This is a genomic window from Bacillus sp. ISL-7, assembly GCF_018613065.1.
In genome coordinates this window covers 56,633-114,303 of record NZ_JAGGQW010000069.1, presented here as the reverse complement: position 1 = coordinate 114,303, position 57,671 = coordinate 56,633, and the positions used below count along the sequence as shown (strand labels likewise).

Annotated in this window: 54 protein-coding genes, 1 tRNA gene and 1 other RNA gene (2 of these 56 running past the window's edge); 53 read left to right on the top strand and 3 right to left on the bottom strand. The window is 41.3% G+C overall.

Annotated features, from left to right (window positions below):
* From J7E66_RS26505 to J7E66_RS26350, 32 genes are all read left to right on the top strand, one after another.
* Positions 1–1,526: the 3' portion of a heavy metal translocating P-type ATPase gene (locus J7E66_RS26505; protein WP_215005623.1), read on the top strand. The gene continues 691 nt to the left of window position 1, outside the view; only the last 1,526 of its 2,217 coding nucleotides appear in the window; its start codon lies off the left edge, out of view; the stop codon is at positions 1,524–1,526.
* A gap of 277 nt (positions 1,527–1,803) precedes the next feature.
* Positions 1,804–2,241, top strand: a complete 438-nt coding sequence (locus tag J7E66_RS26500) for a hypothetical protein (RefSeq protein WP_215005620.1) — start codon at positions 1,804–1,806, stop codon at positions 2,239–2,241.
* Positions 2,228–3,595 carry a 4Fe-4S binding protein gene (locus J7E66_RS26495; protein ID WP_215005616.1) on the top strand — a complete coding sequence of 456 codons (1,368 nt, stop codon included), beginning with the start codon at positions 2,228–2,230 and terminating at the stop codon, positions 3,593–3,595. Before J7E66_RS26500 ends, J7E66_RS26495 begins: the two co-directional genes overlap by 14 nt.
* 170 nt (positions 3,596–3,765) lie before the next feature.
* On the top strand, positions 3,766–4,050 hold the full coding sequence (locus tag J7E66_RS26490) for a YhdT family protein (protein WP_215005613.1): 285 nt from the start codon (positions 3,766–3,768) through the stop codon (positions 4,048–4,050).
* Positions 4,047–5,498, top strand: coding sequence for a sodium/pantothenate symporter (panF, locus tag J7E66_RS26485; RefSeq protein WP_215005610.1), 1,452 nt, complete (start codon positions 4,047–4,049; stop codon positions 5,496–5,498). Before J7E66_RS26490 ends, panF begins: the two co-directional genes overlap by 4 nt.
* Positions 5,499–5,604: 106 nt before the next feature.
* Positions 5,605–5,844: a DUF2198 family protein gene (locus J7E66_RS26480; protein ID WP_251033146.1), complete on the top strand. Its 240-nt coding sequence runs from the start codon at positions 5,605–5,607 to the stop codon at positions 5,842–5,844.
* A 221-nt stretch (positions 5,845–6,065) separates the two neighbouring features.
* Positions 6,066–8,045 (top strand): excinuclease ABC subunit UvrB, encoded by a 1,980-nt coding sequence (gene uvrB / locus J7E66_RS26475; protein WP_215005604.1) that lies wholly within the window; start codon positions 6,066–6,068, stop codon positions 8,043–8,045.
* A gap of 7 nt (positions 8,046–8,052) precedes the next feature.
* Entirely contained in the window at positions 8,053–10,926 is a 2,874-nt protein-coding gene (uvrA, locus tag J7E66_RS26470) for an excinuclease ABC subunit UvrA (RefSeq protein WP_215005601.1), read from the top strand.
* A gap of 317 nt (positions 10,927–11,243) precedes the next feature.
* Positions 11,244–11,558 carry a magnetosome magnetite crystal formation protein family gene (locus J7E66_RS26465; RefSeq protein ID WP_088089577.1) on the top strand — a complete coding sequence of 105 codons (315 nt, stop codon included), beginning with the start codon at positions 11,244–11,246 and terminating at the stop codon, positions 11,556–11,558.
* Positions 11,559–11,598: 40 nt separating this feature from the next.
* Positions 11,599–12,708, top strand: a complete 1,110-nt coding sequence (locus J7E66_RS26460; RefSeq protein ID WP_215005598.1) for a DUF4097 family beta strand repeat-containing protein — start codon at positions 11,599–11,601, stop codon at positions 12,706–12,708.
* Positions 12,709–12,723: 15 nt separating this feature from the next.
* Positions 12,724–13,089 (top strand): phage holin family protein, encoded by a 366-nt coding sequence (locus J7E66_RS26455; protein WP_168245669.1) that lies wholly within the window; start codon positions 12,724–12,726, stop codon positions 13,087–13,089.
* A gap of 376 nt (positions 13,090–13,465) precedes the next feature.
* Complete coding sequence (gene hprK / locus J7E66_RS26450; RefSeq protein WP_215005595.1) at positions 13,466–14,404, top strand: HPr(Ser) kinase/phosphatase; 939 nt, start codon at positions 13,466–13,468, stop codon at positions 14,402–14,404.
* Between the two features lie 21 nt (positions 14,405–14,425).
* Complete coding sequence (lgt, locus tag J7E66_RS26445) at positions 14,426–15,244, top strand: prolipoprotein diacylglyceryl transferase (protein ID WP_215005592.1); 819 nt, start codon at positions 14,426–14,428, stop codon at positions 15,242–15,244.
* A 30-nt stretch (positions 15,245–15,274) separates the two neighbouring features.
* Positions 15,275–16,219, top strand: coding sequence for a nucleoside recognition domain-containing protein (locus J7E66_RS26440; protein ID WP_215005589.1), 945 nt, complete (start codon positions 15,275–15,277; stop codon positions 16,217–16,219).
* Complete coding sequence (gene ppaX / locus J7E66_RS26435) at positions 16,212–16,856, top strand: pyrophosphatase PpaX (RefSeq protein ID WP_215005586.1); 645 nt, start codon at positions 16,212–16,214, stop codon at positions 16,854–16,856. The genes J7E66_RS26440 and ppaX overlap by 8 nt, the downstream gene beginning before the upstream one ends.
* Before the next feature lie 5 nt (positions 16,857–16,861).
* Positions 16,862–17,389, top strand: a complete 528-nt coding sequence (locus J7E66_RS26430; RefSeq protein WP_215005583.1) for an acyltransferase — start codon at positions 16,862–16,864, stop codon at positions 17,387–17,389.
* A gap of 301 nt (positions 17,390–17,690) precedes the next feature.
* Positions 17,691–21,407 carry a bifunctional 2',3'-cyclic-nucleotide 2'-phosphodiesterase/3'-nucleotidase gene (locus tag J7E66_RS26425; protein WP_215005580.1) on the top strand — a complete coding sequence of 1,239 codons (3,717 nt, stop codon included), beginning with the start codon at positions 17,691–17,693 and terminating at the stop codon, positions 21,405–21,407.
* Between the two features lie 564 nt (positions 21,408–21,971).
* A complete protein-coding gene (locus tag J7E66_RS26420) occupies positions 21,972–23,144 on the top strand; it encodes an ATP phosphoribosyltransferase regulatory subunit (protein WP_215005577.1) in 1,173 nt (390 codons plus the stop codon).
* Positions 23,137–23,775, top strand: coding sequence for an ATP phosphoribosyltransferase (hisG, locus tag J7E66_RS26415; protein WP_215005574.1), 639 nt, complete (start codon positions 23,137–23,139; stop codon positions 23,773–23,775). The genes J7E66_RS26420 and hisG overlap by 8 nt, the downstream gene beginning before the upstream one ends.
* Position 23,776: 1 nt before the next feature.
* Entirely contained in the window at positions 23,777–25,057 is a 1,281-nt protein-coding gene (gene hisD, locus J7E66_RS26410) for a histidinol dehydrogenase (protein ID WP_215005571.1), read from the top strand.
* Between the two features lie 27 nt (positions 25,058–25,084).
* Positions 25,085–25,672 (top strand): imidazoleglycerol-phosphate dehydratase HisB, encoded by a 588-nt coding sequence (hisB, locus tag J7E66_RS26405; protein ID WP_168245660.1) that lies wholly within the window; start codon positions 25,085–25,087, stop codon positions 25,670–25,672.
* A 99-nt stretch (positions 25,673–25,771) separates the two neighbouring features.
* Positions 25,772–26,398, top strand: a complete 627-nt coding sequence (gene hisH, locus J7E66_RS26400) for an imidazole glycerol phosphate synthase subunit HisH (RefSeq protein WP_215005568.1) — start codon at positions 25,772–25,774, stop codon at positions 26,396–26,398.
* Positions 26,395–27,117 (top strand): 1-(5-phosphoribosyl)-5-[(5-phosphoribosylamino)methylideneamino]imidazole-4-carboxamide isomerase, encoded by a 723-nt coding sequence (gene hisA / locus J7E66_RS26395; protein ID WP_215005565.1) that lies wholly within the window; start codon positions 26,395–26,397, stop codon positions 27,115–27,117. Before hisH ends, hisA begins: the two co-directional genes overlap by 4 nt.
* A 55-nt stretch (positions 27,118–27,172) precedes the next feature.
* Positions 27,173–27,934: an imidazole glycerol phosphate synthase subunit HisF gene (hisF, locus tag J7E66_RS26390; protein WP_215005562.1), complete on the top strand. Its 762-nt coding sequence runs from the start codon at positions 27,173–27,175 to the stop codon at positions 27,932–27,934.
* A complete protein-coding gene (gene hisIE / locus J7E66_RS26385; protein WP_215005559.1) occupies positions 27,931–28,548 on the top strand; it encodes a bifunctional phosphoribosyl-AMP cyclohydrolase/phosphoribosyl-ATP diphosphatase HisIE in 618 nt (205 codons plus the stop codon). Before hisF ends, hisIE begins: the two co-directional genes overlap by 4 nt.
* 271 nt (positions 28,549–28,819) lie before the next feature.
* The gene (locus tag J7E66_RS26380) at positions 28,820–30,313 is read left to right on the top strand and encodes a tetratricopeptide repeat protein (protein ID WP_215005556.1); all 1,494 of its coding nucleotides are present in this window, start codon (positions 28,820–28,822) and stop codon (positions 30,311–30,313) included.
* Positions 30,314–30,408: 95 nt separating this feature from the next.
* Positions 30,409–31,365: a thioredoxin-disulfide reductase gene (gene trxB / locus J7E66_RS26375; protein WP_215005554.1), complete on the top strand. Its 957-nt coding sequence runs from the start codon at positions 30,409–30,411 to the stop codon at positions 31,363–31,365.
* A 415-nt stretch (positions 31,366–31,780) separates the two neighbouring features.
* Positions 31,781–32,239, top strand: coding sequence for an NUDIX hydrolase (locus J7E66_RS26370; protein ID WP_088089559.1), 459 nt, complete (start codon positions 31,781–31,783; stop codon positions 32,237–32,239).
* A gap of 19 nt (positions 32,240–32,258) precedes the next feature.
* Entirely contained in the window at positions 32,259–33,152 is an 894-nt protein-coding gene (gene rapZ / locus J7E66_RS26365) for an RNase adapter RapZ (protein ID WP_088089558.1), read from the top strand.
* Positions 33,149–34,132 (top strand): gluconeogenesis factor YvcK family protein, encoded by a 984-nt coding sequence (locus tag J7E66_RS26360; protein ID WP_215005551.1) that lies wholly within the window; start codon positions 33,149–33,151, stop codon positions 34,130–34,132. Before rapZ ends, J7E66_RS26360 begins: the two co-directional genes overlap by 4 nt.
* 48 nt (positions 34,133–34,180) lie before the next feature.
* The gene (gene whiA, locus J7E66_RS26355) at positions 34,181–35,131 is read left to right on the top strand and encodes a DNA-binding protein WhiA (RefSeq protein WP_215005548.1); all 951 of its coding nucleotides are present in this window, start codon (positions 34,181–34,183) and stop codon (positions 35,129–35,131) included.
* 144 nt (positions 35,132–35,275) lie between these two features.
* Positions 35,276–35,533 carry an HPr family phosphocarrier protein gene (locus J7E66_RS26350; protein ID WP_066258757.1) on the top strand — a complete coding sequence of 86 codons (258 nt, stop codon included), beginning with the start codon at positions 35,276–35,278 and terminating at the stop codon, positions 35,531–35,533.
* A gap of 91 nt (positions 35,534–35,624) precedes the next feature.
* On the opposite strand, the gene clpP is transcribed toward J7E66_RS26350, so the two are convergent.
* Positions 35,625–36,236 (bottom strand): ATP-dependent Clp endopeptidase proteolytic subunit ClpP, encoded by a 612-nt coding sequence (clpP, locus tag J7E66_RS26345; RefSeq protein WP_088089556.1) that lies wholly within the window; start codon positions 36,234–36,236, stop codon positions 35,625–35,627.
* A gap of 203 nt (positions 36,237–36,439) precedes the next feature.
* On the opposite strand from clpP, the gene J7E66_RS26340 reads away from it, so the two are divergent.
* The 16 genes from J7E66_RS26340 to ssrA all read left to right on the top strand — a co-directional run bounded on the left by J7E66_RS26340 (position 36,440) and on the right by ssrA (position 52,166).
* Positions 36,440–36,511 (top strand) — tRNA-Arg (locus J7E66_RS26340).
* A 317-nt stretch (positions 36,512–36,828) separates the two neighbouring features.
* The gene (locus tag J7E66_RS26335) at positions 36,829–37,836 is read left to right on the top strand and encodes a DUF3231 family protein (RefSeq protein WP_215005546.1); all 1,008 of its coding nucleotides are present in this window, start codon (positions 36,829–36,831) and stop codon (positions 37,834–37,836) included.
* 139 nt (positions 37,837–37,975) lie between these two features.
* Positions 37,976–38,191 (top strand): DUF3231 family protein, encoded by a 216-nt coding sequence (locus J7E66_RS26330; RefSeq protein WP_215005543.1) that lies wholly within the window; start codon positions 37,976–37,978, stop codon positions 38,189–38,191.
* A gap of 239 nt (positions 38,192–38,430) precedes the next feature.
* Positions 38,431–39,753: an RNA polymerase factor sigma-54 gene (gene rpoN / locus J7E66_RS26325; protein ID WP_215005540.1), complete on the top strand. Its 1,323-nt coding sequence runs from the start codon at positions 38,431–38,433 to the stop codon at positions 39,751–39,753.
* Positions 39,750–40,031 (top strand): glutaredoxin family protein, encoded by a 282-nt coding sequence (locus J7E66_RS26320; RefSeq protein ID WP_251033145.1) that lies wholly within the window; start codon positions 39,750–39,752, stop codon positions 40,029–40,031. Before rpoN ends, J7E66_RS26320 begins: the two co-directional genes overlap by 4 nt.
* A gap of 128 nt (positions 40,032–40,159) precedes the next feature.
* Positions 40,160–41,182, top strand: a complete 1,023-nt coding sequence (locus tag J7E66_RS26315) for a sugar-binding transcriptional regulator (protein ID WP_215005537.1) — start codon at positions 40,160–40,162, stop codon at positions 41,180–41,182.
* 52 nt (positions 41,183–41,234) lie between these two features.
* Positions 41,235–42,242: a type I glyceraldehyde-3-phosphate dehydrogenase gene (gap, locus tag J7E66_RS26310; protein WP_088089553.1), complete on the top strand. Its 1,008-nt coding sequence runs from the start codon at positions 41,235–41,237 to the stop codon at positions 42,240–42,242.
* A gap of 152 nt (positions 42,243–42,394) precedes the next feature.
* Entirely contained in the window at positions 42,395–43,579 is a 1,185-nt protein-coding gene (locus J7E66_RS26305) for a phosphoglycerate kinase (RefSeq protein WP_215005534.1), read from the top strand.
* Positions 43,580–43,787: 208 nt separating this feature from the next.
* Positions 43,788–44,549 (top strand): triose-phosphate isomerase, encoded by a 762-nt coding sequence (gene tpiA / locus J7E66_RS26300; RefSeq protein ID WP_215005530.1) that lies wholly within the window; start codon positions 43,788–43,790, stop codon positions 44,547–44,549.
* Positions 44,542–46,074 (top strand): 2,3-bisphosphoglycerate-independent phosphoglycerate mutase, encoded by a 1,533-nt coding sequence (gene gpmI, locus J7E66_RS26295; protein WP_215005527.1) that lies wholly within the window; start codon positions 44,542–44,544, stop codon positions 46,072–46,074. The genes tpiA and gpmI overlap by 8 nt, the downstream gene beginning before the upstream one ends.
* A 37-nt stretch (positions 46,075–46,111) precedes the next feature.
* Positions 46,112–47,410, top strand: a complete 1,299-nt coding sequence (gene eno, locus J7E66_RS26290) for a phosphopyruvate hydratase (RefSeq protein ID WP_088089549.1) — start codon at positions 46,112–46,114, stop codon at positions 47,408–47,410.
* A gap of 145 nt (positions 47,411–47,555) precedes the next feature.
* Positions 47,556–47,789: a preprotein translocase subunit SecG gene (gene secG / locus J7E66_RS26285; RefSeq protein ID WP_088089548.1), complete on the top strand. Its 234-nt coding sequence runs from the start codon at positions 47,556–47,558 to the stop codon at positions 47,787–47,789.
* Between the two features lie 135 nt (positions 47,790–47,924).
* Entirely contained in the window at positions 47,925–48,671 is a 747-nt protein-coding gene (locus J7E66_RS26280) for an alpha/beta hydrolase (RefSeq protein WP_215005524.1), read from the top strand.
* A 26-nt stretch (positions 48,672–48,697) separates the two neighbouring features.
* Complete coding sequence (gene rnr, locus J7E66_RS26275) at positions 48,698–51,064, top strand: ribonuclease R (protein WP_215005521.1); 2,367 nt, start codon at positions 48,698–48,700, stop codon at positions 51,062–51,064.
* A 92-nt stretch (positions 51,065–51,156) separates the two neighbouring features.
* On the top strand, positions 51,157–51,624 hold the full coding sequence (gene smpB / locus J7E66_RS26270) for an SsrA-binding protein SmpB (RefSeq protein ID WP_168245642.1): 468 nt from the start codon (positions 51,157–51,159) through the stop codon (positions 51,622–51,624).
* A gap of 184 nt (positions 51,625–51,808) precedes the next feature.
* Positions 51,809–52,166: a transfer-messenger RNA gene (gene ssrA / locus J7E66_RS26265) on the top strand.
* 119 nt (positions 52,167–52,285) lie between these two features.
* On the opposite strand, the gene J7E66_RS26260 is transcribed toward ssrA, so the two are convergent.
* Positions 52,286–52,975 (bottom strand): spore coat protein, encoded by a 690-nt coding sequence (locus J7E66_RS26260; RefSeq protein WP_215005723.1) that lies wholly within the window; start codon positions 52,973–52,975, stop codon positions 52,286–52,288.
* A 196-nt stretch (positions 52,976–53,171) separates the two neighbouring features.
* Here J7E66_RS26260 and J7E66_RS26255 point away from each other — a divergent pair, with 196 nt between their 5' ends.
* The 3 genes from J7E66_RS26255 (at position 53,172) to J7E66_RS26245 (ending at position 55,202) form a co-directional block, all read left to right on the top strand.
* Positions 53,172–53,744 carry an IMEF encapsulin system ferritin-like cargo protein gene (locus tag J7E66_RS26255; RefSeq protein ID WP_215005517.1) on the top strand — a complete coding sequence of 191 codons (573 nt, stop codon included), beginning with the start codon at positions 53,172–53,174 and terminating at the stop codon, positions 53,742–53,744.
* A 219-nt stretch (positions 53,745–53,963) separates the two neighbouring features.
* Entirely contained in the window at positions 53,964–54,812 is an 849-nt protein-coding gene (locus tag J7E66_RS26250; RefSeq protein WP_215005514.1) for a family 1 encapsulin nanocompartment shell protein, read from the top strand.
* Between the two features lie 3 nt (positions 54,813–54,815).
* Entirely contained in the window at positions 54,816–55,202 is a 387-nt protein-coding gene (locus J7E66_RS26245; protein WP_308162594.1) for a 2Fe-2S iron-sulfur cluster-binding protein, read from the top strand.
* A gap of 41 nt (positions 55,203–55,243) precedes the next feature.
* Here J7E66_RS26245 and J7E66_RS26240 read toward each other — a convergent pair whose 3' ends face one another.
* A complete protein-coding gene (locus J7E66_RS26240) occupies positions 55,244–55,711 on the bottom strand; it encodes a hypothetical protein (protein WP_215005511.1) in 468 nt (155 codons plus the stop codon).
* A gap of 505 nt (positions 55,712–56,216) precedes the next feature.
* Here J7E66_RS26240 and J7E66_RS26235 point away from each other — a divergent pair.
* Positions 56,217–57,236 carry a polysaccharide deacetylase family protein gene (locus tag J7E66_RS26235; protein WP_215005508.1) on the top strand — a complete coding sequence of 340 codons (1,020 nt, stop codon included), beginning with the start codon at positions 56,217–56,219 and terminating at the stop codon, positions 57,234–57,236.
* Positions 57,237–57,332: 96 nt separating this feature from the next.
* Positions 57,333–57,671, top strand: partial view of an AI-2E family transporter gene (locus J7E66_RS26230; protein WP_215005505.1) — the 5' end (the start) only. Its footprint extends 663 nt past the window's final position; the window shows 339 of its 1,002 coding nt (coding positions 1–339); the start codon lies at positions 57,333–57,335; its stop codon lies off the right edge, out of view.

Genomic DNA, 57,671 nt, shown 5'->3' with positions numbered 1-57,671 from the left:
TTCAAGCAAAGACAGCAACCATTGAAAGAGCAGGAGTGGAACAGGAAGTACCAATTGAAGAAGTGATCGTTAGCGACATTCTGCATATCAAGCCTGGCGAGAAAATTCCAGTAGACGGAAAAATTGTTGAGGGTAGCTCAGCTATTGATGAGTCGATGCTGACAGGTGAAAGTGTCCCAGTTGATAAAAAGATAGGTGATGAAGTAATAGGAGCAACGATCAATAAAAATGGATTTTTAAAAGTGGAAGCAACAAAAGTAGGTAGGGATACGGCTTTATCTCAAATTATTAAAGTAGTGGAAGAAGCACAAGGTTCCAAGGCTCCTATTCAACGCCTTGCTGACCAGATTTCTGGAGTGTTTGTCCCTATTGTTGTTGCGCTTGCCCTTTTCGCGTTTATCGTTTGGTATGTATGGGTAACTCCTGGTGATTTTGCGAATGCACTTGAGAAAATGATAGCAGTCCTTGTTATAGCCTGTCCGTGTGCATTGGGATTGGCAACGCCAACTTCCATCATGGCAGGTTCAGGCCGTGCTGCCGAATACGGAATTCTGTTTAAAGGCGGAGAACATTTAGAAATGACGCATAAAATTTCTACTGTTGTTTTAGATAAAACCGGCACAGTTACAAACGGCACTCCAGTATTAACAGATGTTTTCACAGATCAAAATTTAATAGAAGAAGAATTCCTATCACTGGTTGGTTCAGCTGAAAAACAATCAGAGCATCCACTAGCACAAGCAATCGTTCAAGGAATAAAAGAAAAAGGTATATCTTTAAAGGATGTAACGAAATTTGAAGCCATCCCTGGATTTGGTATAAAAGCTAAAGTGGATGGAAAAGAGCTGTTAGTTGGAACAAGGAAGTTAATGAATATGTTTAACGTACCTGTCGAAAACTCCTATGATCAGATGAATGCATTAGAAATGGTTGGGAAAACAGCTATGCTTGCTGCTATAGATGGCCAATTTGCAGGTATGGTTGCTGTGGCAGATACTATTAAAGAGACATCCAAAACTGCTATTAGTCGACTTAAGAGCATGGGAATTGAAGTAATTATGATTACAGGCGATAACCAACAGACTGCAAAAGCCATTGCAGCTCAAGTGGGGATCGACCATGTGATTGCTGAGGTCCTTCCTGAAGGTAAGGCAGAGGAAATAAAGAAATTACAGGTACTGGGAAATAAAGTGGCAATGGTCGGAGATGGAATCAATGACGCACCAGCCCTTGCAGTGGCAGATATTGGAATGGCCATTGGAACCGGAACAGATGTGGCAATGGAAGCGGCTGATATAACTCTTATTCGCGGGGATTTAAATAGTATCGCAGATGCCATTTTCATGAGTAAAAAAACAATCGGTAATATTAAGCAAAACCTTTTTTGGGCTCTTGCTTATAATACACTTGGTATCCCAGTCGCTGCTCTTGGATTCCTTGCGCCATGGCTTGCAGGTGCAGCAATGGCATTCAGTTCAGTATCTGTTGTTCTCAATGCAATACGTTTGCAAAAAGTTAAAATGTAGAGATGAGCATTATGTGAAGGTTACTTTACAATATGTATAATCATAGAAATAAAGAAGAGCCGCATCGGTTCTTCTTTTTTGTTTGGATTAAAGTCAAAGTGTAATTTAATTCTAAATTTAAAAAATAGAGGTCAGATTTTACAATTGTATGAACAAATGAATCGAAAATCTATATGCCATATTATATCCAACAAAAATGCATAGAAACTGCAAATTTCCCCAGTACATTATACATATGAACATTAGATCCATAATTAACTTTTTGGAGGTGGAAAAGTTGAAAAAACTATATTTACTTATTTTTACATTAGTATTTATTTTCTCATTCGATGTAAGGGCTTTAGCAGATAAGGGGCATTCTCATAGCCCAAACATAAAACAAGCCACAGAGAACCTCAAAAATAGTGGTACAAAGAGTCAAGATGCATCCAGTGAGGGGGATGACATGGAAGGAATGGACCATGACAGCGGAACGGACATGGAAGGAATGAATCATGACAGTGGAACGGACATGGAAGGAATGAATCATGACAGTGGAACAGACATGGAAGGTAGCGGTGGTGAAGCTCACGATCATCATGCAGCAGTGGTTGAAGTACCGCCAAATTATAAAGTGTTAGGTACCTTTGGAGCAGTAAATCTATCATTTATCTTAATAGGTGTTTGGAATAAATGGTTTAGAAGAAAGGGGGATTTAAACAATGGCAATGCCTGAGAAAAACTTACCTGAAAAGGAATCTTTTGATCTTCTATCTATACCAGTTGTGAAGAAATTTGTTAAAAGCAAATGGTATCCTGGAATCTTTCAATGGATCGTTATCTTTGTATTTTCCATTATTGTTTATGAATTAGTAATGGGAACTGTTGATCCAAGTAAAAACTTTGGTACCACGATGACATGGGTGTTATGGTGGCCGATTATACCCGTTCTATTTTTAGTAACTGGCCGCTTCTGGTGTGCCATCTGTCCGTTCGGTAAATTAAGTGATATTGTCCGGAAATTTGTTGGCAGCAAGCGACCAATGCCTAAGTTTTTAAAAAAATATGGAATTTGGTTGATTGATTTATTCTTTATAATGATTACTTATAGTGACCATGTGTGGGGAATTGTCGAGTCACCAAGAGGTTCAGGTTACTTATTGCTTTTACTTGTCACAATGGTTGTAGCCACCTCCGTTTTTTATGAAAGAAGAACCTTCTGTAAGACGCTTTGTTTCCTTGGTGGTCTTGCTGGGAATTATTCACGATCTGGAGCTTTAAAAGTTCAGGCAACACCTGATATTTGTAAAACATGTAAAGTGCAATCCTGCTATAAAGGAACTGAAGGTGTGGAAGGATGTCCAATGTTCCAATTCCCTAGAACAATGGAGTCGAGTGCAGAATGTAATATTTGCGGAAACTGTGTGAAAAACTGTCCAAATAATTCCGTCAAAATTACAACCAGAGTTCCGACGAAAGAGTTATGGGGCTTAAAAAATCCAAAGCTTGAGCATGCTTCCCTAGCTGCTGTTATTATGGGCATTGTGTTCGTACAAAATATTACGATGCTTGAACCTTGGCAGGATATCTTAAAGGCAATAGGGTCTGTTACTGGTACTTCAAGCTATGTTGTTAACTTTACGATCGCCTTTATCATTGCTATGGCATTACCAATCCTATTATTGTTAGGCACTGCTAAAATTGCTTCTTTCCTTGGAATGGAAGGCACACTCAAAAAGAACTTTACACGTTTTGGTTATGCGATTATTCCTTTAGACTTAGCAGGACATCTGGCTCATAACCTGTTCCATATCTTCACTGAGGGAAAGGCCGTTTGGTTTAATTCGATCAGATTATTTGGGGTCGATTCCAATCCAGCGAGTTTAAGTCTCGCTTCCACACCAACCGTACAAATGATTCAATATATTGTAATCTTAATTGGATTGGCAGGCAATTGTTATGTTATGTACAGAATGGGAAAAGGCAAAAAGACAGCATTTAAGGACATGCTTCCATACTACGTACTCATGACTGTTCTTGCGATCACTAATATTTATTTATTCTCATTACCTATGATGCATAGGGTTTAATATAGGGTTGAATAATGCTGAATAAAAAATTAACAATCTTAATAAGGGAGATTTGGTGTTGATATTATGAAAAGTTAATGGAAGAAAATAGTTTTAAATTGGATATTTTTTCATTATTGGTTAAAATAACTTGATGATGTTAGAGAGAATTTTCACCCAGGAGGAATCAAATGAAAAAAAGCAGCAATCCACTGGACAAGCGTTTCAAGATCGCTCACAGAGAAGCTATAATTGGAATTATTCTTGTTTTGATTAATTTTATCTGGTGGTACGGTTTTGCTTATGGGCTTGGTTCGGCCAAAGTAGAACAATATTCGTACATATATGGTTTGCCAGCATGGTTTTTTTACAGCTGTATTCTTGGCTTTATTGTTATGGTTATACTCGTTATTTTTGCCGTAAAAGTTTTATTCAAGGATGTTCCCTTTGAAGTGGAAGAGGGGGAAAACAAGTGAACTGGGCCGTCATTACACCATTACTTATTTTCTTATTGATTATCTTCGCTGTTGGGATGTGGTCAAACAAATTTGTTATTAAATCCAATTCTTTCTTGGAGGAGTACTTTTTAGGGGAACGCCAAATGGGCGGATTCATCCTGGCGATGACGATGGTTGCGACGTATGGAAGTGCCAGCAGCTTTATCGGAGGGCCCGGGGTTGCTTATACGCAAGGATTAGGCTGGGTCCTGCTTGCCATGGCCCAATTAGCAACCGGTTATTTTACGTTAATGGTATTGGGGAAGAAATTTGCGATTATATCCCGTCAGTACAAGGCAATCACCTTAATTGACTTTCTAAAAGAGCGCTATAAAAGTAAAGCGGTCGTGTTATTCTCAGCCGCAAGTATTATCATCTTTTTGTTTTCATCGATGACCGCCCAATGGATTGGCGGAGCGCGTTTGGTAGAAAGTTTAACAGGCTTGCCATATACGACTGCTTTATTAATTTTTGCTTTTTCCGTCCTCGTCTTTGTTATTGTCGGCGGCTTTCGTGCGGTTGCGATCACAGACACCATCCAAGGTGTGGTCATGTTTGGGGGAACGTTAATCCTGTTAATCGCTACAATTAAAGCAGGTGGAGGAATCCCGAAGATCATCTCAGATTTAGCAACGGAAAATCCTAATTTAATCAGTCCTTATGGTGCAGAACGTAGTTTAACGCCATCCTTTGTTTCCTCCTTTTGGATTTTAGTAGGGATTGGCGTCGTCGGCTTGCCGCAAATTGCTGTCCGAGCGATGTCTTATAAAAATTCGAAGGCGATGCATAGTGCGATTATTATTGGAACCATTGTCGTCGGTTTTATCATGCTGGGTATGCATCTCATTGGCGTGTTCGCAAGACCTGTTCTACCAGGTGTGAAAATCGGTGATACTGTTATGCCTTTGTTATCAATGAAAGTACTGCCGCCCTATGCTGCGGGTATCGTTCTCGCTGCACCGATGGCAGCCATTATGTCGACGGTGGACGCTCTTTTAATTCTAGTTAGCTCTGCACTAGTAAAAGATGTCTATTTAAATTACATCAAGCCGGATGCAGGGAACGACCTTGTGAAAAAGGTTAGTTTCAGCGTGACGGCGATTATTGGAATTGTGGTCATTCTGTTCTCGTTAAGTCCACCTGATTTAATCGTTTGGCTGAATCTGTTTTCTTTTGGGGGACTCGAGTCGGTCTTTATTTGGCCGGTTATTTTAGGATTATATTGGAGTAAGGGCAATAAATACGGGGCAATTACTTCGATGGTTTTAGGGATGGGTTCTTATATTTTATTAGATCAATTTTATCCAAATGCATTTGGGTTTCATACGGTGGTCCTCCCTATTCTGCTTTCTCTCCTGGGATTCGTGGTAACTAGTTTATTTACACAGCAAAACGAAGGTACGATCAACGTTAGAATGGAAAAATAAGCTAAGGGGCTTCGAAAGGCAGTTCATCTATCATTTTTGTTGCAATTATGTGCAATAATTTCTAGAATGAATTAACAGAAATTAATGTATGAATGAGGTGTACTCATTGGAAACCGTTATTCGATATTTGTCAGCACTTATTCTTCCGGGGCTGCTGGTCTTGCTTTTTACAAGGGTTACTTACAACCGGGTCATCGGGCTAATTTTAACCGTTGCCCTGATTGCTACTTCAGTATATAAAGGGTATACCAACACATTTGTGCTCATCGTAGTGGATGCCTTCTCGTTAACAGCAGGGTTTTGGATGGCAGAAAAAATGATGCAGAGAGCCATTAATAAGAGTTAATACATTCGAAGTTTTAGTGAGTCTGTCAGGAAAATGGCAGGCTTTTTGTGTTGAAATTTAAAAAAACGAATATTCGTTCGCATATTATTGGTTTGTTTTTAGGGGAATGTGGTAAAATGTTAATATGAATTTTAGTGGATACACTTGAAAGCAACCATCCCGGTCCATTAACAAGGTACATATGCTGAAAAGTGATTGATATTTCGGGAGGGGGAATATTTGTGAAGGACCAATTTGAATTAGTTTCAAAGTACTCGCCACAAGGGGATCAGCCAGAGGCAATCAGACAATTAGTCGAGGGGATTCGAAACAATAAACGCCAGCAGACGCTGCTTGGCGCTACAGGTACGGGTAAAACATTTACGATTTCCAACGTGATTAAAGAAGTAAATAAACCTACCCTTGTCATCGCCCACAACAAAACACTAGCTGGACAGCTCTACAGTGAGTTTAAAGAATTTTTCCCAAACAACGCAGTCGAGTATTTTGTCAGCTATTATGATTACTTTCAGCCAGAGGCTTACGTCCCACAGACCGATACCTTCATTGAAAAAGATGCTAGTATCAACGATGAAATTGATAAACTGCGGCACTCAGCGACATCTTCCCTATTCGAACGGAAAGATGTGATTGTGATTGCCTCTGTTTCTTGTATTTATGGATTAGGTTCTCCTGAAGAATATAGTGAAATGGTGTTATCGCTTAGAACGGGAATGGAAGTGGAACGAAATCAACTATTGCGCCGATTAGTCGATATCCAATACGACCGAAACGATATCGATTTCAAGCGCGGAACTTTCCGTGTCCGAGGCGATGTTGTTGAGATTTTCCCTGTTTCTCGTGATGAGCACTGCATGCGTGTCGAGTTTTTTGGTGATGAAATTGATCGGATTCGAGAGGTCGATGCATTAACCGGAGAAATCATTGGGGAACGAGAACATGTAGCGATTTTTCCAGCATCCCACTTCGTTACAAGGGAAGAAAAGCTGAAAATAGCGATTGAAAATATTGAAAAAGAACTGGAAATTCGTCTGGAAGAACTGCGAGATGATAATAAATTACTCGAAGCTCAGCGACTTGAACAGCGGACGCGCTATGACCTGGAAATGATGCGTGAAATGGGTTTTTGCTCAGGGATTGAAAATTACTCGCGCCATTTAACCTTAAGGGATGCGGGTTCGACACCTTATACACTGCTTGATTATTTTCCAAAGGACTTTTTGATGGTGATTGATGAGTCGCATGTTACCTTGCCGCAAGTGAGAGGGATGTTTAATGGGGATAAAGCGCGGAAACAAGTGCTTGTTGATCATGGCTTCCGTCTGCCATCAGCGCTTGATAACCGGCCGTTAATGTTTGATGAGTTCGAAAAGCATATCCAGAATATCATTTTTGTTTCGGCTACACCTGGACCATACGAGCTTGAGCATACGCCGGAAATGGTTTCGCAGATTATCCGCCCGACAGGACTTTTGGATCCAACACTTGAGGTCCGTCCAATTGAGGGGCAAATCGATGACTTGATTGGTGAAATTCACGAACGGGTTAGGAAAAATGAACGTGTTCTGGTTACCACTTTGACGAAAAAAATGTCCGAGGACCTAACCGATTATCTAAAGGAAATCGGTATCAAAGTTCAATATTTGCATTCGGAGGTTAAGACACTCGAACGGATTGAAATTATCCGAGAACTGCGCCTCGGCAAATATGACGTTCTCATCGGAATTAACCTGCTCCGAGAAGGACTGGATATACCAGAAGTTTCGCTCATCGCGATTCTAGATGCCGACAAGGAAGGCTTCCTTCGTTCCGAACGGTCGTTAATCCAAACGATTGGCCGTGCCGCCCGGAATGCCCATGGACATGTCATCATGTATGCAGACAAAATCACGAACTCGATGGAATTAGCGATAAGTGAAACGAAACGCCGTCGTGCCATTCAGGAAGAATATAATCGCAAGCATGGAATCACGCCAATGACGATTCAGAAGGATATTCGCGATGTCATCCGTGCCACCCATGCAGCGGAAGATCAGGAAGATTACAAACCAGCGGCATCGTTCAGTAAGATGTCGAAGAAAGAAAAAGAAAAACTAATTGCCACGATGGAAAAAGAAATGAAAGTCGAAGCAAAGGCGCTTAATTTTGAACGGGCCGCTGAGCTTCGTGATTTAATATTGGAACTTAAGGCGGAAGGATGACGTTACAATGGCAATGGAAAAACTGATTGTGAAAGGCGCCAGAGCCCACAATTTGAAAAATATAGATGTCACCATTCCGAGAGATAAGCTTGTTGTACTGACAGGACTTTCCGGCTCAGGAAAGTCCTCGCTTGCCTTTGATACGATTTATGCAGAAGGGCAGAGGCGCTATGTCGAATCCCTGTCTGCCTATGCGCGGCAATTCCTTGGCCAGTTAGATAAACCGGATGTGGATGCGATTGAGGGTCTCTCCCCGGCCATTTCCATCGATCAAAAAACAACAAGCCGGAACCCTCGTTCAACGGTCGGTACGGTGACAGAAATCTATGATTATTTACGATTATTATTTGCAAGGGTCGGGCACCCAACCTGTCCGATTCATGGAATTGAAATTTCCTCGCAAACGATTGAGCAGATGGTCGACCGAATTTTAGAATACCCGGAACGGACCAAAATGCAAATCCTAGCCCCAGTTATTTCAGGCCGTAAAGGATCACATGTGAAGGTGTTCGAGGATATCAAGAAACAAGGATTTGTCCGTGTCCGTGTGGATGGGGAAATGATTGACCTTGGTGATGACATCGAACTTGAAAAAAACAAAAAGCATTCGATTGAGGTTATTATCGACCGGATCGTTGTCAAGGAAGGGGTGTCGGCAAGGATTGCCGATTCACTCGAGACCGCACTGAAACTGGGTGAAGGTAAGGTTATTGTTGACGTAATCGGACAAGAAGAACTGTTATTTAGTGAAAATCATGCCTGTCCGCACTGTGGTTTTTCAATTGGAGAACTAGAACCGCGGATGTTTTCCTTCAACAGTCCGTTTGGCGCCTGCCCAGAATGTGATGGACTTGGCTCAAAGCTTGAAGTCGATCTCGATCTGGTCATACCTAATCGTGATTTGACACTAAAAGAGCATGCGATTGCCCCGTGGGAGCCATCAAGTTCTCAATATTATCCGCAGTTGCTTGAGGCCGTATGCAATCATTTCGGAGTGGATATGAATACCCCTGTTAAGGAAATCCCTGAACACCTATTGGAAAAAGTCCTCTATGGGGGCGGGCGTGAAAAGATTTATTTCCGCTATGAAAATGATTTTGGCCAGATTCGTGAGGGCAATATAGAATTTGAAGGTGTCATCCGAAATGTTGAGCGCCGGTACAAAGAGACCAGCTCTGATTATATCCGGGAGCAAATGGAAAAATATATGGGCGAACAGGCATGTCCAACCTGTAAAGGCTACCGTTTGAAAAAAGAAACTTTGGCTGTCCTAATTAATGGCCGGCATATTGCCCATGTTACCGACCTTTCGATTGAAGAAGCAAATCAATTTTTTGCAGAATTAGACCTTTCAGAAAAAGAAATGCAAATTGCCAAATTGATTTTCCGTGAAATTAGTGAACGGCTAGGTTTCTTAATTAATGTCGGTCTCGATTATTTAACACTGAGCCGAACAGCTGGTACGCTTTCAGGCGGGGAAGCCCAGCGGATTCGCTTGGCCACACAAATCGGTTCCCGTTTAACGGGTGTCCTATATATCTTGGATGAACCGTCAATCGGACTGCATCAGCGGGATAATGACCGCTTAATCGGGGCATTGCAAAACATGCGCGATATCGGCAACACCTTGATTGTCGTCGAGCATGATGAGGACACCATGCTTGCTGCCGATTATTTGATTGATATCGGCCCAGGTGCCGGGGTGCATGGCGGTGAAATCGTCTCGGCTGGTACACCTGCTGAGGTGATGGCTGACCCGAATTCACTGACAGGTCAATATCTATCAGGGAAGAAGTTTATCCCGCTGCCACTCGAGCGCCGCAAACCGGATGGTCGCTTTATTGAAATCAAAGGAGCTTCCGAAAATAACTTAAAAAATGTCAATGTGAAGCTGCCGCTTGGTATGTTTATTGCAGTAACTGGTGTATCGGGGTCGGGGAAAAGTACCCTTATCAACGAGATCCTCCATAAATCACTTTCACAAAAGCTGCACCGTGCAAAAACAAAACCTGGTGAACATAAAAGCATTAAAGGAATTGAGTATTTAGAAAAAGTCATCGATATTGATCAGTCGCCAATCGGCCGAACACCGCGCTCGAATCCTGCCACCTATACTGGGGTTTTCGATGACGTCCGTGATGTGTTTTCGAACACAAACGAAGCGAAGGTCCGTGGTTATAAAAAAGGCCGCTTCAGCTTTAATGTGAAGGGAGGACGCTGCGAGGCGTGCCGCGGTGATGGGATTATCAAAATTGAAATGCACTTTTTACCCGATGTGTATGTACCTTGCGAAGTCTGCCACGGCAAGCGATATAATCGCGAAACCTTAGAAGTAAAGTACAAAGGAAAAAACATTTCAGATATCCTTGATATGACCGTGGAGACGGGAGTTGAATTTTTTGAAAACATTCCAAAAATCAGCCGCAAGCTGCAAACCATTTATGATGTTGGCCTCGGATACATTAAATTAGGGCAGCCGGCGACAACTTTATCTGGAGGAGAAGCGCAGCGCGTCAAGCTCGCTTCTGAGCTGCACCGTCGCTCGCAAGGGAAATCCTTTTACATTCTAGATGAGCCGACAACAGGTCTTCATGTCGATGACATTTCACGCTTACTCGTTGTGCTGCAGCGCTTGGTTGATAATGGCGATACTGTGTTAGTGATCGAGCATAATCTCGATGTCATTAAGGCAGCCGATTACCTTGTCGATCTTGGACCCGAGGGAGGCGATAAGGGCGGAACGATTGTGGCAACCGGTACACCTGAAAAGATAGCCGAAGTTCCTGAATCATATACGGGCAAGTACTTAAAACCAATTCTTGAACGTGACCGGTTACGAATGAAACAGGAAATTGAAGATAAGAGTACCATAAAAGCATAGATAGTAAAGAAGAGCCGAATTCGGAGGGATGCCTTCTGAATTCGGTTCTTTTTTATGAGCTGAACTCCGGGTAAATATGGGTTTGGCGGAATTACGGCTGGAATCAGCGGAATAAGTATGAGAGTTCGCGGAATAAATAGTGAGTCCGGCGGAATAAATTAAAGTTTGGCGGTATTCCGGGTCAATTCGGCGGAATCTAAACCAAAGAGCTGCCTAGTTCAAACGCCAACCAAGAAGGCACCCACTTTTTCTAAAAATATACGAAACTTTCTCCTCTCCCATTTCGTAAATAAAAGATAAAGGAGTTGGGCGCAGAAATGGAAACGAGAAAGGTTCTTTCAAGCTTGTGCTATTTTAGTATTTTTTTCGCTGGGTTTATTTTTCCGCTGATCGTGTTTATTGCGACGGGAGATGAAGTCACAAAAAGACATGCAAAAAAATCACTACTATCGCATTTAATTCCACTCATTCCAACACCATTTATTGTATTCGGTATCTACTATGATTTCGCCACTATTCAAGACAGGGTGCCTGCTTTTACGATTATAAGTATGGTTGTCCTTTTGATTATCTGGCTTGTTGTCGTCATCTGGAACATTATCAAAGGCGTAAAGGTCTTAGTTTCTGAATAAGCATAAAGTGAGACAAATTTATGATTCTGGGGTGGAAAAGATGAAAGAAGAAAAAAAGCGGATCTTAAAAATGGTTGAAGAAGGCAAATTGACCGTTGATGAAGCAGTAACATTGCTTGATGAACTCGAAAAGGCCCAGCAGACGATGGAGCAGAAGCAAGAGCAAATTGTGAATGAACTCTCGACAGCTGTGAATTTTGAAGAAACGAAAAAGGAAGACCCCTTACAGGCGAAATACCAATCGACAAAGGAGAAGATTTTTGATTTTGTCGATACAGCATTGAAAAAAATCAAAGATTTTGATTTTGATTTGAACTTTGGCCAATCCATCGAAATCTCACATATTTTCCACCAAGGTGATGTCGACCTGACAAATATGGACATTGATGTAGCTAACGGGTCCATAAAGATTGCTGGATGGGACCAGCCGGATGTACGAATTGAATGCCAGGCGAAGGTATTTAGGGTTGAAAACTCAGACCAAGCGCGGCAGAACTTTTTAAGAGATGTCGTTTTTTCTGTTGAGAATCGGAAATTACGTTTTATGACACAGCAAAAGTGGATGAAAGTTGAATCCGTTATTTATGTGCCAAAATCTGAGTATGAGCGCGTGCGCATTAGGATGTTTAATGGCACTATATTAGGGGAAGAAATGAATGTAGCTGACCTAAGAGTGAAAACCGCAAATGGGAAAATAAACCTTGAACGGATAAAAGGTAAAAAAGCAGAGGTTGAAACAGCGAACGGAAAAATCAAGATTATCAACAGTCAAATTGATGATCTTGAGGCAGAGACCATTAACGGGGGAATCAAACTTGATGGTGATTTCGAAAAAGTAGAAACGCAATCCTTTAATGGAAACATCAGCTATAATGTAAAAGGAACTCGCGCAGAAGTAATACAAGTAAAAGCGACCACTGGCGGGATCGACCTATTCGTCCCTGAAGCGTTGCCAGTAAATGGGGAGCTTAAGACCAATCTTGGCGGTTTTAATCTGCAGCTAGTAGGTGTGCAGATATTGGAGGAGAAAAGCGAAATGATTCAGAAATCGCTCCGCTTCCAATCTATTAATCATCCTGATAAAATGGTGAAAATCTATGCTGACACAAAAACTGGTTCCATCGCGATTCATAGATCACAAGATGTATAACTAGGAGAGCCGAAAATGAGATGGCTGATTGGATGTTTAATTAATGCGGTTTTATTTATGGCACTTGCGGGTTATTTTCACGAAAGTTTTCAATTAACCGGATTTAGTGCCGCACTTCAGGCAAGCATTTTATTGTCGATATTAAATGTTTTGGTGCGCCCGCTCCTGGTTTTATTTACTTTGCCAGTGACAGTTTTAACCTTAGGGTTGTTTCTATTTGTCATCAATGCCATTACGCTTGAACTGACGGACTATTTGATGGGTGACGCCTTTGAGATTTCTAGTTTTGGCATGGCATTCTTTTTCGCTGTACTTATGTCACTTGTAAACTTGATTATTCAAAAAACGCTTCTGCAACCATCAAGGAAATCGAAGGATTAATGGTAAGGGTGTTCACCTAATTGGTGTGCACTCTTTTTTTTTGAAAAAAATATCCAAATCAATTTTTTAGACAGGAAAGTATAGTTATTCATTAAAAAATGCTAAAATAAATGGAAATGGAATTTTTATGTTTTCAAAATTTATTGCTGTCTAGCTCCAGGCGCCATCGGCTCGAGGTCATAAGTCAATCCGTCAAGAAGGTTAAAGAGCAACCTTCATGCCGGCTCGTCTTATGCTTGGCTACATAAAGCTAACGCTTTATGTACGCATTAAGGGAGACTAATTCTCTGGCAACGCTACGCTTGCCATCGAAAAGTCTCCCTATATCGCCGATAGGCAGGTGCCTTACGCTTTTCTAGTTAAGGAGGATGTTTCCATGCCGAAAGTTCGTACCAAAGATATACTAGAGAAATTTAATCTTGAATTGGTCAGCGGTGAAGAAGGAATTAACCGCCCGATTACTATGAGTGACATCTCCCGTCCAGGAATTGAAATTGCTGGATATTTTGAATTTTATCCCGCGGAACGTATTCAACTCTTAGGAAAAACAGAACTATCATTTTTTGAAATGCTTTCCGAAAACGAACGGATTTCAAGAATGGAACGTTTATGCACCGATATCACTCCAGCGATTATTGTCACAAGAGATATTGAGGTACCGATAGAGCTAATTGAAGCATCAGAGCGTGAATCAGTTCCTGTTCTACGTGTGGGCATGAAAACGACCCGTTTCTCCAGCCGGCTAACCAATTACTTAGAGAGCAAGCTGGCGCCAACGACGGCTGTCCATGGTGTCTTAGTGGATGTTTATGGGATTGGTGTGTTAATTACCGGAAAAAGCGGTGTTGGTAAAAGTGAAACCGCATTAGAATTAGTCAAGCGCGGTCATCGTCTCATCGCGGACGATTGCGTGGAAATTCGTCAGGAAGACCAGGATACTTTAGTTGGAACGTCTCCGGATTTAATCGAGCATCTACTAGAAATCCGCGGTTTAGGGATTATCAATGTGATGACTCTGTTCGGTGCAGGTGCGGTCCGCAGTCATAAACGCATCACTCTCGTTATGAATTTAGAAATTTGGGACTCCAAAAAACAGTATGACCGTCTTGGTTTGGATGAAGAGACAATGAAAATTATCGACACGGATGTACCTAAGTTAACCATCCCCGTTCGTCCGGGACGAAATCTCGCTGTTATTATTGAAGTAGCGGCCATGAATTTCCGTCTGAAAAGAATGGGTGTGAATGCAGCTCAACAATTTACCGAGCGCTTGTCCGATGTCATTGAAGACGGTGACCATGATGAAGAGATTTAAAAGGGAAAAGGAGATAGAGAGATGAACGAAACAATTCAACCGCTAAATCCGATTGCCTTTACACTTGGGCCTATTTCGGTGCATTGGTATGGGATTATCATTGGTTCAGGCCTGGCACTTGCCTTGTACCTTGCTATTAGGGAAGGAAACCTGCGGGGACTTGATAAAGACACGTTCGCAGATTTAATGCTATGGGCCATTCCGATTGCGATTATTTCAGCCCGAATTTATTATGTGATTTTTGAATGGGATTATTATGTCAAACATCCGGCGGATATCCCGCAAATTTGGAATGGAGGCATCGCCATTCACGGTGCATTAATTGGCTCCGTCCTGACCGCCTATGTGTTTTCCAAAAAACGCGGCCTATCTTTCTGGAAGATTGCTGACATTGCCGCACCAAGTATTATTCTCGGACAGGCGATTGGCCGCTGGGGTAATTTCATGAACCAGGAAGCCCATGGTGGAGAAGTAACAAGAACTTTCCTAGAAAACTTACACTTGCCTACATTTATAATTGATCAAATGTATATTAACGGAACCTACTATCATCCAACGTTCCTTTATGAATCTCTCTGGGACTTTGCAGGCTTTTTCCTATTAATTTTCTTACGTAGAGTCAATTTCCGGCGCGGGGAACTGTTCCTAACCTATGTGATTTGGTATTCGATCGGCCGCTTTTTCATCGAAGGCTTACGGACCGATAGTTTAATGCTTGGAAGTCTTCGGATGGCGCAAACGATTTCGATTGCATTAGTGATTGGTGCACTAGCTATTCTCATTTATCGTCGAACAAAGCAGATTTCGGAGAGACGTTATTTAGATCAAGAGAATCTCTAACAGGAATTATTAAAGGAGAGTATGGGGGAAATGCTATTTAATTCATTGAAAAAGGGGTTGCTGGTTGGCTTAAAGACAACATGGACATTGGGAAAAGTTATCTTTCCTGTGACCCTGATTGTAGCCGTGCTGCAGTATACACCCGTACTGCCATGGATCATTAAAGTGATTTCCCCGCTTATGAAGCTGATCGGCTTGTCAGGGGATGCGGCCATTCCGCTTGTACTTGGGAATTTTCTCAACCTTTATGCGGCGATTGGAGCAATTTTAACGCTTGATTTTTCGGTAAAAGAAGTGTTTATTTTAGCAGTAATGCTGTCGTTTTCTCATAATTTATTTATTGAATCAGGCGTTGCGATGAAAGCCGGTGTAAAGCTGTGGATTGTTCTCGTCACAAGACCAGGACTTGCCCTGCTTTCTGGAGCCGTTATTAATCTTGTCTGGCATGGAGGCGGAGAAACTGCTAAATATGGATTTATTGAGCAGAGTGCTGAACCTGCAGTGGGAGTCGGCGGAATTCTCCTCGAAGCCATTCAAAAAGCAGGGCTGGGCATATTGCAGGTGGCCATGATCGTCATTCCGCTTATGATCGTGATTCAAATCTTAAAAGACTTACAATGGTTATATAAGTTTTCAAAAACGATGGCTCCAGTTACCAAAACCTTAGGCATGCAGGAAAACACTTCGACCACGATGGCAGCCGGTCTGTTGTTCGGCTTAGCCTATGGTGCCGGTGTGATGATTCAGGCAGTTAATGAAGATGGAGTCAGCAAAAAGGATATAACCTTGGCATTTATTTTTCTAATGGCCTGCCATGCGGTTGTCGAGGATACGTTAATCTTTATTCCGCTTGGGATTCCGGTCTTGCCGTTGTTTCTCATCCGGATCGGTGTTGCAATAGTGTTAACCTTAATTGTCGGTACGATTTGGAAACGCTCGGGGCTTGTGAAAAGAAAGGAAGCAACCTATGACTAACAAAATTACTACAATTCTATTTGATTTAGACGGAACATTAATTGATACGAATGAATTGATTATTACGACGTACCTGCACACACTGGAAAAATACTACCCAAGCAAGTACCAGCGTGAGGATGTCCTGCCATTTCTCGGACCTACGCTGCACGAGGCGTTTGGCAGTATTGACCCTGATCAGGTCGAGGAAATGATTTTAGAATACCGCACCTTTAACATTGCCAATCATGATAGGCTAGTGAAGGAATTTATCGGTGTCACGGAAACGATTCGGACCTTAAAAGAAAAAGGGTATAAGCTCGGAGTTGTAACGACGAAACGTCATGATGTGACAATGAAGGGTCTACGTTTGATGAACCTTGAACCATTCTTTGAGGTGATTGTTGCTTACGAACATGTCAGCAAGACCAAGCCTGATCCAGAACCGATATTTAAAGCATTAGAACAGCTGAATTCTTCGCCTGAAGAGACGATGATGGTCGGCGATAATTACCACGATATTTTAGCAGGCAAAAATGCTGGGACTGTAACGGCTGGCTGTGCGTGGTCGATTAAAGGTAGAGAGTATATTGCAAAGTACGAACCAGATTATATTCTAGAGAACATGGCTGACTTATTAACCATTCTCGGGGAGTGAAATGAGTGAGAAATACGACCCGCTACCCTGTTGAAGGGGCAAATTCCTTATGGCACGTCTACAAGACTGTGCCTTTTTGGAAGGTTGTCAGAAATTTTATTGTGATCCAACTGGCACGCTATACGCCATTCTTGAGGATGAAGAATTGGCTCTATCGTGTTTTTTTGGGCCTTAAAGTGGGCGAGCAGACCTCCTTTGCCTTAATGGTTATGCTGGATGTCATGTTCCCAGAAAAAATCAGCGTCGGCCGCAATACCGTTATCGGCTATAACACGACCATTCTTGCGCATGAGTATTTAATTAAAGAATACCGGCTTGGTCCGGTTGTTATTGGCAGTGAAGTGATGATCGGTGCAAATTCGACAATACTTCCAGGCGTGACGATTGGTGATGGGGCGATTGTCTCGGCCGGAACTTTAGTTCATAAGGACGTTCCTCCTGGATGTTTTGTTGGCGGGAATCCGATGCGACTTATTTACACGAAAGAAGAACTAGAAAAGCGTTGGGCAGAAGACCCGATTTATAGAAAGTAGATGAACCTGGTCAATTCCGACTAGGTTTTTTTTGCTATTTTTAAAATACTTCAAAAAAACAGTATTTAAGGCACGTTTTTGGTCTTGATGCAGAACCTTATAATAGTAGTGCATCTATACGAAAAGGTTCAGTCCCTGTTCATAGAATAGGTATCGGCAAATTTTTAATAGTTTACATTTCTATTAAAAATTTGCCGTTTTTTGTCGGGATCTTTAGAAAAGGAGAGGATGACCTGTACATAATCTCGTGGCCTGTGTTCTTAGTAGAAAGAATAATCCAAAGGGATAGGTGATAAAGCGTATGAAGAAAAAGAAAGATATTAGTAAATTAAGCAAATTGGCTGCCACAGCTTTGATACTTAGTACTATTGTCTCGCCCGCAATACCTTATAATGTAAAGGCTGCTTCCGGAAACACAGCGACTCTACGAATCTTAGAAACTACTGACCTACATTCTAATGTTTTACCATATGATTATTTCAAAGATGCACCAGTTACGAATTATGGATTAGCTAAAACAGCGACATTAATCCATCAAGCTAGAACTGAAGTTGACAACTCCATGCTATTCGATGCGGGTGATACGATTCAAGGAAATCCATTGGCAAGTTATGTAGCAAAAGTAAATAAACTTGGCCCAAATGATACTCATCCTATTTACACAGCAATGAACTATTTAAAATATGATGCAGGGATTGTGGGTAACCATGAATTTAATTATGGTTTAGACTACTTAAAAGATGTTCAGGAAGAAGTACAATTTCCGATTGTAAACGCCAATATATATAAAGATGATCATGATTCCAATCCTGATAATGATGTTAACTACTTCACTCCTTATAAAATCGTCAATAAAACGATTAAGGATGAGGCCAGGAATGAACATGTCATTAAGGTTGGGGTAATCGGCTTCGCTCCACCGCAAATTATGCAGTGGGATAAAGATAACCTAACAGGTCATGTCGTTACAAAAGATATTGTTTCACAAGCTAAAAAATTTATCCCGCAAATGAAGGCGGAAGGAGCAGATATAATTGTAGCAATTGCACACTCTGGCTGTGATATCGCTGCGGAAGGCCAAGAAGCAGCAGAGAATGCCGTATACGATTTAACAAAAGTACCTGGCATTGATGCCATGCTTTTCGGACATGCTCATGTAATCTTCCCTGGAGATGCATCATTTAACGGCAAGACTGGAATCGATAACACAAATGGTAAAATCAATGATGTTCAAGCTGTTGAAGCAGGCTTCTGGGGAAATAACCTTGGTGTGCTTGACTTAGCGCTTGTTCAGGATACAAATGGCAAGTGGACTGTTGATAAGGCCAATTCTAAATCGGTTAACCGTGCCGTTACGGCTGATACAGCTTCAGACGCGACAATTGTAAGTGATACACAAGCTATCCATGACCAAACACTTGCGTATGTACGTGGAAAAATCGGTACGACGGAGATTCCGATGCACAGTTTCTTCACACGTGTAATGGATGATGCTTCCACACAAATTGTTAACAATGCGCAAATGGATTACGTGAAACAAGCGATTGGGAATACAGAATATAAGGATTATCCAGTCTTATCTGCGGCAGCACCGTTTAAGGGCGGCCGCGGCGGTGTAGCTGACTACACGAATATTGCTAAAGGTGACGTAACAATCAAGAGTGCAGCTGATTTGTATTTATTTGATAACACCTTAAAAGCGGTTGAAGTAACAGGAGATCAAGTGAAGAGATGGATCGAAGAATCAGCAAAACAATTCAATACGATTGACCCGAATAAAGCAGGAAATCAGGATTTACTTGATTATGATTTCCGTCCTTACAATTATGATGTCATTGACGGTGTTAAATACGAAATTGATGTAACCAAGCCAAAAGGCGAGCGCGTTGTTAACTTAAGGATGTTGGATGGAACACCTGTTCAGATGGACCAAAAATTCATCGTTGCAACGAATAACTATCGTGCGGGCGGAAGCGGCGGTCTAGCTGAATTGAAGAATGCTAAAGTGGTAGTTGATTCTCCATTCGAAAACCGTCAAATCCTTATGGATTATATTAGTTCAAAGGGTACAATCAACCCTGTAGCGGACAACAACTGGAAGATTGCTCCTGTTGGCGGGGTTGCAAAATTAGTATTCCACTCTACACCGGATGCTACGGCATACCTTGGACAACAACCAGAGGTAAAAGACCTCGGAGCATCAACAACCAAAGCAGGATACGAGTTATTTGAATTAGACCAAAACGTTCACGTTCAATTATTAGGAATCAATGACTTCCATGGACAATTAGACTATACAACTAAAGTGTCTAACCGTGAAGTCGGCGGTATTGAATACTTAGCTGCTTACCTAAAACAAAGAGAAGCAACTAACCCCGCTAATACCTTAATGGTACAAGCTGGAGATTTAGTAGGGGCAAGCCGTCCAGTTTCTGCGCTATTACAAGATGAGCCAACCATCCGTTTTATGAACGAAATCGGTATGGACATTGGTACAATCGGTAACCATGAATTTGATGAAGGCGTAACAGAAATGAAGCGTTTAATCAATGGTGGTGCCCATCCAAAAACGGTTGACAAGTATGGTGAATTTGAAGGAGCCGACTTCCAATATGTTGTTGCCAACGTGGAGGATGAAAAAACAGGCGGATTAATTTTACCGCCATATGCAATCAAAGAAGTGGATGGCGTAAAGATTGGCTTCATCGGTGTCGTTACAACAGAAACACCAAGTATCGTTACGGCAAGCGGTGTCGCAGGCGTTAAATTCACAGATGAAGTTGAAGCAGTCAATAAATATGCGGCAGAATTAAAAGGCAAAGGTGTAGAATCTATCGTGGTTCTTGCCCATGATCCTGGAACTTCAGCAACAAATGGAGACATTCCAACCGGTAAAGTTGTCGATATGGCCAAAGCGATTGATGATGAAGTTGACGTTATCTATGGTGCACACGATCATAGGTATCTGAACTCAACGGTTGATGGTAAATTGTTAGTTCAATCCTATTCTTATGGTACAGCATTTTCTGATGTTGATTTGACCATTGACCCAGTCACACAAGATATTGTCGAGAAACAAGCTGAAATTGCATCCACCTTCAGAGATGCGATTACTCCAGATACACAAATCAAAGCAGAGCTTGATAAATATCAGGCAGATATTGCCCCAATCACAGGACAAATAGTTGGCGAGGCAGCAACACCGATTTCTCGGACTGCAAATGCAGACGGAGAAACGGCACTTGGTAACCTGATTGCTGATGGTATGAAAGCAGCTACAAACACCGATTTTGCCTTTATGAACGTTGGCGGTATCCGTGATGAAATTAAAAAGGCGGGTCCAATCACTTGGGGCGACCTTTTCGCCATCCAGCCATTCGGGAATGATATCGTGACAATGAACCTTACTGGTGAGCAAGTAAGAACATTATTAAATCAACAGTATGCAGCAGACAGAAATCGTATCATGCAAATTTCAGGATTAAAGTATACTTGGACTAATAATTTACCGCTTGGGGAAAAGGTGCTCGATATTAACCTTCCAAATGGTTCAAAAGTTGATCCTAATAAAGTTTATTCTGTTACGGTCAACAACTTCATGGCTGACGGCGGTGATGGTTTTGTTGTTCTAAAACAAGGAACGGATCGCGTCACAAAGATGACTGATATAGACGCGTTTATTGATTATGTAAAGTCCTTTACCGGACCAATTTCAGCACAAATTGAAGGTAGAATTTTGATTGATAATGTGGCACCTAACGCGCCGCAAGTTGGACAAATCATTGCCCCTGCAAAGAACGTTACTGGAAAGTCAGAGGCTGGTTCAACGGTTAAAGTTTTTGAAGGAAAAACAATGCTAGGCAGTGCGGTTGCTGATAAAGATGGAGTATTCACTATTTCATTTAAATCAGCTCAAACACATGGAAAAGTCTTAACCTTCACTGCAACGGATGCAGCTGGGAATACAAGCAACGCTACTTCCGTTACTCTTGTTAAAAGTAATTCAAAGTTCTGGTAAAAAACTAGCGTAGTACTCTGAAGTGCCTCTGAAATTTTTCAGGGGTGCTTCTTTATTATAGTCAAAAATAATTAGGAAGAATTTTTGAAGTCTGGTTTTCGCAACCAGGCTTTTTTGTAGTAAACTTACTATTAAAATTACTCTTTCGCGGAATAACTCAGGAAATTGGCGGAATTCCTGGTCTTGTTGGCGGAAATCCACTAAAGTTTGGCGGAATCCCCGCCTAGTTCGAACGAATTCCAAAGCTATAACAAAAATTTTCTGAGTTTTGGCGGAATCCTATCCAAGTTTGGCGGAAATCCCTCAAACTTTGGCGGTAATCTCCTCCGAGTCAAATCGAATTCCAAAGCTATAACAAAAATTTTCTGAGTTTTGGCGGAATTCAATCAGAGTTTGGCGGGTAAACTATCTAGATTTGGTCAATTCCTTCAAAATTTCATTGACGAAAAGGTTCCCTAGAGGTAAACTAAAAATACTTTAATTCATTATCACATTAGCAGACTAAAGCATTTAGAAAATATGCAATATAAAAACAAAGTAATCTAACGATAAAGGATGAGCATGATGAGTCGCTTGTTTATGTTTGAAAAGCCTTTAGGCATGAGAGACACGCTACCGGAGTTATATGAAAAGAAACATCGTGTTCGGACCTTAATGGAGGATACGATCAAACTTTGGGGCTGCCAATTTATTGAAACACCTACACTGGAATACTATGAAACCGTTGGAGCCGCATCAGCCATTCAGGATGCCCAGCTGTTTAGATTGCTTGACAAAGAGGGCCATACACTCGTTTTGAGGCCTGATATGACAGCACCAATTGCCAGAGTAGCAGCATCGAAACTATTGCAGGATGACATGCCGCTTCGGTTAGCATACTCTGCGAACGTTTTCCGGGCGCAGCAACGTGAAGGCGGCCGGCCTGCTGAGTTTGAGCAAATCGGTGTAGAATGCTTGAATGACGAAACGGTTTCTTGTGATGGAGAGGTCATATCATTACTTATTTCTTCATTGAAAAAAGCAGGATTATCGGAGTTCCAAGTATCTATCGGCCATATTGGCTTTGCCCAGGAATTATTTTTACAAATCCTCGGCACAGATGAGCGAGCCGATTCGTTAAGAAGATTTCTCTATGAAAAAAATTATGTCGGCTACCGCGAGCATGTGAATTCCTTATCGCTATCATCGATTGATAAGCAGAGACTTCTGCAGTTCCTTGACCTTAGAGGTGGAGTGGAAATAATTGGAACAGCACTCGACCTAATAGAAAATGAAAAAGGTAAGCAAGCTATTTTACAACTAAAGGAATTATGGGATTGTATAAATGATTACGGTGTACAGGATCAGGTCAAATTTGATTTAACCATCGTCAGCCATATGAGCTACTATTCTGGTATTTTATTTGAAGTATACGCAGGGAAGGTTGGCTTTCCAATTGGGAATGGCGGTCGATATAGCTTAATAGAGAAATTTGGAAAAAAAGCAAGTGCGACCGGGTTTGGGGTTCACCTTGATCGACTTTTAGAGGCACTCGGAAGCTATGATATCGAAAACACAGTGACCTGCATCTTTTTCAGCCAGGAGCAACGAAGAGAAGCCTTTCAATTAGCCGAAAAAATGCATCAACAAGGAAAGCGGACAGTGCTTCAGGATATCAATGGTGTCAAAAATCTTGATGCCTATACAAAGAAATTTGCGGATACTACCTACTTATTAGGAGGGCGTGCCGATGAATAATGTACTAACGATTGCGATGCCGAAGGGGCGAATATTTGAAGAAGCAGCCGACCTGCTTAGGAAAGCTGGTTATCAGCTTCCGCCGGAATTCGATGATTCCCGAAAATTAATTATTGAGGTTGAAAATGAGGGACTAAGGTTTATCTTAGCGAAACCGACAGACGTTCCAACCTATGTCGAGCATGGCGTTGCTGATATTGGTATTGCCGGCAAGGATGTATTGCTTGAGGAAGAGCGAGATGTTTATGAACTCCTCGATTTACGCATCAGCGACTGTTATTTGGCAGTAGCGGGTCTTCCCGATACGAAAATGAATGATGTTGCACCGAGAGTGGCCACTAAATATCCGAATGTGGCCGAGGCTTATTTTCGTGAGCAGGGGGAACAAGTCGAGATTATTAAATTAAATGGCTCGATCGAACTGGCCCCAATCATTGGTTTATCAGATCGAATCGTCGATATTGTGTCGACTGGGCGGACGATGAGGGAAAACGGTCTTATCGAGTACGAGAGAATTGTCGATGTAACATCGCGGCTGATCGTCAATCCTGTCAGCTATCGGATCAAAGACAATCAGATCGACGATTTAGTGACACGACTTAGTGAAGTAGTTTCAGTGGGGGATTATTAACATGAAAATACTAAAAGTGAGTGAACTGATTTCGATTAAACGTTCGATTGAAGCGGGTACCTCAGAACAGCAGGATGTTGTCAAAAAAATTATTGCGGAGATTCGCACTCGCGGTGACGAAGCGTTAAGAGAGTATACCGAAAAGTTCGACCGTGTGGACTTATCTTCTTTTTCCGTAACAGACAAAGAAATCGAGGCAGCCTATCAGCAGATCGATCGGCGGTTTATCTCGATTGTCCAGGAAGCAGCGGAAAATATTCGAGCTTTTCATGAAAAGCAGCTCCGGCCATCATGGATGACCACCGAAGAAAATGGAACCGTTCTTGGTCAAAAAATAACGCCGCTTGATTCGGTTGGCGTGTATGTGCCAGGTGGAACAGCTGCCTATCCATCATCCGTCCTAATGAATGTGATTCCGGCGAAAGTCGCTGGTGTGAAACGGATTGTGATGGTATCACCTCCTGATGACCAAGGTCAATTGCCAGCAGCGGTACTTGTGGCTGCAAAGGAAGCCGGCGTCGAAGAAATCTATAAGGTTGGCGGGGCTCAGGCAATTGCGGCACTCGCCTATGGAACAGAATCGATTCGCTCCGTTGATAAAATTACCGGTCCGGGAAATATCTTTGTGGCGCTGGCAAAACGAGAAGTTTTCGGGGATGTGGACATCGATATGATCGCCGGTCCAAGTGAGATTGCCATCTTGGCAGATGACACGGCAAAGGCGGACGAATTGGCGGCTGACCTGCTATCACAAGCGGAGCATGACCCACGTGCCTGTAGTGTTCTCGTGACTCCATCGCTTACTTTAGCTGAAGCTGTTGCTTTGGAAGTCGAAAAGCAGCTAGAACTTCTGCCGCGAAAAGACATTGCCGCCCGCTCGGTTGCCGACTATGGTGCGATTTACGTAACAGCAGATATGGACGAAGCGGTCGAAACTGTAAACCAGTTAGCACCGGAACACTTAGAAGTCATCACAGAAAATGCCATTGAGTTGCTTGGGAAAATTCGTCACGCAGGAGCGATCTTTATTGGTCGTTACAGCTCTGAACCCGTGGGAGACTATTTTGCAGGTCCCAATCATGTTCTGCCGACAAACGGAACCGCTCGCTTTTCCAGTCCACTAAATGTGGACGATTTTCAAAAGAAATCGAGCGTGATTATCTACAGTGAAAAGGCTTTAACCGAGAATGGTGCAAAAATTGCTGAGTTCGCCCGGATGGAAGGGCTAGAGGCCCATGCGAGAGCAGTGGAAATTCGTTTAAAAAATGACGGAAAGTTATAGCTTTCATAAAATAAGGAGGTCCCGTTCGTGGAAAGAATCGCAAGTGTTGAACGAAATACAAATGAAACGCAAATACAATTGAAATTAGAAGTAGATGGTGACGGACAGTCCAATCTTGAAACGGGTGTCCCATTCATGACGCATATGCTTGATTTATTCACAAAGCACGGGCAATTCAACCTTACAGTTAATGCGAATGGTGATACAGAAGTAGACGATCACCATACAACAGAAGATATTGGCATTTGTTTAGGGCAGGCGCTTCGTGAAGCACTGGGGGACAAGCGCGGCATTAAGCGCTACGGGAATGCCTTTGTACCGATGGATGAAGCTTTAGCACAGGTAGTCGTCGATCTCAGTAATCGTCCGCATCTCGAAATGCGTGCCGAGTTTCCAGGACAAAAAGTGGGCACCTTTGACACCGAGCTTGTTCATGAATTTTTATGGAAGCTTGCATTAGAAGCTCGGATGAATCTTCATGTTATCGTACATTACGGACAAAATACACACCATATGATCGAAGCCGTCTTTAAAGCACTCGGACGTGCCCTAGACGAAGCAACGACCATCGACCCACGCATCAAAGGCGTGCCATCGACAAAAGGGATGTTATAAAAACCTTGGTGTCAGGCACCATGAAGGCACCATCAAACAGAAGGCAAGAAATTTGGGTGTCAGGCACCATGAAGAGGCACCAGGAAAGGGATGTTTTCGATGATTGGCATTGTTGATTATGGGATGGGGAATTTGTTTAGCGTGAGTAAAGCACTTGAGCGACTAGGTGCTGATTATTTTATTTCCGCCAATAAGAAGGAATTACTTCAAGCTGATGGATTGATTCTTCCTGGGGTGGGTTCCTTTCGTGATGCGATGGAACGCTTGCCAGAGGAGACGATCAAGGAATTTGTGGCAACGGGTAAACCGCTCCTCGGTATCTGCCTTGGGATGCAGCTGTTGTTTGAGCAAAGTGAGGAAAATGGTCTAACGAAAGGGTTAGGATTGTTACGAGGAAGTGTTCGCCGCTTTCCAGGCCGAACATCAGAGGGAGCGACTTACAAGGTTCCTCACATGGGCTGGAACCGGCTTGAATTTGTTAACAACTCACCTCTGTTAAAAAATGTAGAAGAGGATTATGTGTATTTCGTCCATTCCTATTATGTGGATGCAAAAAACAGCGATGTTTTACTGGCAAAGGCGGATTACCACGAACAAGTTTCAGCAGTTGTTGGCAGAGACAATGTGATGGGGATGCAATTTCATCCAGAAAAAAGCAGCAAGCTAGGGATGGCCCTTCTAGATAATTTTTTACAAATGGTGGAGGAAAGGAAGGCAGTCCGATGAGTTTAACAATATATCCGGCAATTGATATGCGGGGCGGCAATTGCGTCCGTCTCCTCCAAGGGGACTATGATCAAGAAACGATTTACGGGAACTCGCCGTTTGATATGGCTAAGAGTTTTGCCGCTGACGGCGCAGATTGGATCCACATGGTGGACCTTGACGGGGCAAAGAATGGCAAGCGGGTTAATGACCGGTTCGTGATTGAAGCGGCAAACAAACTTGATGTAAAAATTCAAATTGGCGGCGGGATTCGTTCGGAAGAGGACATCGTTCACTACCTTGAAAATGGAGTGGATCGGGTCATCATCGGAAGCATTGCTGTATCGAATCCGGAGTTTGCAATTGAAATGATAAAGAAATACGGTGGAAAAATTGCGGTTGGCATTGATGCGAAAAATGGCTATGTCGCCACACACGGATGGCTGGATACCTCAGAACTAAAGGCGGTCGATCTTGGCAAGCGCTTTGCAGAAGCAGGCGCAGAGACGTTTATTTTTACCGATATTGCCACAGATGGGACACTTGCAGGTCCGAATATAGCAGCTGTATGTGAAATGGCAGAAGTAACTGGAAAAAATGTCATTGCCTCTGGCGGGGTAAGCAGTCTTGCAGATTTAAAGGAGATAGCGAAAAACGGCATAAGCGGTGCAATTGTAGGTAAGGCGCTATACGAAAATCGTTTTACTCTGAAAGAAGCATTGGAACTGGCAGGAGTATAACACAGGAGTTTACATAGTATTCCCTGCAAAAAGAGGCATTGGAAGGTGAGAGTATATGACATTAACAAAACGAATCATTCCCTGCCTTGATGTAAAGGACGGTCGAGTGGTAAAAGGCATTCAATTTGTCCAGCTGCGGGATGCGGGGGACCCGGTTGAATTGGCACGATTTTACGACCAGCAAGGTGCAGACGAGCTTGTTTTCCTAGATATCTCAGCATCGGTTGAAGGAAGAAAAACGATGGTGGAAGTAGTGAAAGCTGTCGCTTCCGAGCTGGCGATTCCGTTTACGGTTGGCGGGGGAATCAATGCCTTGGAAGATATGAAGAGAATTCTTCGGGCCGGGGCAGATAAAGTGTCACTGAACACAGCTGCCGTCTTGAATCCAGAGGTCATTAAAGAAGGTGCCAGTTACTTCGGTTCGCAATGTATCGTCGTAGCGATTGATGCGAAATTTGATGAAGAAATTGGGACATGGCGTGTGTTTACGCACGGCGGCCGGACTCCTACAGACAAACTAGTGGTTGAGTGGGCAAAGGAAGCAGCCGAGCTTGGAGCAGGTGAAATTCTATTAACAAGTATGGACAGTGACGGCGAGAAAAATGGATTTGATCTAGAACTGACAAAGGCGGTTAGTGAAGCCGTTCCGATTCCAGTCATCGCTTCGGGCGGAGCAGGGAATTCGGAACACTTTGAGGAAGCATTTAGCGCTGGGAAGGCAGACGCTGGCCTTGCTGCTTCTATTTTTCACTATAAAGAGACTTCTGTTCATGAAGTAAAATCCTATTTACGGGAAAAAGGAGTGACGGTTCGATGAATGTACGATTTGATGAAAAAGGGTTAGTGCCGGCAATTATCCAGGATGCGGGAACGAAAGAAGTATTAACGCTCGCATATATGAACGAGGAATCACTCGCGAAAACAATTGAAACGGGTGAAACCTGGTTTTTCAGCCGTTCTCGTCAGGAATTATGGCATAAAGGAGCGACAAGCGGCAATACGCAAACGGTTGTCAGCATCAACTATGACTGTGATCAAGATGCATTATTAGTGCTTGTATATCCCAAAGGTCCTGCCTGCCATACGGGTGCGGTGAGTTGTTTTTCTGAACGCGGATTTAAGGGGTCTTCGAGCTTGGCCGATTATCAGATCCTGCAATCGCTTGAAAAAGTGATCGTCGAACGTGAACGTGAGCGGCCAGAAGGGGCATACACAACCTATCTTTTTGAAAAAGGCGTCGATAAGATTTTGAAAAAAGTCGGTGAAGAAGCGGCCGAAGTAATTATCGCTGCTAAAAACCGTGACCCTGAGGAGCTAAGATGGGAAGCGGCAGATTTGCTTTATCACTTACAGGTATTGCTGGTGGAACAAGGCCTCCCATTCAAAGATATTTTGAGAACATTAGAGGAAAGACACAAGGACCGGTCGTAAATAGACCGGTTTTTTTATTTAATACTGCATTGAACAAAACTGAAGATTAATTTTACAAATTAGGCTACTATTATACAAAACTGAGAGCTTATTTTACAAAACGCACCGATAATTATACAAAAGTTAGAAGAATTCGACGGAAATTGTAAAAACATTTCCATTTCGCCATATCTTTCTAAAACAATCCGAAACTCCCCCATTACAATCCCTTCTCGAACAACTCCATGATGTGGTATACTACATTAGTTATGTTAAAAATGTGGAGGACTTCATGGGTAAAGACGCGAAAGCAAGAATGCATATGGGAAAATTACTTTCATTTGTTCCTACGGGGGAATATTATTTCACGAAGGGTTTAAAGGCATTCCATCGACGTGATTTTATAAAGGCAAAAAAATATCTTGGGCGAGCGATGCAGCTTGAGCCGGGTGAACCGATGATTATATGCCAGTTGGCGATCGTGTCAACAGAACTTGGCGAGTTTGAAAATTCCAACCGGCTCTTGCACCTCATCCTTGAAGAACTAGATCAAGAAATGGTGGAATGCCATTACTTTTTGGCGAATAATTATGCCCATTTGGGATTTTTTAAAGATGCTTATCACCACGCCAAGCTGTATTTAGAGCTAGATCCAGATGGTGATTTTAGCGAAGATACAGATGATTTGCTTGATGTATTAACATTTGAGTCAGAGGATCTTGAGGATGAACTTTATCCGCAGGATGACCTGATTGTCAAACAAGAACAAGCTCGTGACCTGCTGGAGTCAGGTTACTTTCCAAAAGCAATTGAGCTGTTAAATGATGTGGTCAAAGATTATCCGGAGTACTGGTCGGCATACAATAACTTGGCGCTCGCTTATTTCTATCTAGGCAAAACAGAAAAGGCGGAATCCATCTTAGACGATGTGTTGGAGCGAAATCCAGGAAATCTCCATGCTCTTTGTAACAGACTTGTATTTGCTCATTATCAGGGCCAATCAAAGAATGTGGCTGGGTTGATTGCAACATTGAAGAAAATTCAACCGCTTCTTAGTGAACAGCAATTTAAGCTGGGTGCCTCGTTTGCTTTGGTTGGTGAATATGAACTTGCCTATTTATGGCTGAAAAAATTATATAAACATGGCTTTGATGGCGATGGTCCGTATTATTATTGGCTTTCTTATTCGGCCTATTTCACAGGCCATGAAAATTTTGCAAAAAGCATCTGGAAAAAGGTGCTGGACCTTAGTCCTGACAAAGAAGGCTCTGAACCATGGAATAAAGAAAACGCATCAGCTAATGGTTTTGAGGACCTTTCCGGTTCTATTTTTCAAAAGCTTGAAAGCGACTATGTAGAAGAGCGCTTATTTGCCCTTTTCCTAACGACCGTTTCAAGTAAAAAAGAGGAAATTATCACCTCTAAACGGCTTTTTAAAAACCAGAAATTTACGGCCTTGGAAAAGGATTATATCTCGTTAATCAGATCGGGAAAACCAACCATGACTTCGGATGCACAAGAAATTGCCGAGCTTTTTTATGAAACCCATCAACCAATTGGCACCATTGAGGCTGGGTTATACCTCATGTGGTTTTCCGTGTATGTCGAGGTTTCCAAAGCTAAGCTTCGTTTGAAAAATAAACGTGCCTGGGCTGGCGCAGTTGAGTATATGTGGCACAAGCTGCGCAGTGAAAAGGTATCCCAGCAAGAAGTTGCTGAACGCTATGGGATTTCCACAGCAACGATTGGCAAATATGTAAAAATAGTGAATAGCTATTTGAATTAAGCATATTGGTGGACGATAAAACGATTGTTATATACGATTAAGTAAGGGAACAATATACTTAATCGTATTTTTTTATATATAAGGAGTGACAAAATATGTCTGAAGAAAAAATTTATGACGTCATTATTGCCGGTGCTGGCCCTGCGGGGATGACAGCGGCTGTTTATACATCTCGCGCGAACCTTTCGACACTAATGATTGAGCGCGGGATGCCGGGCGGGCAGATGGCCAATACAGAGGACGTTGAAAATTATCCTGGCTTTGAAAGTATTTTAGGTCCGGATTTATCAACAAAGATGTTCGAACATGCGAAAAAGTTTGGCGCAGAATATGCTTATGGCGATATTAAGGAAATCATTGATCACGGCGACTATAAAATCGTCGTTGCCGGGTCAAAACAATATAAAGCTTACGCAGTTATCATTACTACGGGTGCAGAGTATAAGAAAATTGGTGTTCCAGGTGAAAAAGAACTGGGCGGCCGCGGTGTATCCTATTGTGCTGTATGTGATGGGGCCTTCTTTAAAGGAAAAGAGCTTTATGTGATTGGCGGCGGGGACTCTGCCGTTGAAGAAGGGGTTTATTTAACCCGTTTCGCTTCCAAAGTAACTATCGTTCATCGCCGTGCTGAGCTTCGTGCCCAAAAAATCCTCCAGGACCGTGCTTTTGCCAATGAGAAAGTGGATTTTATTTGGAATCACACGATTAAGTCGATTAATGACAAAGATGGCAAAGTGGGAAGTGTGACATTGGTTTCCACAGAGAATGGCGAAGAGCAAGTATTACCGGCTGACGGAGTCTTTATTTATATCGGCATGGTTCCATTATCGAAACCATTTACAAGCCTAGGAATTACCAATGAAAATGGCTATATCGAAACAAATGACCGCATGGAAACGAAGGTACCGGGAATTTTTGCAGCTGGTGATATTCGAGAAAAAACGTTACGCCAGATTGTGACTGCAACGGGAGATGGAAGTATTGCTGCTCAAAGTGCCCAGCATTTTGTTGAGGAGCTTAAAGAAGAATTAAAACAAAAAAGCAGAAGCTAAAAAATCTTCCATTGTTTTTACAAAAACGTAACTCTGTTTTAATTTTCTTGTAACAGTAGTGAAATATTGTTAGGGTATGATAAAAGCAGTAATTGACCCCCTTTAAAAAATATATTTCTTTCATGCACAGGCCCGTAGCCTGTGCTATTTTTTTAGGCGGATCTGCTCGTAAGTATATTAATAAAAAGTATGTTAGCAATAGTGACAAACTATAATAATAATTAAAGAAATATCAAATTTGTATTCATTGTGGCTGTATCCTAAAAATAGTATAATAAAAAGAATGAATTTAAAGTTATAGAGGGTTCTTTTGTAATTCGAGTAGACTATGAAAAGGTCCTTTTCAAAAAGGACAAGCGAATGCTTTTTCGAAGACTGCTAAAAACATGTATGCTTTATTAAGAGGGTGAATGTTGTGCAGCGTGTCACCAATTGTGTATTGATAAGAGACGAAAAAATATTGCTGCTGCAAAAACCACGCCGCGGCTGGTGGGTTGCTCCTGGTGGGAAAATGGAGCCGGGCGAATCGGTTCGAGACTCTTGCATCAGGGAATATCGTGAAGAAACGGGAATCTATTTGAAAAATCCACAGCTAAAAGGGATTTTTACAATGATTATGAAAGAAAACGACCAGCTTCTTTCCGAGTGGATGATGTTTACGTTTGTAGCAACTGATGCGGACGGCATCGATTTAGATGAATCTGAGGAAGGTAAACTTGAATGGCAAATGATTGATCAATTGAAAAATTTGCCAATGGCTGCTGGCGATTATCATATTCTTGATTATATGATTCATGGAAAAGGAATTATTTACGGTACTTTTACTTATACAAAAGACTTTCAACTAATCAGTTATCGATTAGATCCAAGCTAACTAATAGGGGGAATTAATAATGAGTACCGGTGCTGCAAGTGACATTCAAATGGTGATAATTACTGGAATGTCTGGTGCAGGAAAAACTGTAGCCATTCAAAGTTTTGAAGATTTAGGTTTCTTCTGTGTCGATAATTTGCCTCCAACATTGCTTCCAAAATTCCTCGAACTTATGAAGGAATCCGGGAATAAAATGAATAAAGTTGCCCTTGTTATGGACCTGCGAGGGAGAGAATTCTTTGATCATCTATTTAAAGCATTGGATGAACTGGCAGAAACTTCATGGGTGGCCCCGCAGATCTTATTTTTAGATGCGGATGATTCAACATTAGTGCGCAGATATAAAGAGACAAGGCGGTCGCATCCGTTAGCACCGACAGGCCTGCCGCTTGAAGGAATTACGCTTGAGCGTGAACTTCTTGAAGAACTGAAAGGCAGGGCTCAATTGATTTACAATACTTCCCAGATGAAACCGCGGGAACTTCGTGAGAAAATATTAACGGAATTTACGGCGAATAAACAATCACTCTTTACTGTCAATGTCATGTCATTTGGCTTTAAGTATGGAATTCCTATTGATGCGGACCTTGTGTTTGATGTGCGTTTCTTACCAAATCCTCATTATATCGAGCATATGAGACCTAAAACTGGGCTTGATGAGGATGTTTCCAGTTATGTATTAAAGTGGAATGAAACACATAAGTTTTTGGAAAAAGTAACCGACCTGCTTTCTTTCATGCTGCCTCATTATAAAAGAGAAGGAAAAGCGCAGTTAGTGATTGCGATTGGATGTACAGGCGGACAGCACCGTTCAGTGACGCTTGCTGAACATCTAGGTAAATTTTTCCAACAAGACTATAAGACATGTATATCCCATCGTGACATTGAGAGGAGAAAGGAAAAAACAACATGAGCATTTACGGACAGCCTCGAATTGTCGTCATTGGCGGGGGAACAGGATTGCCAGTTTTATTGCGTGGATTAAAACAGTTTCCTGTGGAGATTACCGCCATTGTGACAGTCGCGGATGACGGCGGCAGTTCAGGACGCTTGCGTGAAGACTTGCATATTCCACCTCCTGGAGATATTCGTAATGTGTTAGCATCCTTATCAGATGTCGAACCGCTCGTTGAAGAAATGTTTCAACATCGGTTTAAAACATCGAATGAGCTTTCCGGACACTCGCTTGGAAATTTAATCTTGGCTGCAATGACCTCAATCACGGGTAATTTTGTCCACGCGATCCAGGAAATGAGTAAGATCTTAAATGTTCATGGTAAAGTCCTGCCTGCAGCAAATCAGAGTGTCGTCCTTCATGCTGAAATGGAAGACGGAACGATTGTCTCAGGGGAATCAAAAATTCCATACTCGGGTAAGAGAATTAAAAAAGTGTTTATGACGCCGGAAAATATTCGTCCCTTACCAGAGGCGATTCAAGCCATCCGTCAGGCTGATTTAATCATCATTGGGCCAGGGAGCCTATATACAAGTATTCTGCCAAACCTGCTCGTTCCAAGAATCGGGGATGAGCTGTGCCAGTCACACGCCAAAAAGGTGTATATTTGTAATTTGATGACCCAGGCTGGGGAAACCCATGGCTTTACAGCGAGCGATCATGTAAAGGCCTTATATGATCATATGAGCTGTGCTTTTATTAATACGATTCTTGTAAATAATGAAGAGATACCACAGGATATTCAGCTCCGATATAATGAAGAACTGGCTGACCCTGTTCTATATGATCTGCCGCGCCTTTTTGAATTAGGACTAGAAGTTGTTCACGCGGACATCGCTTATCAGGAAAATGGTGCGCTAAGACATGATCCGAAAAAGGTTGCAAAAATTTTATATAATTTGCTTTTAATTGAAACCAAAAAGCGTTATGAAACGTAAATATAGTACTTACTAAAAACGCTTTGTTTTTTTAAGGGGGGTGAAGGGATGTCTTTCGCTTCGGAAACGAAAAAAGAATTAACTAACTTGGAAGTGAAAACGTGCTGCATTCAAGCAGAACTATCCGCTTTAATCCGGATGAATGGTTCCCTTTCATTCTCAAATCGTAAGTTAGTTGTTGATATTCAAACCGAAAATGCTGCGATTGCCAGAAGAATCTACACATTATTAAAAAAGAGTTACGATGTCCAGGTAGAATTGCTTGTTCGGAAAAAGATGCGTCTGAAAAAGAACAACGTCTACATTGTCCGATTATCCCATCTGGCTAAAGAAATTCTCGAGGATACAAAAATTATTGGTGAGGGTTTTACCATCATCCATGATATTTCACCAGAGCTTGTAAAAAAGAAATGTTGTAAGCGTTCTTATCTACGCGGTGCATTTCTAGCTGGCGGTTCCGTCAATAACCCGGAAACATCTTCGTATCATTTGGAAATTTTTTCGCTCTATAAAGAACATAATGACTCTTTATGCGAATTGATGAATACATTTGGACTAAATAGCAAAACTCTCGAGCGCAAAAAAGGTTATATCAACTATTTAAAAGAAGCGGAAAAGATTACCGAGTTTTTAAATGTTGCAGGTGCCCATAATGCCCTTCTTCGCTTCGAAGACGTAAGGATTGTTCGAGATATGAGGAATTCAGTCAATCGTCTCGTAAACTGTGAGACCGCAAACCTTAATAAAACGATCGGTGCTTCGATTCGGCAGGTCGAGAATATCCGCTACATCAATGCAACGGTCGGGCTGCAAATTTTACCAGAAAAATTGAGAGAAATTGCAGAACTCCGTTTGAATTATACGGACGTGACCCTTAAGGAATTGGGGGAAATGGTTTCCGGTGGTGCGATCAGTAAATCAGGGATTAATCATCGCTTGAGAAAAATTGATGCGATTGCTGAGAAATTGCGTGCAGGGGATATGGTTACTCGAGAGTAGATTATCCTATAGTACAATAATATAGGTATAAGATAACATGTGAAAGACATAACATGTATCGAGTGAAGACTTACCTGAAGATAATAATTATGTACAAAGCTCCAAGAAAAATAGAGTAAAAAAACCATGAGGAGGAATTGTGTAATGTTAGTGAAACAAGTGGAAGTAAAATTAAAAACGGGTCTTCAAGCACGACCTGCGGCTCTTTTTGTTCAGGAAGCCAACCGATTTTCTGCGGATATTTTCCTTGAGAAGGATGGCAAGAAAGTAAATGCAAAGAGCATAATGGGCTTAATGAGCTTGGCTGTTGGCTCAGGTGTCATGATTGATATAGTAGCAGATGGCGATGATGAAGCATCTGCTATTGAAGCGTTAGCTGATTTTATCCAAAAAGAACATTGATCTGAAAGAGGACCGGAGCCAATTGGAACCGGCCTTTTTTGGTTATTAGCAAAAAAAAGCAACCGGCTGGATGCCGATTGCTTCTTTGTACTTATTTGTTTTTATTTTTCTCATCTTCGATTAAATTACGAGTGATGATATGGTCGATTAGACCATATTCTTTTGCACGTTCTGCTGTCATGAAGTTGTCGCGGTCTGTATCTTTGCTGATTACTTCAAGCGACTGTCCAGTCCGTTCTGCTAAAATTCCATTTAATTTTTCGCGAAGGAAAAGGATACGCTTTGCAGCAATTTCGATTTCAGTTGCTTGTCCTTGTGCACCGCCTAGTGGCTGATGAATCATGACTTCAGCATTTGGAAGCGCATAACGCTTGCCTTTTTCACCTGCTGCCAGTAAGAATGCACCCATGGATGCAGCCATACCGATACAAATAGTTTGTACCTTTGGTTTGATGAATTGCATTGTATCAAAAATAGCCATACCTGCGGTGATGCTGCCGCCTGGGCTGTTGATATATAAAGAAATATCTTTTTCAGGGTTATCCGCTTCAAGGAATAATAATTGTGCAACAATGCTGTTAGCCACATGGTCATCGATCGCACTACCAAGCATAATAATCCGGTCTTTTAACAGACGGGAATAAATGTCATAAGCACGCTCGCCCCGGTTTGTTTGTTCAATAACTGTAGGGATCAAATTCATTTTTCTTCCTCCTTTGATTGTAAAGATAAAAGTAATATGTATAGTTATCATACACTGATGGTCAATAAAGGTCAAACAATACCTCTTTAAAAATGTTCGACAACTTTCCCTAATTCAGCATAACCATTTCTGACTATTTTAAACAATTCTTTGCTTGCAATGTGACGGAACCTGGCATATAATATGTAAGTCGCAACAATTTAGCGCTCGTGGTGCAACGGATAGCACGCAAGCCTCCGAAGCTTGAAATGCAGGTTCGATTCCTGCCGAGCGCATCATAAAATCAATGAGTTCCTATGTTTGTATGAGTTTTGTACAAGCATAGGAACTTTTTTGTTTGGGTGCTTTTCATTCGTGAGTACCACGCAACGAATAACACGCAATGGAGGGCATTATTATGTCGAGAAGAAAATCAGTTAGCACAAACGTTTGGAAAAACTGGTTTAACAGCAGGAACAACCTTCTAAAGACTTTCAGAAAGCTTCAGAGTTTATCTGCGGTTTATTGAGTAATTCAAGACAATTACATAGTTTAGTAAATATTGGGGATATTTGTACTAAAAAGGAATGTTTGTATATATGGAGGTTAGTTTATGGACAAAGGAAACCATGTGAGGCTTACATCTGCAGAGATTACATCTCTCTGGGCTTCTTATATCAATGATACTGCTATTTCAAGTAAGTTTAAATACTTTTTAGCCAAAGTGGAGGATGAAGAGATTAGACCATTAATCGAACAGGCTTTTGATATTGCTCAAGGAAATCTTAAAACACTAACTGAAATATTCAATAAAGAAAGGTATCCTATACCATATGGGTTTAAACTTAACGAGGATGCAGATGTATCCGCTCCTAGATTGTACTCAGATTCATATACTTTGCATTACCTCCATCAAGCGGCACAGATTGCCCTGCAAGGTTATAGTATGTATCTTTCATTATCTGTTAGGGCAGATATCTATAGTTATTTTAATGAGTGTATTTCACAACTGACTAGATTTCTCAGAGTTGTAAAGGAACTCTTATTATCTAAGGGACTTTATATTAGGTCTCCATATTTACCAATTCCAGATGATATTGATTTTGTTAAAAGACAAAGTTTCCTTAAGGGATTTTTTGGAGAAAAAAGACCTTTAACAGGTACAGAAATTACAAATCTTTTTGCTAATTTTCAAAGAAATGCTTTTGGAGTGGCTACCTTAATAGGATTTAGTCAAGTTGCTCAGTCGAAAAAGGTTGCTGAATATTTGATTAGGGGTAAGGAAATTGCCAAAAAGCATTGTGAAATCTTTGGCACTATTCTAAAAGAGGACGACCTTCCTGTTCCTATGACTTGGGATACCGAAGTAACAGAATCAACAACGTATACCTTTTCAGATAAACTAATGATGTTTTATACTACATCACTCATTGCCCTAAGTATAGGGTTCTATGCTACAAGTATGGCAATGAGTCCAAGAAGAGATTTAGGTCTGCACTATGTCAGGCTTTCTGCTGAAATAGCAAAGTTCGCTGAGGATGGTGCAAACATTCTGATTAAAAATGGATGGTTAGAACAGCCTCCAATGACTTCTGACAGGGATGAGTTAGCGAAGCAATAGGTGCTAACAGGTACTAAAAAAATGTCTAGGGTTACATCTAAAGGCATTAGGTATCCTTTTGAGGAAGGAATAATAATGTAATAGACCACCATTTATCAATCCTGGAAATAAATATGAGTTCATTGAAAAGCAGAATTTTATGGAAGGAATACTTGGTGGAAAAAGACCGTTAAACTGTCTTGAGTTAAGTAATATTTATTGGGATTTGAAAAAGATTCAATTAAGTAAATCATTAACAATGGGGTTCTCCCAAGTTGCTAAATCCCAAGAAGTTAAAAATTACTTATGGCGTGGCGTAGAAATTTACAGAAAACTCATTGAAATATTTGAATCAACACTTCCAATAAATGGCTAATTGTACAAAACCCTCTAAAAATAAAACTCATTCAAAATGGCACAAAACTTTGTGAAAATGGCACAAAACACAATGAAATCTGCACAAAACCACCCGGAATCGGCACAAAACCAAAAAATCGATCCAAATAAAAATAAAACCACTAAGCCAAAACTAAAAGAGTCACATACATATCGAATATCATTTTTCATTCCCGAAATTCCCTCTTTCGTGTAAAATAGAAAACAGGGGGGATACGAATGAACTTGAAGGCCGGTTTATGGCAGCAGCAAACATTAAAATTGGCGATGACACAGGAGCTATCTCAGGCCATTGCATTGTTGCAGTACTCTGCCCATGAGTTAACTGCTTTTTTAGAAGATAAGGCACTTGAAAATCCCCTATTGCAGGTTGAAAATAGCAATATCAAGCCAATGAATCCGCTCATTGACCGTAATCGTCGCAAACACCAAAAAGCGGAAAAGGACTGGATTGATCAAATAGCTGACAAACCATTTTCGCTTGAAGATTATTTACTGTCTCAATTAAAAATAACGAACCTATCGGTGGAACAATTAAGTGTAATACGCCATCTTATCCAAAATTTAGATGAAAACGGTTACTTTCTTGGGGACCTTAGCGAAATCGCCCAAAACCTAAGGGTAATGGAAGATTCAGTTGAAGAATGCTTGGCCATTATCCAAACACTAGAGCCAGCAGGCATCGGGGCAAGGAACCTTCAAGAGTGCCTATTGATGCAAATTTATTATCTAAATCCAGATAACGAACTAGCACAAAACATAATCGGCGATCATTTCATTCCATTCGCCGAAAAGAAGTGGAAGAAAATTGCTAAAGAACTAAAGGTAACCCTTAAGGATATACAAGATGTTTACGATCAAATTCAAACATTGAATCCTAAGCCTGGGGCCATTTTAGGAAAAGAAGCAACCACTTATATTATCCCAGATGCAATCGTTGAGCAATCAAGCGAGGGACTAACCGTACGGATGTCTGATGAATCGCTGCCAAGGATTAGCCTCAATGAGCAGTATTATCATAAATTCAAAGACCAAGACCAACAGGTAAGCCGCTTTCTACAGGATAAACTCCAGGATTACCAGTGGATCCAAAAAAGCATTGAACAGCGTAAAGAGACGCTGACAAGGGTTGTAGCAAAAATAATTGAAAAACAGGCTTCATTTTTCCAAAAAGGGTCACAATACTTAGTGCCGATGACGATGAAGGAAGTTGCTGGAGAACTTGATATCCATGAATCCACCGTCAGCCGAGCAGTCCGGGAAAAGTATGTGCAAACACCGATTGGGACGTTCGCGTTGAAAACATTTTTTACAAGTACCATACAAACCGTTTCGGATGATGAAAATACATCTTCCACACAGGTAAAGAAGAAAATTGCGACTTTAATAGAAAAAGAGAATAAACAAAAACCGCTTTCTGATCAAGAAATTGTCGAACATTTAAAAATAGAGGAAGGTATGGTGGTTTCAAGAAGGACGATTGCTAAATACCGGGATCAATTGGGAATTCCCTCCTCTTCGAAAAGAAAAAGGTTTGAATGAAAGGAACAAAAATGATGGATCAAACAACAATCACATTATATACAAGGAGAAGCTGCCCGCTATGTGACAAGGCAAGGTCTACACTTCTGGAACTAAACAAAGACTCGGAGTTTACCTTAGAAGAAATTGATATTGAATCCAGTGATGAATTAACCGAACAATATGGTTTAATGATCCCAGTTGTTTATATTGATGGAGTAGAAGCAGGATTCGGTGTAATTAACAAATTTGACATAAGTAACCGTTTGCATGAAAAAAAAGCCAATTTTAATAGTTGAAATAGCTTTTCACTCCTGTTACAATGAAAAATGTAGCAGGGGTGATTTTTTTTGAATGTAGCGGGACATAATATGTCTATGGTGGACATTTTAGGACCAACTACATATAATAAAGGAGCATGAGATTCATGCAGTCATTAATCGATATCCAAAAAAAATTATTACCCGACCTCCTGCAGGTCTTACAGAAGAGATATTCTATCCTAAGGTACATTGGTTTTATGCAGCCGGTAGGAAGACGGAGTTTAGCAGTCAGTCTCGGGTATACCGAAAGAGTCCTTCGCGGTGAAGTTGATTTCCTAAGGGAGCAAAATTTAATCTACACAAATAATGTGGGAATGAGTTTAACACCTGAAGGGAAAAATTTGCTTGAAGACTTGGAAGGCTTTATGCGTGAGTTAAAGGGTATTGATGTGATGGAGTTGGAATTGAAGCACAAGCTGGGCATTAAAAAGGTCGTCATTGTACCTGGCGACAGTGATGAATCGCCCATGGTGAAAGGTGAGCTTGGCAAGGCAAGTGCTATTTGCATGAAAAAGCTTCTCAGCGGAAAAAATATCATTGCTGTAACTGGCGGTTCAACGATGGCTGCTATCGCAGAAAGACTATCACCAGAGCTTACCCAAAAGGAATTACTGTTTGTACCAGCAAGAGGCGGAGTAGGCGAGGATGTTCAAAATCAGGCAAATACGATTTGTTCGATTATGTCCAGAAACACCCAATCCAAACATCGAGTGTTCTATGTTCCTGATCAAGTCAGTACAGATATCTACGAATCGCTTATCAGAGATCCTGACATTCATGAAGTATTAAAACTAATTAAATCAGCTAGCATGGTTCTTCATGGAATTGGAGATGCTATCACAATGGCTGAACGGCGAAAAACCAATCCTGAGATTCTAAGTATGCTTGAAAGCAGCAAAGCTGTGGGTGAAGCTTTTGGCTATTATTTTAATGAACAAGGCGAAATTGTTCACAAGGTATTTACGATTGGCCTGCAGTTAGAAGATTTGGTTGGCATTCCTAATGTCATCGCGGTTGCAGGCGGGAATTCCAAGGCTAAGGCCATCAAGGCATACTTAAAACAAGCACCAGCATCGACGATTTTAATCACAGATGAAGGTGCAGCGAGACAGTTATTAAAAGGGTAAATCCTTTTTAAAATAAAAAACATCCTTACCCAATTAAAGGAGGAAATTTATCATGTCAGTAAAAGTTGGTATTAATGGATTTGGACGTATCGGTCGTAACGTATTTCGTGCGGCTTTAGGAAATAGCAATGTGGAAATCGTTGCAATTAATGACTTAACTGATGCAAATATGCTTGCACATCTTCTAAAATATGACACTGTTCACGGGACTCTACAAGAAGATGTTACTGTTGATGGCGAATACCTAGTAGTTGGCGGACACAAAGTGAAAGTTCTTGCAGAACGCGATCCTGCACAATTAGGCTGGGGCGATCTTGGCGTGGACGTAGTTGTTGAATCAACTGGCCGTTTCACAAAACGTGAAGATGCTGCGAAACATCTTGAAGCAGGCGCTAAAAAAGTAATTATCTCTGCACCAGCATCTAACGAAGATATCACAATCGTAATGGGTGTTAACGAAGACAAATATGATGCAAATAACCACCATGTTATTTCAAACGCTTCTTGTACTACAAACTGTCTAGCACCGTTTGCAAAAGTATTAAATGATACTTTTGGAATCAAACGCGGTATGATGACAACAATTCACTCATACACAAATGACCAACAAATTCTTGACTTGCCGCACAAAGACTACCGTCGTGCACGAGCAGCAGCTGAAAACATGATTCCAACTTCAACTGGTGCTGCAAAAGCAGTTGCGCTTGTTTTACCAGAACTTAAGGGTAAATTAAACGGTATGGCTATTCGCGTTCCAACACCGAACGTTTCTGTAGTTGACTTAGTAGCAGAATTAGACAGAGAAGTAACAGCTGATGAAGTTAACTCTGCATTAAAAGCAGCTGCTGAAGGCCCATTAAAAGGTATTCTAGCATACAGCGAACTTCCATTAGTTTCTACTGATTACAACGGAGCTAAAGTTTCTTCGACAATCGATGCATTATCAACAATGGTTCTTGAAGGCAACATGGTAAAAGTATTATCTTGGTACGATAACGAAGTTGGTTACTCTAACCGCGTTGTTGACCTTGTTGACTACCTTGCACAAAAAGGACTTTAATATATCGGAACGGACGATGATTGGTTTTCAATCATAAGAAGTTGAACATTACAAAGGTTTTCCAAAGGGGAGCGGGGAGTATATGCCCCCCTCCCCTTTTTTACTGATTTTAGATAATTCATTTTTTCATACCAAACTTTCGGAGGTCCTTTATGAATAAGAAAACTCTCAAAGATGTCGATGTAAAAGGTAAACGCGTATTTTGCCGAGTGGATTTTAACGTACCTATGCAGGATGGTCAAATTACGGACGACACGCGGATTCGTGCAGCATTGCCAACGATTCAATACTTAGTGGAACAAGGTGCGAAGGTGATTTTAGCCAGCCACTTCGGCCGTCCAAAAGGAAAAGTAGTCGAAGAAATGCGCTTAACCCCAGCCGGTGTCAGACTATCTGAACTGCTTGGTAAAGACGTGAAGAAGGCAGATGAAGCCTATGGTGATTCTGTAAACGCGTTGATTGAAACAATGACGGAAGGCGATGTCCTTCTGCTTGAAAATGTCCGTTTCTATCCTGGCGAGGAAAAGAATGATCCTGAGTTGGCGAAATCATTTGCCGAGTTAGCTGATGTTTATGTAAATGATGCATTTGGTGCAGCACACCGTGCCCATGCTTCAACTGAAGGTATTGCTCATATTCTGCCAGCTGTTTCAGGTCTTTTAATGGAAAAAGAACTCGATGTACTTGGTAAAGCACTTTCTAATCCGGAACGCCCATTTACAGCGATCATCGGTGGAGCCAAAGTAAAGGACAAGATTGGTGTTATTGAAAATCTTTTAGAATTAGTCGATAACTTAATTATTGGCGGCGGTCTTGCTTATACATTTGTCAAAGCACAGGGCCATGAAGTGGGAAAATCACTGCTTGAAGCAGACAAAATTGATCTTGCAAAATCCTTTATTGAAAAAGCTAAGGCAAAGGGTGTTAATTTCTATATGCCTGTGGATGCTGTAGTTGCAGATGATTTCTCTGCAGACGCTAATTCCAAAGTAGTTGCGATTGAGGAAATTCCTGCTGATTGGGAAGCACTTGATATTGGACCGAAAACTGCTGAGATCTATCGTGACGTCATTCAAAAATCAAAACTAGTGATTTGGAATGGACCAATGGGTGTATTTGAAATTGATAAGTTTGCTAACGGCACTAAAGCGGTGGCCGAAGCACTTGCTGAAGCAGAAGGTACATATTCAGTTATTGGCGGCGGAGACTCAGCAGCAGCTGTTGAAAAATTCAATTTAGCAGACAAAATGAGCCACATCTCTACAGGAGGCGGCGCTTCCCTTGAATTTATGGAAGGCAAAGCACTTCCAGGTGTAGTGGCTTTGAACGATAAATAATTTTTATTAGAAAGAAAGTATAAGTTTTGAATGAAGAAGACTATCTAGCTCCAGCACCCAGCGTCTAGTGGACATCGCTCTTCTCCCTACGATAAGTCAACATCGGATCGCTGTCGCTCTCCGTGTTTCCTTTATCTCAGTCGAAGCGCTCCAGTCCATACGCCGCTAAACGGGCGCTTGCGCTTTAATCATGAAAGGATGTGCCAGTATGCGTAAACCAATCATTGCAGGTAACTGGAAAATGAACAAAACACTTTCTGAAGCAAAAAGCTTTGCAGAGGAAGTAAAAGGACTTGTACCAACTCCAGAAAAAATGGAATCCGTTATTTGTGCGCCTGCTTTATTTTTACAAAGTCTTGTCGAAGTAACACAAGGTAGCAATGTGAAAATTGGAGCTCAAAACATGCACTTTGAAGAAAGCGGAGCATTTACAGGCGAAATCAGCCCGAAAGCACTTGTTGACCTTGAAGTTCAATATGTCATTATCGGACACTCAGAACGCCGGGAAATGTTTAATGAAACAGATGAATCTGTAAACAAGAAAGCACTTGCAGCCTTCAAATATAATTTAACTCCGATCGTATGCTGTGGTGAAACACTAGAACAGCGTGAAAAAGGTGAAACGAACCAATTAGTTGGAGACCAAGTGGCGAAAGCATTAACTGGTTTAACAGACGATCAAGTGAAGCAAACGGTCATTGCCTACGAACCGATTTGGGCGATTGGAACTGGTAAATCTTCCACTTCAGCTGATGCAAATGAAGTTTGTGCCCATATCCGTCAAGTAGTTGCACAACAATTCTCGCAAGACGTAGCCGATGCGGTAAGAATTCAATATGGCGGCAGTGTCAAACCAGAAAATATTAAAGAATACATGGCACAACCAGATATTGATGGTGCATTAGTAGGCGGAGCCAGCCTTGAAGCACAATCCTTCTTACAATTACTGGAGGCAGGCAGCTATGAGTAAATCTCCAGTTGCTCTCATCATCCTTGATGGTTTTGGATGCAGGGGCGAAACAAAAGGGAATGCGGTCGCACAATCGAAAAAACCTAATTTTGATCGGTTTTGGAGCGAGTATCCACATTCTCATTTAACAGCTTCAGGTGAGGCAGTCGGTCTTCCAGAAGGCCAAATGGGTAACTCAGAGGTGGGTCACTTGAACATTGGTGCCGGTCGAATTGTTTACCAAAGCTTAACACGAGTGAATATTGCCATTCGTGAAGGTGAATTTGAAAAAAATGAAACCTTTACAGGTGCAATGGAGCACGTGAAGAAAAATGGAACAGCCCTTCATTTATTCGGATTATTGTCAGACGGCGGTGTTCACAGCCATATTCAACATATGTTTGCTCTGCTGAAACTGGCAAAAGAAGAAGGCGTCGAAAAGGTATACGTGCATGCATTCCTTGACGGCCGTGATGTCGGTCAGAAAACAGCAGCTAAATTTATTCAACAGACACTGGATAAAATGAAGGAATACGGTGTGGGTGAATTTGCTACGATTTCAGGGAGATACTACTCTATGGACCGTGATAAGCGCTGGGAGCGTGTCGAGAAATCTTACCGTTCCATGGTCTATGGTGATGGCCCTGCCTATACGAATCCATTAGAAGTGGTTGAGGATTCTTATTCTCATGGGATTTTTGACGAATTCGTCATCCCATCTGTCATCACAAAAGAAGATGGCCAGCCAGTTGCAACGATTCAGGACAATGATGCTGTTATTTTCTATAACTTCCGTCCGGACCGGGCAATTCAGATTTCTAATACATTTACAAATGAAGACTTCCGCTCCTTTGACCGCGGGACGAAGCATCCGAAAGATTTATTCTTCGTGTGCTTAACCCACTTCAGTGAATCTGTGGATGGATATGTCGCCTTTAAACCGACGAACTTAGACAACACCCTAGGTGAAGTCTTATCGCAAAATAATATGAAGCAATTGAGAATTGCTGAAACCGAGAAATACCCGCATGTCACGTTCTTTATGAGCGGCGGACGTGAAGAGAAGTTCCCTGGCGAAGAGCGGATTTTAATCAACTCTCCAAAGGTAGCAACCTATGATCTTCAACCTGAAATGAGTGCTTACGAAGTGACTGACGCACTCCTTAAAGAAATTCAGGAGGACAAGTTTGATGCCATTTTACTGAACTTCGCGAATCCAGACATGGTAGGGCATTCAGGTATGCTTGAGCCAACAATTAAAGCAATTGAGACTGTCGATGAGTGTCTTGGAAAAATAGTTGATCTAATTCTTGAAAAAGGCGGATCTGTTATTATCACCGCTGACCATGGGAATGCTGATGAAGTGATCACACCTGAAGGTGAGCCAATGACAGCACATACGACAAATCCAGTGCCGGTAATTGTGACAAAACAAGGAATTCAATTGCGTGACGGTGGAATACTTGGGGATTTAGCGCCAACTATGTTAGACTTATTAGGTCTTAATCAGCCAGCCGAAATGACTGGGACATCATTAATAAAGTAAACGAAAAACAATTTAATTTTTAAGGAGAGATTTTTAAATGCCATTTATTGCAGACGTATATGCTCGTGAAGTATTAGATTCCCGTGGTAACCCAACTGTTGAAGTTGAAGTATTTACTGAATCAGGTGCCTTTGGCCGCGCAATGGTTCCAAGTGGTGCTTCTACTGGTGAATATGAAGCTGTTGAACTACGTGACGGAGACAAAGAACGTTACCTTGGTAAAGGTGTTCTAAAAGCAGTGGACAACGTAAATGAAATTATCGCTCCACATCTTGTTGGCGAAGAATTCAGCGTTCTTGACCAAGTTTCTGTTGATCAAGCTTTAATCGAACTTGATGGAACAGAAAACAAAGGTAAACTAGGTGCAAACGCAATCCTAGGTGTATCCATGGCAGTTGCTCATGCGGCAGCTAATTACTTAGATATTCCTTTATATCAATACCTTGGCGGTTTCAATTCGAAGCAGCTTCCAGTGCCAATGATGAACATTGTTAACGGCGGGGAACATGCTGATAACAACGTAGATATTCAAGAATTCATGATTATGCCTGTTGGTGCTCCAAACTTTAAAGAAGCGCTTCGTATGGGTGCAGAAATTTTCCATACGTTAAAATCTGTTCTTAAAGGCAAAGGCCTTAACACAGCAGTTGGTGACGAAGGTGGTTTCGCTCCAAACCTAGGATCAAATGAAGAAGCTCTTCAAACCATTGTTGAAGCAATCGAAAAAGCTGGCTACAAGCCAGGTGAAGAAGTTATGCTTGCAATGGATGCTGCATCTTCTGAGTTTTACAACAAGGAAGATGGAAAATACCATCTTGCTGGCGAAGGCGTTGTGAAGACTTCTGCAGAAATGGTTGATTGGTACGAAGAACTGTCATCTAAATACCCAATCGTTTCAATCGAAGACGGTTTGGATGAAAATGACTGGGAAGGTCACAAGCTTTTAACTGAACGCCTTGGTAAAAAAGTTCAATTAGTTGGTGATGATTTATTTGTTACCAATACACGTAAACTTGCAGAGGGGATTGAAAAAGGAATCGGTAACTCCATCCTGATCAAAGTTAACCAAATTGGTACCCTTACTGAAACATTTGATGCGATTGAAATGGCAAAACGTGCTGGGTACACTGCTGTTATCTCTCACCGTTCTGGTGAAACAGAAGACAACACCATTGCTGACATCGCTGTTGCTACAAATGCTGGTCAAATCAAGACTGGTGCGCCATCTCGTACAGATCGTGTCGCAAAATACAACCAATTGCTTCGCATTGAAGACCAATTAGGTGAAACAGCTCAATACTTAGGGAAGAAAACATTCTATAACCTAAGCAAATAATTTTTCACGATATCAAAGGCACACATTTTCGGATGTGTGCCTTTTTAATCATTCCATAAGACACAATCACGACTATTGTTTAAAGGGACAATATGTGGTAAATTTAATATACTGTGAATTGTACGTCTAACAGGAGGTGGCCTTTATGCATACATTAGTTGTAATCTTATTAGTAATTGTAAGTATCGGACTTATTGGTGTTGTTATACTTCAATCAGGTAAAAGCGCTGGATTATCAGGTGCCATTTCAGGTGGTGCTGAATCACTATTCGGCAAGCAAAAAGCAAGAGGACTTGACTTGATTCTACATCGTATTACGATTGTATTAGCAGTATTATTTATCCTGCTTTCTATCGCAGTAACTTACTTTAAAATCTAATTATTTACACTCAAACCTGGCCTCAAGCGCCAGGTTTTTTGTTTGTTTTATAAAAACATAAGCTTTTTTCTGGAATGTTCACCCTTGCTTTGTTAAAACTAAACTAAATGAATTGATATTAAGGGAGTTTTTATCATGAAAGTTGTTATACCTAAGCCATTTACTTTCAAAGGAGGAAAAAGAGCTATACTCCTCTTGCATGGCTTTACCGGAAATTCAGCGGATGTTCGCATGCTAGGACGTTTTTTAGAAAAAAAAGGCTATACTTGTCATGCTCCACACTATAAGGGTCATGGAGTTCCACCCGAAGAGCTTGTTCATACAGGACCATCGGATTGGTGGCAGGATGTGATAAATGGATATGAGTTTTTAAAAAATCAAGGTCACTCAGATATAGCCGTGGCTGGATTATCACTTGGGGGCGTATTTTCCTTGAAATTGGGTTACACTGTACCTATAAAAGCCATTATACCGATGTGCGCACCGATGCATATAAAAAGTGAAGAGGTCATGTACGAAGGAATTCTCGATTATGCCCGTGAATTTAAAAAACGTGAAGGAAAAACAGACGAGCAAATAGAAATGGAAATGAATGAGTTTAAGAAAACACCAATGCAAACGTTAAAGGCCTTACAGGCATTGATCGCAGATGTGCGTGAAAATGTGGATATGATTTATGCGCCCACGTTTGTCGTTCAGGCGCGTCATGACAAAATGATAAACACAGAAAGTGCCAACATTATTTACAATGAAATCGAATCAGTTGTGAAAGAACTGAAATGGTATGAAGAATCCGGTCATGTGATCACGCTCGACAAAGAACGGGAACAATTGCATGAGGATGTCTATACCTTTTTAGAAAAGCTCGACTGGCGCGATTAATAAAGCACCCACAAAGGAGGATTAGTTTGGAAGATAATATACAAAAGCATATTGATAAGGTTTTACAATATATGAAGGATGAAGCATACAAACCATTAACCGTGCAGGAACTTGAAACTGCCTTTGGCATCCAGGATTCTAGTGATTTTAAGGAGTTTGTGAAAGCACTCGTGCAAATGGAGGAAAAGGGCTTAGTTGTCAGAACGCGAAGCAACCGTTACGGACTTCCGGAGAAAATGAACTTAATCCGCGGAAAGCTCATCGGTCATGCGAAAGGATTTGCCTTTGTCGCACCAGATGAGCCAGGGATGGATGATATTTTTATCCCGCCAAATGAAACCAACACAGCCATGCATGGTGATATCGTTTTAGCGCGTGTTTCTTCTGAAAGCGCGGGGCAGCGCCGGGAAGGAAGTATTATCCGCATCATTGAACGCGGTGTGCAGCAAATTGTCGGAACGTATGTAGAAAGCAAAAGCTTTGGCTTTGTCATTCCGGATGATAAAAAATTTGCGAGTGATATTTTTATTCCAAAGGCAGCGTCCAAAGGGGCAGTCGAGGGACATAAGGTTGTTGTTAAGCTGGTTACGTATCCAGAAGGGCGAAAAAGTGCAGAGGGCGAAGTCATTACCATTCTCGGACACAAAAACGACCCGGGTGTGGACATCCTTTCAGTCATACATAAGCACGGCTTACCAATGGCCTTCCCAGACGAGGTGTTAAAACAAGCCAACGAGGTGCCTGACACCATTGATGAAAGTGAATTAGCCAATCGCCGCGATCTTCGAAATGAAACGATTGTCACGATTGATGGGGCCGATGCCAAAGACCTTGATGATGCAGTAACTGTAACAAGACTTGAGAACGGCAACTATAAGCTTGGCGTTCATATCGCAGATGTTAGCTATTATGTAAAAGAAGGCACGCCAATTGACCTGGAAGCGGAAGAACGGGCTACGAGTGTGTATTTAGTCGACCGAGTCATCCCGATGATTCCCCATCGCTTATCGAATGGAATCTGTTCCTTAAATCCGAAGGTAGACCGCTTGGTACTATCTTGCGAAATGGAAATTACCTCAGAGGGCGCCGTTGTTTCGCATGAAATTTTTCAAAGTGTAATTAAGACAACCGAACGGATGACCTATCATGCTGTAAATATGATTCTTGCTGAACATGATGAAGAAACGCGAGCTAGATACGAACCGCTTGTACCCATGTTCGAAATGATGGAAGAGCTGGCCGCTATCTTACGAAACAAACGGATGAAGCGGGGAGCTATCGACTTTGATTTTAAGGAATCAAAGGTCCTAGTTGATGAAGATGGAAAGCCGACCGATGTCGTGCTTCGTGAGCGGTCGGTGGCTGAACGATTAATTGAAGAGTTTATGCTTGCCGCCAATGAAACCGTGGCAGAGCACTTTCACTGGATGGAAGTTCCGTTTATTTACCGTATTCACGAGGATCCGAAGGAGGATAAACTACGTAGATTTTTCGAGTTTATCACCAATTTCGGCTACATTGTAAAAGGGACAGCAAATGATGTCCACCCTAAGGCTCTTCAGGAGATTATTGAAGAGGTTCAAGGAAAGCCTGAGGAAATGGTTGTTTCGAAGGTTATGCTTCGTTCGATGCAACAGGCCAAATATGATCCAGAAAGTCTTGGACATTTTGGTTTATCAACAGAGTTCTATACCCATTTTACTTCGCCGATTCGCCGTTATCCGGATACAATTGTTCATCGTTTAATCCGGACCTACTTAATCGAAGGAAAGCTGGATTCAACCACTCAGGAAAAATGGAATGCTCGCTTACCTGAAATTGCGGATCATTCTTCAAAAATGGAGCGACGCTCGGTGGATGCCGAACGAGAAACGGACGATTTGAAGAAAGCAGAGTACATGGAAGACAAGATTGGCGAGGAGTATGACGGCATTATCAGCTCTGTCACCAATTTTGGAATGTTTGTGGAGCTGCCCAATACGATTGAAGGCCTCGTCCATGTCAGCTATATGACGGATGATTACTATCGTTACGATGAGCGCCACCTCGCGATGATTGGCGAACGAACCGGAAATGTGTTCCGGATCGGCGATGAAATTACCATTCGAGTAGTAAAAGTCAATAAAGAAGAACGTGCGATTGATTTTGAAATTGTGGGCATGAAGGGTACACCGCGTCGCGAACGATCGGAAACACCAAAGGTTTTCAGTACGGGCAGCGATACCAAGAAGCCACGGAGGAATAAACAGCAAGGCGGCGGCGGTCGTGGTCAAGGCGGCAATTCCAATGCAAAGTCTGAAGGCGGCAGCAGTCAAGGTAATAAAGTGAAGAAGAAACGTAAATTTTATGATAATGTGCCAAAAAACAAAAGTACAAAGCGTAAAAATAAATGATAGCGTTAAGGGAGCCTTCCATGTGGGGCTCTCTTTCAATTGTAGTAGCTTCTATATTCTGCTAAAATAAATTTTAAGACGAGGTGAGAAAAATGCCAAAAGGTGAAGGAAAAGTGGTTGCCCAAAACAAAAAGGCTTACCATGACTATTTTATTGAAGAAACCTACGAAGCTGGAATTGTCTTGCAGGGAACAGAAATCAAATCGATTCGGGCCGGAAAAGTAAATCTAAAGGATTCCTATGCACGGATCCAAAATGGAGAAGCCATTCTATTCGGGATGCACGTCAGCCCCTATGAGCAGGGAAATCGTTTTAACCACGACCCATTAAGAACACGGACACTGCTATTACATAAACGTGAAATTAGTAAGTTAATTGGTGAAACAAAGGAAGCAGGTTATGCGCTTGTTCCATTAAAGCTCTATTTGAAAAATGGTTTTTGCAAAGTGTTAATTGGGCTCGCAAAAGGTAAGAAGAATTATGATAAGCGTGAATCCTTAAAGCAAAAAGAAGCCAAGCGTGAAATCGAACGTGCCTTCCGTGATCGTCAGAAGATGTAATCTGAATCGTCAGTTGCTGAATTGGAAATTATTTTACAGATACTTACAATTGAAAAATTCCTACAGTGTGTTATAATAAGTTTGTCGCCAAGAGAGCGACGGTAACATTTGCTCAAAGAACATTGTTGAGCTTCCTAACGTCTACAGCTTTAATCTTTAACTAGATTGCAGCTCCTTTTATAATGGGGACGCTACGGATTCGACAGGGGTAGTTTGAGCTTAGGTCGCGAGTCGAGGGGATCGGCCTCGTTAAAACGTCAAAGCCATAACTGGCAAAACTAACAACAACCTCGCTTTCGCAGCTTAATACTGCATAGCGGTTCCTCCCTCCATTGCCCATGTGGTAGGGTAAGGGACTCACTCTAAGTGGGCTACGCCGGATTCCACCGCCTGAGGATGAAGGAAGAGAACAACCAGGCTAGCTGACCGGACGCCGGTCGATATGCAGAAGAATCAGCGAAACACCAATATATCGACTACACTCGTAGAAGCTTAAGTGGCGATATCTTTGGACGTGGGTTCGACTCCCACCGTCTCCACTACATAGTGGAAAGAAAAGCCAGCAGAAATGCTGGTCTTTTTTTATATCTGAAAAAAGCTATCCTTTCTTTCATTCAAAATGATAAGAAAGGGTAGCTTTTTGTCTTATGATGACATCATTTTAATGATTGATGTTGTTCATATTCATATTTCCATTCATGTTCATATTCATATTTCCATTCATGTTCATATTGTTAGTTTGAGGCATTCCTTGTGCAGGGGCGAAGGCATTAAGCAGTTGATTCATATCCTGCTCGGCAAGCTGTGGTACTTGATAGTAATGGTGTTTATTTTGATAAATCGAGATTTCATAGGCCATTTCAATGCAATTCGGAACAGAGTCAGCTAGCACACGACGGACAACTGGATTCGTAACTTCTAAAGCTGCCATAGTCTTCATCGATGCACCTGATTTTACAGATCCAAGCATCATGCTGGAAATACACTCATCAGTAAGCTCAGAAACGGATTGCAGCGGCTTTTTCGGCTGGGATGGTTTTAACCCATAAATAAAGTCATTTCCTTGGTTCATTTTATAGCTTTGAGTTCGTTTGGAAGGATCTTGTCCCGATTTGAAACATTCTAAAGTAATGTTATATTCATCCTGCATAAATTGATATTGGCGATCCAGAATATCAAGTAATTCTGGGTCTTTTACATGTTGGCGTAACATCATGTATTGGTCTAATGTCCCTATTGCACCTGATAGTACCTCATGGACATCGAACACTTCATGGCCGCCGTGATTTAATTGTTGAGGTATATTCCCTGTATGCATGTTTTGGTGCATTTGCCCCTGTTGATTTTGCATCATTTTTTATCTCCTCCTAAAGGTATTGGTGTAACCATATTATTATGTTTCATTGAAGAAGGGTTATTCTCGTAAATACACTTATTAAGCAGTCACATGATTGTTACAAAACGCAAACTAATTAAAGCTAAATAGGTATTAAAAGCGCACGCTAGCGTCAATAATGACAGTAGTTGAGGAACTAGGGGTGCTTAATATGAAAGAGGAATTAAAGATTTTTTATCAAATTTTTACGACAACCAAAGATGCGATTGAAAAATTTATGAATATGTTGGATCCGGTCATTCAGAACGCTACCGATGACCATGAACGACTTTACTACCATCATATTTTTGAAGAAGAGGAGCAGCGGCTTTCCCGATTAGTAGAGCTGATTCCGCTGATCAGTAAATTTGAAAGGGAAAAAGACGAGAAAGATTTTGCACCGACCAATAATGAATTTAATCGGCTCTTGCAAGAGTTGAACCTCGAAAAATTCGGGTTACATAATTTTGTGGAACATCTCGATTTAGCCCTATTTCGCTTTACCGATATGGAACGCAGCACGATGCTTAACCAATTACGGGAAGTATCCTACCGGGATTATCAGCAAGTAAAGGCGATGTTACTGGAGATTAATAAACGTTTCGATAATGACTACATAGACCCGCATGCCCATCATGATCACGATCATGACCACTTAGACCGATCTGGTACAACATCGGCTGCTGTCCCAGTCGTGTCTTCAGCTAAATATAAAAAGGGGTTTACTGTTGGGAGCTTAATTTAGGTAGTACTTACATAAGTAAATAGACTTAAACTCATACGATTTATGATGTTTGGCGGAATAAGTTGAGAACTTGGCTGAATCTCGAACAAGTTTAGCAGAATTCCATCCTGATTTGGCGGAATCCCCGATCCAATCGGCGGAATAAATCCCAGACTCAGCGGAATCCACACCTATAAAACTAACCTAAAAATAAAAACGAAATGAAGAGAGGATCGAAACATGAACAAATCGCAATTATTTCCGGATTCACCGATAACAGACCAAGAATTCTCCCAATTAGACAAAACGGTCATCGAAACAGCACGCAGACAGTTGATAGGCCGTCGTTTTATCGAACTATATGGCCCGCTCGGACGAGGCATGCAAAGCATCTCAAATGACATCTTTATCGAAAACCAAGAAGCGAAAATGGACTTCCAGGGATCTTTTGATACCACATTCGAAACAAGTAAACGGGTAAACCATACGATTCCTTTACTCTACAAGGATTTCATCCTATATTGGCGCGACATAGAACAAACCAAGGTACTCGATATTCCAATTGATTTTTCACCAGCTGCAAATGCTGCTCGAGACGTCGCTAATCTGGAAGACCAGATGATTTTTCACGGAGCAAAAGAATTTGATATCCCTGGAATAATGAATGTCCAAGGACGGCTGACGCACTTGATTGGTGAATGGTATGAATCAGGAACCGCATTTCAGGATATTGTCGATGCAAGGAATAAACTGCTCGAAATGAACCATCATGGACCGTTTGCACTCGTCTTAGCACCAGAGCTTTATTCGCTAATACATCGTGTCCATAAAGATACCAATGTCTTAGAAATTGAACATATTCGTGAGCTTGTGACAGATGGCGTGTTCCAATCACCAGTTTTAAAAGGGAAAACGGGAGTGATCCTTAATACAGGCCGAAATAACCTGGATCTTGCCGTATCAGAGGATTTTGATACAGCCTACATGGGCCAGGAAGGGATGAATCACCCTTTCCGTGTATATGAAACTGTAGTATTAAGAATTAAGCGTCCAGGGGCAATTTGCACACTCGAGGCAATAGGGGATTAACGGGTGAACAAACGAGTTTTTACGGTTGGCTCACTCATTCCGGGTTCATTGGCGCCTGTACAGCACCCACCCGCAAGTACCCTTTTTGAAAAAGAAGAACCTAAACAGCAATCCCATGCGATTAGGGAAGAACCTTACTCTGAAAAAATAATCGTGCTCCAAGGCGAGAATAAATTCGAAATAACACCTGTTAAAGGAAAGTTGCTTGATGCCGCCCTAAACCAAGGGAAGCAAATCAAATATAAATGCCAAAAAGGAACCTGCGGACAATGTACCGTACAGGTCCTGCAAGGTTCAGGACTATCGAAGCCAAATGAACAAGAGCATATCAAGCTAGGGAACGAATTAAACAATGGCTATCGATTGGCTTGCCAAGCTGTCATTCTATAAATAGCAAAACGCGGTCCAGCACAAGGCGGACCGCGTTTTTATTAAGCAAATAATTGAACTAATTTATCTTCAACAGGGAATGGAAGCGAAACATTATGGTTTTTCAATTCTTTTACACTGATATCACGTACAAGTTTAAGCGCTTCTTTTTTAAATGAACTCGTAACGAAACCTTCATTCACTTCACATAACTTTTGTAAATATTTCAATGTATCGTGCAACAGATATTGTTTAATATAAGTATTATTGAGCTGACAAATTAATTTGTGCTGCAAGCCTTTAATAATAGCGATCTGATCGACATGAACAATGACATTTGCACCATCTTGATCAATGAAACCAACAGAAACATAATGACCTTTTGAGATATCAACATTAGTAAACACAGGGTTTAGATAGGTTTCACCTGATGATAACCGAATCGAATCAGCCTCAGCCGCACCGCCGATTTTACGTTGATTTGAAATAACCGTGTGAATATCCTTCAACCCATATAGCATGTTAAACATGTTGTATCCCCCTCCAATTAATCTCTATACCGTTATATTATAGATAATGAGAATCATTGTCAATGGGTGTCAGGCACCAAATTGTGGAGGTTGTTTGAACAAAAAATGAGTGAACGTCCTTCCGATTTATGATAGATTGCCCTTCCAAAGAAATGCAAAACCTCTTGTAACAACATCACCAATCCTTAAACAAAGACCCAATTCTCCTTGAGAAATTGGGCTTTTGTCTTTTCCGAACCTATGTCCTTATTGCCTTGACCTAATATAAGGAAAAATCCCGTCATAAACGCAGTGGCGAGTGAGAGAGAGCAATAAGTGCAAATCAACATATACAGCTTAAGACTACCCATCTTCCTTCCTGAGGTTAGCAAAAATTTAGCATGTTTTATACCGATATTCACCTTTTATTAATATTGTAATATTTTCATAGTTTGGTAACACTTTGGTCAAAATTTCGTCTATAATGGAGAAAGAAAAATAATAAACATCAAAGAGGGATTGATCGATGGGGAAACTTAAAGGCGGTTGGTCGAAGGGGACATTAATTGCTGTCATTGCCGTTGTTTTTTTGTTTACAGGGATATTTGTTAGTAATTATTTTCAAGCAAAAGCTGCAGGTGATGAATCTAAAAATCATCAAAAAAATAAAGTTACTAATCTACCTGTAAAGAAAAATGTGTCAGCGGAGATGATTGTACGGAACACAAACGATTTAAAATTGGAAAAAGAATTAATAAGAAAGCAACAAGACAAAGCCGTGATATGGAGTAATCAGCAAGAACGAGAGACTAGTAAGGTGCCAAACAATCATACTACAAATAAAGCTGTGGCACACCCCACCACAAAAGATAAAACTACTTCTCAACCACCGACAAAGGAATCCATTGCAGCTCCGTCTAAACCAAAAAATACACAACCAAGAACTAGTGGTAAGAAAATTGTCTATTTAACATTTGATGATGGTCCAGCAGCTTTTTCCGATAAGATAATTGCGCTTCTTGAAAAGTATCAATTTAAAGCAACATTCTTTATGATTGATGGGAATATAAAGAGATATCCTGAAGCGGTTAAATTAATGACCAAGACGGGTGAAACGCTTGGACTACATAGTGTATCTCACAGTCAAAAGAAATTTTATAAATCTAAAGAATCAGTGCTTAGTGAATTAACCCAAAACCGTAACACCTTAAAGGAAGTGTCAGGTGTCAATTCTTTTATTATGCGAACACCCTATGGCAGCGTACCAAACATGACAGACGAGTATAAAAAGGCCGTCAAGGAAAATGGGTATTTGATGTGGGACTGGAATATTGATAGTAAGGATTGGTACTATAAGGATAAACGCTATGTCAACAGCGTTATCAACCAAATAAACCAAAAGAAAGACCATAATGGACCGCTAGTCATCCTTTTACATGAGCGAAAGGAAACTCTTGCTTATTTACCATTACTTCTAGACTATTTAAAGAAACAAGGCTTTGAAGGTAAACCAATTGAAAATACTACTACTCCAATCCAATTTTGAGATAAGACAAATATCTGCAGATTTGGTAAACTAACCATATATTAAAAATTCTTTCATGTGATTTATAGTGAATATAATGGGGATCGATAAAGGGCTATGATGAATAAACTATTGCAGAGCACCGGTTTCAAGAGAATATTAATTTTTGTCTTAATTGCCATTGCTATTTATGCAATGAAGTCAATGATTAATCTAATCTTACTAACGTTCATACTTACTTTTTTAATGGATCGGTTAGTCCAATTCATTGAAAGGAAAATTCCGCTTAACCGAAAGTTAATTGTTGTAATATCGTATGCGAGTATTGTCGGTTTGCTTTCTTATGGATTGGTCATGTATCTTCCAATGATTGCAGGTGAAATTACCGCATTAATCAAACAATTAACCGCCTTTTATACAACTAAGCATGATAATATTGTGCTGAATTATATAATG

Coding starts and splice junctions, on each gene's coding strand:
- J7E66_RS26420 (WP_215005577.1), top strand. CDS start 21,972: ATGAGTCGCTTGTTTATGTTTGAAAAGCCTTTAGGCATGAGAGACACG.
- tpiA (WP_215005530.1), top strand. CDS start 43,788: ATGCGTAAACCAATCATTGCAGGTAACTGGAAAATGAACAAAACACTT.
- J7E66_RS26360 (WP_215005551.1), top strand. CDS start 33,149: ATGAGCATTTACGGACAGCCTCGAATTGTCGTCATTGGCGGGGGAACA.
- J7E66_RS26460 (WP_215005598.1), top strand. CDS start 11,599: ATGAAAGAAGAAAAAAAGCGGATCTTAAAAATGGTTGAAGAAGGCAAA.
- rapZ (WP_088089558.1), top strand. CDS start 32,259: ATGAGTACCGGTGCTGCAAGTGACATTCAAATGGTGATAATTACTGGA.
- secG (WP_088089548.1), top strand. CDS start 47,556: ATGCATACATTAGTTGTAATCTTATTAGTAATTGTAAGTATCGGACTT.
- whiA (WP_215005548.1), top strand. CDS start 34,181: ATGTCTTTCGCTTCGGAAACGAAAAAAGAATTAACTAACTTGGAAGTG.
- hisIE (WP_215005559.1), top strand. CDS start 27,931: ATGAATGTACGATTTGATGAAAAAGGGTTAGTGCCGGCAATTATCCAG.
- J7E66_RS26465 (WP_088089577.1), top strand. CDS start 11,244: ATGGAAACGAGAAAGGTTCTTTCAAGCTTGTGCTATTTTAGTATTTTT.
- J7E66_RS26315 (WP_215005537.1), top strand. CDS start 40,160: ATGCAGTCATTAATCGATATCCAAAAAAAATTATTACCCGACCTCCTG.
- J7E66_RS26490 (WP_215005613.1), top strand. CDS start 3,766: ATGAAAAAAAGCAGCAATCCACTGGACAAGCGTTTCAAGATCGCTCAC.
- J7E66_RS26350 (WP_066258757.1), top strand. CDS start 35,276: ATGTTAGTGAAACAAGTGGAAGTAAAATTAAAAACGGGTCTTCAAGCA.
- uvrA (WP_215005601.1), top strand. CDS start 8,053: ATGGCAATGGAAAAACTGATTGTGAAAGGCGCCAGAGCCCACAATTTG.
- hisH (WP_215005568.1), top strand. CDS start 25,772: ATGATTGGCATTGTTGATTATGGGATGGGGAATTTGTTTAGCGTGAGT.
- gap (WP_088089553.1), top strand. CDS start 41,235: ATGTCAGTAAAAGTTGGTATTAATGGATTTGGACGTATCGGTCGTAAC.
- J7E66_RS26235 (WP_215005508.1), top strand. CDS start 56,217: ATGGGGAAACTTAAAGGCGGTTGGTCGAAGGGGACATTAATTGCTGTC.
- J7E66_RS26495 (WP_215005616.1), top strand. CDS start 2,228: ATGGCAATGCCTGAGAAAAACTTACCTGAAAAGGAATCTTTTGATCTT.
- hisG (WP_215005574.1), top strand. CDS start 23,137: ATGAATAATGTACTAACGATTGCGATGCCGAAGGGGCGAATATTTGAA.
- rpoN (WP_215005540.1), top strand. CDS start 38,431: ATGAACTTGAAGGCCGGTTTATGGCAGCAGCAAACATTAAAATTGGCG.
- smpB (WP_168245642.1), top strand. CDS start 51,157: ATGCCAAAAGGTGAAGGAAAAGTGGTTGCCCAAAACAAAAAGGCTTAC.
- hprK (WP_215005595.1), top strand. CDS start 13,466: ATGCCGAAAGTTCGTACCAAAGATATACTAGAGAAATTTAATCTTGAA.
- hisD (WP_215005571.1), top strand. CDS start 23,777: ATGAAAATACTAAAAGTGAGTGAACTGATTTCGATTAAACGTTCGATT.
- J7E66_RS26330 (WP_215005543.1), top strand. CDS start 37,976: ATGGAAGGAATACTTGGTGGAAAAAGACCGTTAAACTGTCTTGAGTTA.
- J7E66_RS26280 (WP_215005524.1), top strand. CDS start 47,925: ATGAAAGTTGTTATACCTAAGCCATTTACTTTCAAAGGAGGAAAAAGA.
- J7E66_RS26380 (WP_215005556.1), top strand. CDS start 28,820: ATGGGTAAAGACGCGAAAGCAAGAATGCATATGGGAAAATTACTTTCA.
- gpmI (WP_215005527.1), top strand. CDS start 44,542: ATGAGTAAATCTCCAGTTGCTCTCATCATCCTTGATGGTTTTGGATGC.
- J7E66_RS26425 (WP_215005580.1), top strand. CDS start 17,691: ATGAAGAAAAAGAAAGATATTAGTAAATTAAGCAAATTGGCTGCCACA.
- J7E66_RS26250 (WP_215005514.1), top strand. CDS start 53,964: ATGAACAAATCGCAATTATTTCCGGATTCACCGATAACAGACCAAGAA.
- trxB (WP_215005554.1), top strand. CDS start 30,409: ATGTCTGAAGAAAAAATTTATGACGTCATTATTGCCGGTGCTGGCCCT.
- J7E66_RS26255 (WP_215005517.1), top strand. CDS start 53,172: ATGAAAGAGGAATTAAAGATTTTTTATCAAATTTTTACGACAACCAAA.
- J7E66_RS26335 (WP_215005546.1), top strand. CDS start 36,829: ATGGACAAAGGAAACCATGTGAGGCTTACATCTGCAGAGATTACATCT.
- J7E66_RS26260 (WP_215005723.1), bottom strand. CDS start 52,975: ATGCAAAATCAACAGGGGCAAATGCACCAAAACATGCATACAGGGAAT.
- J7E66_RS26320 (WP_251033145.1), top strand. CDS start 39,750: ATGAAAGGAACAAAAATGATGGATCAAACAACAATCACATTATATACA.
- J7E66_RS26305 (WP_215005534.1), top strand. CDS start 42,395: ATGAATAAGAAAACTCTCAAAGATGTCGATGTAAAAGGTAAACGCGTA.
- ppaX (WP_215005586.1), top strand. CDS start 16,212: ATGACTAACAAAATTACTACAATTCTATTTGATTTAGACGGAACATTA.
- lgt (WP_215005592.1), top strand. CDS start 14,426: ATGAACGAAACAATTCAACCGCTAAATCCGATTGCCTTTACACTTGGG.
- J7E66_RS26455 (WP_168245669.1), top strand. CDS start 12,724: ATGAGATGGCTGATTGGATGTTTAATTAATGCGGTTTTATTTATGGCA.
- hisF (WP_215005562.1), top strand. CDS start 27,173: ATGACATTAACAAAACGAATCATTCCCTGCCTTGATGTAAAGGACGGT.
- J7E66_RS26440 (WP_215005589.1), top strand. CDS start 15,275: ATGCTATTTAATTCATTGAAAAAGGGGTTGCTGGTTGGCTTAAAGACA.
- J7E66_RS26240 (WP_215005511.1), bottom strand. CDS start 55,711: ATGTTTAACATGCTATATGGGTTGAAGGATATTCACACGGTTATTTCA.
- eno (WP_088089549.1), top strand. CDS start 46,112: ATGCCATTTATTGCAGACGTATATGCTCGTGAAGTATTAGATTCCCGT.
- hisA (WP_215005565.1), top strand. CDS start 26,395: ATGAGTTTAACAATATATCCGGCAATTGATATGCGGGGCGGCAATTGC.
- clpP (WP_088089556.1), bottom strand. CDS start 36,236: ATGAATTTGATCCCTACAGTTATTGAACAAACAAACCGGGGCGAGCGT.